Origin of the sequence: Rathayibacter sp. VKM Ac-2926, assembly GCF_022815565.1 — a bacterium.
In the GTDB taxonomy this organism is placed as follows: domain Bacteria; phylum Actinomycetota; class Actinomycetes; order Actinomycetales; family Microbacteriaceae; genus Rathayibacter; species Rathayibacter festucae.
In genome coordinates this window covers 114,558-167,827 of sequence record NZ_JALGRS010000010.1, presented here as the reverse complement: position 1 = coordinate 167,827, position 53,270 = coordinate 114,558, and the positions used below count along the sequence as shown (strand labels likewise).

Here is a 53,270-nt window from a genome sequence, read left to right as displayed (position 1 = left end):
CAATCACCACCGACCCCACACCGGAATCGGCGGATCAACCCCCGCAGAACGCGTCCACAACCTCACGGGGAACTACACCTAGCGCTCCACGGCGCGGGTCCTCCACCCCGCACCACCCACAGGGTCGATCCTCACGGATCGGCCCTTTTTTCGTGCTCGGACGCTCCCCGGGAGTGCGATTCCCCTCCACTGTGCTCCACCGAGCTGGGTCCGCAGAACGACGCGGATCGACGGGGGCGCCGCGGCGCGCCGCGACGGTTCGGAGGGTTGTGGGTGGGGGGAAGTGGAGTACTGTGGGGCCCACACCAACCTTGGCCGGAGAGAAGTGGGGGCAGTCCGTTGTTCCTCGGCACTCATTCCCCCAAGCTCGACGAGAAGGGCCGCGTCATCCTTCCCGCCAAGTTCCGCGACGAGCTCTCCTCCGGAGTCGTCGTCACGCGCGGCCAGGAGCGGTGCCTCTACGTCTTCAGCCAGCGCGAGTTCGAGGCGATGCACGAGAAGATCCGCCAGGCGCCGGTCACCAGCAAGCAGGCCCGCGACTTCCTCCGCGTGTTCCTCTCCGGCGCCAGCGCCGAGACGCCGGACAAGCAGAACCGCATCACCCTCCCGGCGCCGCTGCGCGCCTACGCCGGTCTCGACCGCGACCTCACCGTCATCGGTGCGGGCAATCGCGCCGAGATCTGGGCCCAGGACGCCTGGGACAGCTACCTCACCGAGCAGGAGTCCGTGTTCTCCGACACCGAGGAGGAGGTGATCCCCGGACTGTTCTAGCTCCTGCCGCGCGACTCCCAGCCACTCGGCGCCCGGACGCACCTTCCCCGGTGTCCGGTCGTGAGCTGGATGGGGATCGGACGGCAGGAACAGGACGGCGGGACCGCCATGACAGAGAGCACCGAGAGCACCCCTGCGCACCGCGCCGACGTGAGCGCGGACGACGCGACCAGCGCCGACGCACCCCGCGCGGGCGTGCGCCCGACCGAGGAGCGGCACCTGCCCGTGCTCCTCGAGCGCTGCGTCGAGCTGCTCGCTCCGGCGCTCGAGCGCGACGGCGCCGTGCTCGTCGACGCGACGCTCGGCATGGGCGGCCACTCGCTCGCGCTGCTGGAGCGCTTCCCGCGCCTCCACCTGGTCGGCCTCGACCGCGACCGGGAGGCCCTCGAGCTGGCGGGCGCCCGGCTCGCCGCGCACTCCGCGCGGATCGACCTCGTGCACGCCGTCTACGACGAGCTGCCCGACGTCCTCGACGAGCTCGGCATCGACACGGTCGACGGCGCACTGTTCGACCTCGGCGTCTCCTCGCTGCAGCTCGACGAGACCGAGCGCGGCTTCTCCTACTCCAAGGACGCTCCTCTGGACATGCGGATGGACGCGTCGGCGCCGCTCACCGCGGCGAGCATCCTCGCGGACTACGACGAGATCGCGCTCCGGCGGATCTTCCACGAGTACGGCGAGGAGCGGCTCGCGGCGCGCTACGCCAAGAAGATCGTCGAGGCCCGCGCGTCGGCGCCGATCGTGCGCTCCGGCCGGCTCGTCGAGATCATCCAGGCGGCGACCCCGGTCGCGATCCAGCGCAACGGGCACCCGGCCAAGCGCGTCTTCCAGGCGCTGCGCATCGAGGTCAACCAGGAGCTCTCCGTGCTCGAGCGGGCGATCCCCGCCGCACTCGGCCGCATCGCCGTCGGCGGGCGCCTCGTCGTCGAGGCGTACCAGTCGCTCGAGGACCGCATCGTCAAGCGCGCCCTGCAGGCCGCCTCCTCCTCCACGGCGCCGGTCGGCCTGCCGATGGAGCTGCCCGAGCACCGACCCGAGTTCCGGCTCGTCATCCGCGGCGCAGAGCTCGCCTCGGACGACGAGAAAGCCGCCAACCCCCGAGCAACACCCGTGCGACTGCGCGCGGCCGAGAGGATCAGGAGCACCGCATGAGCGCGACCGCCGTCATCGACCCCGTCATCGACCGCAGCACCGCACGACCGGCGCAGCCCGCCGAGCCGGCCCAGCGACCCCGCATCGAGGCGGTCCCCGCTCCGGCGCGCCAGGCCCGGCCGAAGCTCGTCTACGGGATCGTCGCCGTCGCGGGGCTGTTCGCGATCATCGTGATCCAGCTCCTGGTCAGCGTCGGCCTCTCCGAGGGCGCCTACCAGATCGCGACGCTGCAGGGCGAGCAGAAGACGCTCACCCGCGGCAACGCGGAGAAGCAGGACGCGGTCGACACCCTCAGCTCGCCGCAGAACCTCGCGACCGCCGCGCAGGGCCTGGGCATGGTCGCGAACACCGCGCCCGTCTACCTCCGCCTCTCCGACGGTGCCGTGCTGGGCGATCCCGCCACCGCCGCCGCGAGCGAGGTCGGCACCGCCGCGACCGCCTCCGCCGTGCCGAACGCGCTGATCGCACCGCCGGCCGCCGCGGCCGCACCCGGCTCCACCACCGCGGTCGCACCGCTGCAGGGCGAGCTGCCCGCCCCGATCACGCACTGACTCCGCCCGAGCACGCACTGAGCCGCTCCGACCACGCACCGAAGGGCCCCTAGCGCCGTGAGACACCACCGTTCGAGCAGGCGACGCACCGCCGTCACCTTCCTCGTCATCGCCGCCGTCGTCGGACTGTTCATCGGCAAGCTGGTCGACATCCAGGTCGTCCGCGCCAACGAGCTGACCGACGAGGCGGCGCAGAACCAGTCGAACAGCGTCATCACCTACGGCACCCGCGGCTCGATCGTCGACCGCTCCGGCACGGTGCTCGCCGACGCCACGACCCGGTACCGGCTGACGACCTCGCCGAAGAACGTCGCGGAGTTCCTGCGCGAGATGCCCGACGGCCAGGAGGTGATGGTCAGCGTCGAGCAGGCCGCCTCCGAGATCGGCGCCATCACCGGGCAGACGGTCCCGCAGATCGTCACGGCCGTGAGCGACGCGGTCGCGAAGGACCCGAAGGCGAACTACCTGATCCTCTCCGAGGGCCTCGACCTCGAGGCGTACCAGAAGCTCGTCGCCCTCGACATCCCGTGGACCTACTTCGAGACGCAGCAGGGCCGGACCTACCCGAACGGCGCGGTCGCCGGCAACCTGGTCGGCTACGTGGGCGGCGACGGCGCCGCCCAGGAGGGCATGGAGTACGCCGAGAACGCGTGCCTCGCCGGGGCCAACGGCTCCGAGAGCTACGAGCGCAGCGCCGACTACGTCCGCATCCCCGGCAGCACCGTGGCGGAGACCCCCGCGGTCGACGGCGGGACGCTCGAGCTGACCATCGACGCCGACCTGCAGTACTACTCGCAGCAGGTGCTCGCGCAGCGGGTCGCCGAGGTCGGCGGCAGCTACGGCATCGTCGTGGTGCAGGAGGTCAAGACCGGCAAGCTCCTGACCGTCGCCGAGACCCCGACCGTCGACCCGAACAACGTCTCGGCGAGCGCTCCGGCCGACCGCGGCTCGCGCGCCTTCCAGAGCCCGTTCGAGCCCGGCTCGACCTTCAAGCCGATGACGGCGGCGATGCTGATCGACCAGGGCCTCGCGAGCCCGACGAGCCAGGTCGTCGTCCCCGACACCTTCGAGAAGGACGGCGCCTCGTTCAGCGACGACTTCGCGCACACGCCCACGAACTACACGCTGACCGGGATCCTCAAGGACTCCTCGAACGTCGGCATCGCGATGATGGGCTCCAAGCTCTCCGCCTCGCAGCGCTACGACTACCTGAAGAAGTTCGGCCTCGGCACTTCGACGGCCGTCGACTTCCCCGGCGAGACCGGCGGCCTCCTGGCCGACGCGAAGGACTGGGACAACCAGACCAACTACACGACGATGTTCGGGCAGGGCGTCTCGGCGACCGCGGTCCAGGTCGCGAGCATCTACCAGACCCTCGGCAACGGCGGGGTGCGCCTGCCCGCGCAGCTGGTCGAGGGCTGCACCATGCCCGACGGCTCGGTGATCGACGTGCCCGACACCACCGGGACCCCGGTGGTCTCCGCCGGTGCCGCGAAGGACGTCGTGGACATGCTGCAGACCCACTACAACGAGGGCTGGCTGGCGAACGACATCCACGTCGACGGCTACAACATCGCCACCAAGACCGGCACGGCGCAGCAGCCGGACGGCAACGGCGGCTACTCGAAGAGCTACACCGTCTCGCTGGCCGGCCTCGCGCCCGCGGAGGACCCGGAGTACGTCGTGACGGTCACCATCGCCGATCCGGTTAAGATGAACACGTCCCAGGCGACGGCCCCCGTGTTCCAGCAGGTCATGACGCAGGTGCTCAAGACCAACCGGGTGGAGCCGTCCACGGTCCCGCCGGTGGAGTACCCCACCACGTGGTGACCGCCCTCTCCAGGACACGACCCAGCAGACCAGAACCAGCACGAGCACCAGCACGAGAGAAAGAGCGGGCATTGCACGACACTCGCCCGCAGTCCTCCCTCCGGCCCGAGCACCCGGCGCCCCGCGCGCTCGCGCAGCTCGTCGCCGAGTTCTCGCTCGGGCCCGTCCGCGGGGTCGAGGGCGTCGAGGTCAGCGGGGTCACCCTCGACTCGCGCTGCGTCGAGCCGGGCGACCTCTACGTCGGCGTCGCCGGCCGGGCCGCGCACGGCGCCGCCTTCGCCGCCGGTGCCGCCGCCGCCGGTGCGGTCGCGGTGCTGACCGATCCCGAGGGCGCCGAGCTGGCCGCCGGCAGCGGCCTCCCCGTGCTGGTCACGCCCGACCCCCGCGCCGCTCTCGGCGACGTCGCGGCCTGGATCCACCGCACCCGCGAGGACGCGCCGACGCTGTTCGGCGTGACCGGGACCAACGGCAAGACGAGCGTGGTCTACCTGCTCGACGCGCTGCTGCGCCGCCTCGGCGTCGTCTCCGGTCTCAGCTCGACCGCCGAGCGCCGCATCGGCGACGTGGCGGTCGTCAGCTCGCTGACCACTCCGGAGGCGAGCGAGCTGCACGCCCTGCTCGCCCGGATGCGCGAGTCCGCGGTGCGCGCGGTGTCCATCGAGGTCTCCGCGCAGGCGCTCACCCGCCACCGGATCGACGGCCTCGTCTTCGACGTGGTCGGCTTCACCAACCTGACGCACGACCACCTCGACGACTACACCGACATGGCGCACTACTTCGAGGCGAAGGCCGACCTGTTCGGTCCGGACCGCGCGCGCCGCGGTGTGGTGACCGTCGACAGCAGCTGGGGCCGCGAGCTCGTCGAGCGCAGCCGCATCCCCGTGACGACACTCGCCAGCTCGCCCGTCGTCGGAGTCGCTCCGAGCACGCCGGCCGACTGGTCGATGACCGTCGTCGAGAGCACCGCCGACGGCACGACCTTCCGCCTCGAGGGGCCCGAGAACCGCTCGGTCGTCGTGAGCATCCCGCTGATCGGCTGGTACATGGCGGCCAACGCGGCGCTCGCGATCGTCATGCTCGTCGAGTCGGGCTTCGACCTCGAGGCCATCGCGCACGCTCTGGGCGAGGGCGCGCTGGACGTCTACATCCCCGGTCGCGCCGAGCGCGTCTCCGGGGACCGCGGTCCGCGCGTCTACGTCGACTACGGCCACACCCCGGACGCGTTCTCGAACGCACTCGAGGCGCTGCGGGCGCTGACGCCCGGCCGGCTGATCATGGTCTTCGGCGCCGACGGCGACCGGGACACCACGAAGCGGGCCGACATGGGGCGCATCGCCTCGGAGCTGTCCGACGTCGTGATCGTGACCGACTTCCATCCGCGCTGGGAGGACCCGGCGGCGATCCGCGCCGTCCTCGTCGGCGCGGCGACCGAGGCCGTGCCCGGCCGGGAGATCCACGAGATCCCCGACCCGCGCGCCGCCGTGCGGGCGGCCGTCGCCCTCGCGGACGAGGGCGATGCGATCCTCTACGCCGGACCCGGCCACGAGGACTATCAGGAGATTGCAGGAGTGCACATGCCGTATTCGGCCAGAGACGACGTCCGGCAGGCCCTGCGCGAGGCGGGCTGGCTCTAGATGATCGCCCTGACCCTCACCGAGATCGCCGCGGCCGTCTCCGGCCGGCTGCACCTCGCCGGCTCCTCCGCGAACGCGAGCACCGTCGTCGACGGCGCGACCGAGACCGATTCGCGCGAGATCGCGCCCGGCGGGATCTTCGTCGCCAAGCGCGGCGAGCACACCGACGGCCACCTCTTCGCTCCGGTCGCCGTCGAGCGCGGCGCCGCCCTGCTGATCGTCGAGCGGCCGCTCGACCTCGACGTGCCGCAGGTGCTCGTCGACGACTCCGTCGAGGCGCTCGGCGCCCTGGCGACCGAGGTCGTCCGCCGCGTGCGCGCGCTCGGGAACCTCACCGTCCTCGCGGTCACCGGCTCCAACGGCAAGACGACCACCAAGAACCTGCTCCGCACGATCCTCGAGCGCGAGGGCGAGACCGTCGCCCCGCAGGGCTCGTTCAACAACGAGGTCGGTGCGCCGATCACGATGCTGAAGGTGTCGCCCTCGACGCGCTTCCTCGTGGCCGAGATGGGCGCGAGCGCGGTCGGCGAGATCCGCCGCCTCGTCCGGATGGCGAAGCCCGACGTCGGGATCGTCCTCGCGGTGGGCCTCGCTCACGCCGGCGAGTTCGGCGGCATCGAGCGCACGCTCGAGGCGAAGACCGAGATGGTCGCCGACCTGACGGCCGACGACGTCGCGGTGCTGAACGCCGACGACGGCCGCGTCGCCTCGATGCAGGCGAGGACCGCCGCCCGGGTGCTGTGGTTCGGCCACGGCGAGCAGGCCGACGTCCGCGCCGTCGACATCGAGCCGACGGCCGAGGGCACCCGCTTCACCGTCGAGATCAGCGCTGGGGAGGGCCGCGAGGCCGCCCGCGCCGAGCTCTTCCTCCGCGTCCTCGGCGAGCACCACGTGATGAACGCGCTGGCGGCCACCGCGGCCGCGCTCTCCGTCGGCGTCCCGCTCGACGCGATCGTCGCCGCGCTCGGGACCGTCACGCTCGCCGAGCGCTGGCGCATGCAGGTGCTCGGCGGCGCCGACGTCACGGTCGTCAACGACGCGTACAACGCCAGCCCCGACTCCACCGCCGCCGCCCTGCGGACCCTCGCTCAGATCGCGAAGCCGGAGGGGCGCACCGTCGCGGTCCTCGGCGAGATGAGCGAGCTGGGGGAGTGGGCCGACGAGGAGCACGACCGCGTGGGCCTGCTCGCCGTCCGGCTCAACATCGCGCAGATCGTGGTGGTCGGCGCGAAGGCGCGACGGATCCACGTCGCCGCCGAGCGCGAGGGCTCCTGGAGCGGCGAGTCCGTCTTCGTCGAAACCGCCGACGAGGCCTACGACCTGCTCGACGGCTATCTTCGGAGCGGCGACACCGTCCTGGTGAAGTCGTCCAACTCCGCCGGGCTGCGATTCCTGGGCGACCGACTGGGAGAGCGCCACCGATGAGAGCACTCCTTCTGGCCGGAGCCTTCTCCGGCGCCTTCACGCTGCTGCTGACGCCCCTGTTCATCCGGCTGTTCCACCGCCTGCAGTGGGGCCAGTTCATCCGCGAGGACGGACCGAAGTCGCACCACGTCAAGCACGGCACGGCGACGATGGGCGGCATCGTCATCATCATCGCCACCGTGGCGGGCTACTTCCTCGGCTCGCTCTTCGGCAACCGGGCGCTCGCGCCGTCGGCGCTGCTGGTGCTGTTCATGATGGTCGGGCTCGGCTTCGTCGGCTTCATCGACGACTTCCTGAAGACCCGCAACCAGCGCAGCCTCGGGCTCGGCGGCTGGGCCAAGATCGCCGGGCAGATCATCGTCGCCGCGGCCTTCGCGGTCATCGCGATCATGGTGCGCGACTCCAACGGACTGACGCCGGCCTCGACGTCGATCTCGTTCATCCGCGACCTGCCGTTCGACTTCGCGACGCTCGGCTGGATCGGCATCGGGCTGTTCGTGCTCTGGATCTGCGTGATCGTGACCAGCACGTCCAACGGCGTCAACGTCGCGGACGGCCTCGACGGCCTCGCGACCGGCTCCTCGATCCTCGCGATCGGCTCCTACGTCATCATCGGCTTCTGGCAGTCCAACCAGTGGTGCTTCGACGCGCAGCTCAACCCGGAGGTGGCCGACAAGTGCTACCAGGTGAGCGATCCGTTCGACCTCGCGATCATCGCCGCGGCGATCTCCGGCGCGCTCGTTGGCTTCCTCTGGTGGAACACCTCGCCCGCGCAGATCTTCATGGGCGACACCGGCTCGCTGGGCCTCGGCGGCGCGCTCGCCGCCCTCGCGATCCTCACCCGCACCGAGCTGCTCGTCATCCTGATCGGCGGCCTGTTCGTCATCGTCACCGGCTCGGTGATCGTGCAGCGGATCTACTTCAAGCTCACCCGGGGCAAGCGCATCTTCCTGATGAGCCCGCTCCACCACCACTTCGAGCTCAAGGGCTGGGCCGAGATCACGGTGGTGGTCCGCTTCTGGATCATCGCCGGCATCTTCGTCGCGGCCGGCGTCGGGCTCTTCTACCTCGAATGGCTCTCCCTGGCATGACCGCTCCCGCCTCGTCCGCCCGCCCCGACTCGCTGACCAGCTGGCACTCCGACTGGCGCGGTCTCCGCGTCGCCGTGCTGGGGCTCGGCGTCACGGGCTTCTCCGTCGCCGACACGCTGACCGAGCTGGGCGCCGAGGTGCTCGTCCTGGCCGACCGCGCCGACGAGGAGCGCGAGCGCCTGCTCGAGGTGATCGGGGCGCGCCTGCACCGGGCCGAGCGGCTCGACCGCGTCCCGGAGGAGCTGGCGTCGTTCGACCCCGAGCTCGTCGTCGTCTCGCCCGGCTTCGCGCCGACGCATCCGATCGTCGCGTGGGCGGGGGAGTCGGGCATCGCGCTCTGGGGCGACGTCGAGCTCGCCTGGCGCGTGCGCGACAAGGTCGTCCGCGCCGACGGCACCCCGGCCGACTGGGTGCTGGTGACCGGCACGAACGGCAAGACCACGACCGTGCAGCTCACCGCGACGATGCTGATCGCCGGCGGGCTGCGGGCCGCCCCCTGCGGCAACATCGGGATCCCGGTACTCGACGCGGTCCGCGACCCGCAGGGCTTCGACGTCCTGGTGGTCGAGCTCTCGAGTTACCAGCTGCACTACCTCGGCCGGATCGAGCCGCTCGCGAGCACCTGCCTGAACATCGCCGACGACCACCTCGACTGGCACGGCACCTTCGAGGCCTATCGCGCCGCGAAGGCGAAGGTCTACGCGAACACCCGGGTCGCCTGCGTCTACAACCGCGCCGACGCCGCCACCGAGCAGATGGTGGTCGACGCCGAGGTGATCGAGGGCGCGCGCGCGATCGGCTTCGGCCTGGGGGTCCCCGGGCCGAGCGACTTCGGCGTCGTCGACGGCATCCTCTGCGACCGCGCCTTCCTCGAGGACCGCGCCACGAGCGCGATCGAGATCGCGACCGTCGACGAGCTCGCCGCCCGCGGACTCGCCGCCCCGCACATCGTGCAGAACGTGCTGGCGGCCGCCGCGCTCTCGCGGGCCTGCGGCATCGAGCCCGCCGCCGTCCGCCGCGCTCTCGCGAGCTTCGAGCTCGACGCGCACCGCATCCAGGTGGTCGCGGAGAGCTCCGGCGTGGTCTGGGTGAACGACTCCAAGGCCACCAATCCGCACGCCGCCGACGCCTCGCTCCGGGCCTACCCGTCCGTCGTCTGGCTCGTCGGCGGGCTGCTGAAGGGTGTCGACATCGACGCTCTCGTGGGCGCCCACGTCGGCCGCCTGCGCGGCGCCGTGGTCATCGGCGCGGACCGCGCGGAGGTCCTCGAGGCATTCCGGCGACACGCGCCCGCCCTCCCCGTGACCGAGGTGGTCCCGGATGACACTGGGGCGGTGATGCAGGCGGCCGTCGAGGCCGCCGCGGTGATCGCCCGCACGGGTGACGTCGTCCTGCTCGCACCTGCCGCGGCGTCGATGGACCAGTTCCGCGACTACGCGGAGCGGGGCCGCTTCTTCGCGGCCGCCGTGGCGACGTATCTGGGAGGGGGAGCCGATGACCGCTCCGACGACGAACCGCAGCCCGGGCCGCTCGCGCACTGACCGCTCGCGCGCCGAGGCGACCGAGGGCGAGCAGCACAAGGAGCGCGGCGGACTGCGCACCGCGCGGATCGTGCTCGCCCGCGTCCTCGCCTCGGGATCGCCGAACTTCTTCCTGCTCTTCGGCACGACGCTCTTCCTCGTGCTCTTCGGGCTGACGATGGTGCTCTCCTCCTCGTCGGTCACGTCCTACGTCCGGAGCGACGACTCCTTCGGCGGCTTCTTCCGCCAGGGCGGCTTCGCCCTGCTCGGCGTGCCGCTGATGCTCGTGGTGTCGCGCGTGCCGATCCGCTTCTGGAAGAAGGCGACACCCCTCCTGCTCGGGGCCGGCTGCTTCCTGCAGCTGCTCGTGCTCTTCTCCCCGCTCGGCTGGGAGGTCGGCGGCAACCGCAACTGGCTGCGGATCGGCGGCTTCACGATGCAGCCGTCCGAGATCATCAAGCTCGCGCTCGCGCTCTGGCTCGGCCTGCTGCTCGCCCGCCGGTACCGCGGCCCGAAGGACTGGAAGGACGCGCTGATGCCCGTCCTGATCGTCGCGGGCGGCTCGATCGGCCTCGTCCTCGGCGGCGGCGACCTCGGCACCGTCCTGATCCTCGCCGGCATCGTCCTGGCTGCGCTCTTCTACGCGAACGTGCAGATGAAGGTGCTGATCCCGATCGTGCTCGTCGGCGCGGTCGGCGCCGTGCTCTTCGCCGTCTCGAGCGAGAACCGGCTGACCCGGATCATGTCCTTCCTCGGCGACTGCTCGGGCTCCGAGCAGTACGAGACCTCCTGCTGGCAGCCCGTGCACGGCACCTGGGCGATGGCCTCCGGCGGCATCTTCGGCGTCGGCCTCGGCAACTCCAAGGCCAAGTGGTCCTGGCTGCCCGCGGCCGACAACGACTACATCTTCGCGATCATCGGCGAGGAGCTCGGCCTGATCGGGGCGATCGTGGTCCTCGCGCTCTTCGTCGTCCTGGCGATCGCGTTCTTCCGCATCATCCACGCGTCCACCGACCCGTTCGTCCGCATCACGACCGGCGCCGTCATGGTCTGGCTGATCGGCCAGGCGTTCGTCAACATCGGGGTGGTGCTCGGGGTGCTCCCGGTGCTCGGAGTGCCGCTGCCGCTGATCTCCTCCGGAGGCACCGCCCTGCTCAGCTCGCTCCTCGCCATCGGCGTCGTGCTCTCCTTCGCGCGCCACCAGACCTCGCCGAGCGACGGCGCCGCCGCGCGCGCCGCCAAGAAGGCCGCCGCCCGATGACCCGCTTCCTGCTCGCCGGCGGCGGGACCGCCGGCCACGTCAATCCGCTGCTCGCCACGGCCGACGAGATCCGGGCGCGCCACCCGGAGGACGAGGTCCTCGTCCTCGGCACGGCCGAGGGACTCGAGGCCCGACTGGTGCCTCTGCGCGGCTACGAGCTGTCGGTGATCCCGCGCCTGCCGTTCCCGCGCCGTCCGAACGGCGCCGCCCTGCGCTTCCCATCGGCCTTCCGCGCGACGATCGACGGCATCGTCCGCACCCTCCGCGAGCGCCGGATCGACGCGGTCGTCGGCTTCGGCGGCTACGCGGCCGCGCCCGCCTACCTCGCCGCCCGGCGCGCCGGGATCCCGTTCGTGGTGCACGAGGCCAACGCCCGGCCGGGGCTCGCCAACCGGCTCGGTGCCCGCTTCACGCCGTACGTCGGCGTCGCCTTCGAGGGCACGCCGCTGCGGAACGCGCAGGTGGTCGGCATGCCGCTGCGCCGGGAGATCGCGCAGCTGGACCGCGCGGCCGTCCGCGACGAGGCGATGGCCGCCTTCGGTCTCGATCCCGCACGCCGCACCCTGCTCGTCACCGGTGGCTCGCTCGGTGCCCGGCGGATCAACGCGACCGTGCACGCGAGTGCCGATGCGCTCGTCGCGACCGGCTTCCAGGTGCTGCACATCACCGGCGACCGTGCCGAGATCGCCGACCCCGCCGTCCCCGGCTACCACCTCCTCGCCTACTGCGACCGGATGGACCTCGCTCTCGCCGCCGCGGACGTCGCGGTCTCCCGCGCCGGAGCGGCCACCGTGAGCGAGCTCAGCGCGCTCGGCCTCCCTGCGGTGTACGTGCCCTACCCGGTCGGCAACGGCGAGCAGCGCTTCAACGCGCGCGGTGTCGTCGATGCGGGCGGAGCGCTCCTCGTCGAGGACGCGGCGTTCACCCCGGCGTGGGTCGCGAGCGACCTGGTGCCGCTCCTGCACGACGCTCCGCGCCTCGCCGAGATGGGCCGCCGTGCCGCGTCCGTCGGCGTGCGCGACGGCTCCGGCCGGCTGGTCGACCTCATCGGGTCCGGTCTCCGTCCGCACTGATCCCTCCGCGGTTAAACTGATCCCTTCGTCCGGCCTGCGGCACCCCGCACGCCGAGCCGTCCACCCGAAAGCGAGAGCCCCGTGATCAAGCCCGACCTCGGCATCACCGTCCCCGACGAGCTCGGCTCGGTCCACTTCATCGGCATCGGCGGCTCGGGGATGAGCGGGATCGCGCGGCTGTTCCACCGCGCCGGTCACCGCGTCACCGGCTCCGACGTGCGCGAGTCGCACCCGATCGAGCAGCTCCGCGAGCTCGGCATCCCGGTCGCCATCGGGCACGACGCGGCGCACCTCGGCGACGCCGAGGCCGTCGTCGTCACGTCGGCGCTCTGGCCGGACAACCCCGAGTACCTGCTGGCGAAGGAGCGCGGCCTGCCCGTCCTGCACCGCTCGCAGGCGCTCGCCTGGCTCGTCCGCGGCAAGCGCCTCGTCGCCGTCGCCGGCGCACACGGCAAGACCACCTCGACCGGCATGATCGTCACCGGTCTGCTCGGCCTCGACGCCGACCCCAGCTTCGTCAACGGCGGGATCATCGAGGGCCTCGGCACCTCCTCCGCGGCCGGCTCCGGCGAGGTCTTCGTCGTCGAGGCGGACGAGTCCGACGGCAGCTTCCTGCTCTACGACACCGCGGTGTCGCTCGTCACCAACGTCGACCCGGACCACCTCGACCACTACGGCTCGCTCGAGGCGTTCGAGGAGGCGTTCGTCACCTTCACCTCGAGCGCGCGCGAGCTGGTCGTCATCTCCTCCGACGACCCCGGCGCCGTCAGCGTCACCCGCCGCATCGACGGACCGAAGGTCCTGACCTTCGGCGAGGCGGAGGGCTCGGACGTCCGCGTGGTCGATCTCGAGCTGGTCGGCCCGGTCGGCTTCACCGTCGAGTACGAGGGCCGCCGCTACACGACGCGCCTGCGCATCCCGGGCCGCCACAACGCGATCAACGCGGCGGGCGCCTTCGCCGTGCTCGTCGGCCTCGGCTTCGAACCGGCTCCGGCCCTCGCCGCGATCTCCGAGTTCGGCGGCACCGAGCGCCGCTTCGAGCTGCACGGCGCCGTGCGCGGCGTGAGCGTCTACGACGACTACGCGCACCACCCCACCGAGGTCGCCGCCGCCCTGTCGGCCGCGAGGACCGTCGTCGGCACCGGCCGGATCATCGCCGTGCACCAGCCGCACCTCTACAGCCGCACCCGGCTCTTCGCCCGCGAGTTCGCCGAGGCGCTGGAGACCTACGCGGACGAGACGATCGTGCTCGACGTCTACGGCGCGCGCGAGGACCCCGAGCCCGGCGTCACCGGCGCGCTGGTGAGCGAGAAGTTCGCCGACCCCTCGCACGTCTCGTTCCTCGCCGACTGGCAGGAGGCGTCCCGCCGCACCGCGGAGATCGCGCGCGAGGGCGACTTCGTGATCACCCTCGGCTGCGGCGACGTCTACCGGATCATCCCGCAGCTGCTCGAGTCGCTCGGCGCGAGCGAGGTCGCGCCGGTCGCGCGATGAAGCGGCCGGACGGCGTGCGGCCGCCGAGCGGAGTGCGTTCCGCGCCCGATCGTCCGGCGAGCCCTCCGCCGGCGCAGTCGCGTCCGTCCGGCGACGACGAGCACCCCACCGAGCCGATCCGGCTGACGACGCCGGCGTCACTGCGGCTGCCGTCCGCTCCCCGGAGCGCGGCGGGGAAGCTGCAGGCCGAGCGGATGAAGGCGGAGAAGGCGGCGGAGGCCGGGAGACCGGCGAAGGCCGCACCGGCGAAGGTCGCACCCGCGAAGCTCGCACCCGCGAAGCTCGCACCTGAGAAGGTCGCACCCGCGAAGGCGACGTCCGAGAAGGCGGTACCCGCGCGTGCCGAGCCCGCCACGGCCGAGTCGGAGAGGACTCCGCCCGGGACGGCGGCCGAGCCGCGGAGGACGCCGCTGTCCCGGCTCCGGGGTCTCCCACTGCCCGGGTCGGAGGGTCGCGCGCTCGCGAAGGCGGCCCGGGAGCGCCGCCGCTTCGAGCGCGGCGAGGTCCGCCGCTTCACCAGGCGCGCACGCCGCCGCCGCACCATCGCCCTGGTCACGGCCGGCTCGCTCGTCCTCCTCGCCCTGGTGGTCGCGGTCGCGGCCTACTCGCCGCTGATGGCGGTCAAGACGATCGAGATCACCGGGACCCAGCGCGTCAGCGCCGAGGACATCCAGAGCTCGCTCGCCGACCAGGTCGGGGTGCCGCTCACGCTGGTGGACCGCGCCGCCGTCGGACGGGTGCTCGGCAGCTACCCCCTGGTGCGCAGCTACTCCGTGCAGACGCGACCGCCGAGCACGCTCATCGTCAGCGTCGTCGAGCGGACCCCGGTCGGCGTGATCGCCGACGGCGCCGCGTTCGACCTCGTCGACCCGGCGGGCGTGGTGATCGAGACGGCGCCGGCCGCGCAGGAGGGCTACCCGCTGCTCAGCACGCCGACCGGCTCCGCCTCGGGAGCGGCGTTCCGCGCGACCGCACGCGTGCTGCTCACCCTGCCGGAGTCGCTCGAGAGCCAGGTCGCCTCGGCGGCCGCGACCACGGGGGACGACGTCTCCCTGACCCTCGCGGACGGCGCGGTCGTCTTCTGGGGTGGGTCGGACGACTCCGCGCTCAAGGCCGTCGTCCTGGAGAAGCTGATGGCGGCGACGGACCCCGCGGCCGTCGCCTCCTACGACGTCTCCTCGCCCGAGGCCGCCGTCGTCGCCCGGCGATGAGCGGCGCGCCGGACGGATCCGCGCGGCTCTTTTCCGATTGCGGGCGTGTCTGTCGCAGCGCGGCGCGCACTCCGCCTACCGTCGAGCCCACACCCCAAATGCATACTCAGCATAACTTTAAGCCTCAACTATAGGTTTAAGGTTCAGCCCGGAGGCCGGACACGTGACTTCAAACCAGAACTACCTCGCCGTGATCAAGGTCGTCGGCATCGGCGGTGGCGGCGTCAACGCCGTCAACCGCATGATCGAGCTCGGCCTCCGCGGCGTCGAGTTCATCGCGATCAACACCGACGCGCAGGCGCTGCTGCTCAGCGACGCGGACGTCAAGCTCGACGTCGGCCGCGAGCTGACCCGTGGACTCGGCGCCGGCGCCGACCCCGAGGTCGGCCGCCGCGCCGCCGAGGACCACGCGGAGGAGATCGAGGAGGTGCTCGCGGGCGCCGACATGGTCTTCGTCACCGCGGGCGAGGGCGGCGGCACCGGCACCGGCGGCGCGCCCGTCGTGGCCCGCATCGCGAAGTCGATCGGCGCGCTCACCATCGGTGTCGTCACGAAGCCCTTCGGCTTCGAGGGCCGCCGCCGCCAGACCCAGGCCGAGGCGGGTGTCGCGACCCTGAAGAACGAGGTCGACACCCTCATCGTCGTCCCGAACGACCGTCTGCTCGAGATCAGCGACCGCGGCATCTCGATGCTCGAGGCGTTCGCCACGGCCGACCAGGTCCTCCTCGCCGGTGTCCAGGGCATCACCGACCTGATCACCACCCCGGGCCTGATCAACCTCGACTTCGCCGACGTCAAGTCGGTCATGCAGGGCGCCGGCTCCGCGCTGATGGGCATCGGCTCGTCGCGCGGGGCGGACAGGGCGATCAAGGCGGCCGAGCTGGCCGTCGCGTCCCCGCTGCTCGAGGCGAGCATCGATGGCGCGCACGGCGTGCTGCTCTCCATCCAGGGCGGATCGAACCTCGGCATCTTCGAGATCAACGACGCGGCGCGCCTGGTACAGGAGGCCGTGCACCCCGAGGCGAACATCATCTTCGGTGCCGTGATCGACGACACCCTCGGCGACGAGGTGCGCGTCACCGTGATCGCGGCGGGCTTCGACGGCGGTGAGCCCGGCGCGACCGGTCCCGCGGCCGTCGCCGCGCCGCGCCCGCAGCAGAGCCTGCCCGCGGAGGCGTCGTCCGAGCCCGCCCCGGCCCCGGTCGCCGCGCCGTCGGCCGGGTCGATCTGGTCGAGCACCCCCGTCGCCGCGCCGGCTCCCGTCGCCGACCCGTCGTTCGACGACGACGAGAGCGACCTCGACATCCCCGACTTCCTCAAGTAGTCGCCGCCGTGGTGGATCGCGAGCTGGCCGAGCGCTGGGCCTCGGTGACCGAGCAGGTCACCGCCGCCGCCCGCTCGGCCGGTCGCGACCCGTCGGAGCTGACCACGATCGTGGTCACCAAGTACCACCCCGTCTCGCTCCTGCGCGACCTGCTCGAGCTCGGCGTCGCCGACTTCGGCGAGAACCGCCACCAGGAGGCGCAGGAGAAGGCGTCCGAGCTCGTCGGCACGCCCGCGCGCTGGCACTACATCGGCCAGCTGCAGAGCAAGAAGGCGCGCCAGGTCGAGCGCTACGCGAGCTCGATCCACTCCGTCGACCGGCTCGCCCTCGTGCCGCTGCTCGACGCCGGCCCGCCGGAGCCCGGGCAGGTGCCGCTCGACGTGTTCCTGCAGGTCAATCTGACCGACGACCCCGACCGCGGGGGAGCGGCCCTCGGCGAGGTCGAGCCGCTCGCGGAGGCCCTCGCGGCCGCCCCAGGGCTCGCCCTGCGCGGCGTGATGGCCGTCGCTCCGCTCGGCGAGGAGCCCCGCCCGGCCTTCGCGCGGCTGCGCGCGATCTCGGAGCGGGTGCGCTCGATCGACCCCGGTGCGACCGGCATCTCCGCCGGCATGTCGCACGACTTCGCCGACGCGATCGCCGAGGGTGCGACACACCTGCGAATCGGGTCGGCAATCACCGGCAATCGGCCCGCCCGCCCGTAGCCTCGTCGTGACCCAGCTGTGGGTGCGACGACAACACGGAGGACACTGATGGCCAACCCGCTGAAGAAGACGATGGTGTACCTCGGACTCGCCGACGAAGAGGTCGAGTACGAGCGTGCCGAGACCGTCGAGGCGGCCCCCGCGACAGCGCACCGCGCCCCGGTCTCCCCGGTCCAGCCGGTCCCGCCGGTCGAGCCGACCCCGCAGCAGCCCCGCGCGACGGTCACCCCGCTCCGCAAGCCCACCCCCCAGACCCCGAAGGCGACGGCACACGCTGAGATGAACGAGATCCTCACCGTCCACCCCAAGCAGTACCGCGACGCTCAGGTGATCGCGGAGAACTTCCGCGACGGCATCCCCGTCATCATCAACCTCTCGCAGATGAGCGACGCCGACGCGCGCCGCCTGATCGACTTCGCCAGCGGCCTCTCGCAGGGCCTCTACGGCCGCATCGAGCGCGTCACGAGCAAGGTGTTCCTCCTCTCCCCGTCGCACATCACGGTCGCGGGCGATTCGGCCTCCGCCGAGAGCGACGCCGACGCGTCGTTCTTCGCGAAGTCCTGATCCCGGGAGCCCTGTCGTTCGGTGAGCTCCGTCATCTCGCTCTTCGCGAGCGTCCTCTACTTCGCGCTCCTGCTGTACTTCTTCGCCATGTGGGCGCGGTTCGTCCTGGATCTCGTCCGGGTGATCCGCCGCGAATGGCGCCCTCGCGGTGTGGGACTCGTGGCGGCCGAGACCGTCTACACGGTCACGGATCCGCCGATCTCCTTCTTCCGCCGCGTGATCAAGCCGGTCTCGATCGGCCCGATCGCCCTCGACTTCGGCTGGAGCCTCACCATGCTCTGCGTCATCGTGGGCATGTACATCGCCACCTGGCTCCAGCGCGTCTGATGCCCGGCGGTGCACGGGTCGCCCGCGTCCCCTGTATCGTTGGCGTCGATCGGACGTGCTCCGCTGTGCCCGCACTGCGCCGCGCGCTCCCAGTTGCTAGCTTTAGTCGTTGCTAGCTCCAGCCGAACGTTCTTGAACGTGTACCTACTTGAAATCGAAGGTGGAAAGCCATGGCGCTCACTCCCGAAGATGTTGTCAACAAGCGGTTCCAGCCGACGAAGTTCCGCGAGGGATACGACCAGGACGAGGTCGACGACTTCCTCGACGAGGTCGTCGTGGAGCTCCGCCGCCTGAACCAGGAGAACGAGGAGCTGCGCCAGCGCCTCTCCTCCGGTGACTCGCGGCCGATGGACGCCCCCGTCGCGTCCACGCCGGCCCCCGCTCCCGTGGTCGACGAGACCCCGGCTCCCGAGCCGGAGCCCGAGCCCGAGCCGGAGCCCACCCCGGCCCCCGCCCAGGCCGCTCCCGCCGCCTCGCAGTCGGCTCCGGTCGACGAGGCCGAGAGCTCCAGCGGACTCCTGCAGCTCGCGCGCCGTCTCCACGAGGAGCACGTCCGCGAGGGTGCCGACAAGCGCGACGCTCTCGTCGCCGAGGGCCGTGCCACCGCCGCGCGCATCGTCGCCGAGGCCGAGGCCAAGCAGCGTGCCCAGGTCGCGAAGCTCGAGGAGGAGCGCGCGACGGTCGAGCACCGCATCGACGAGCTCCGCACCTTCGAGCGCGAGTACCGCCAGAAGCTGAAGAGCTACATCGAGGGCCAGCTCCGCGACCTCGACACCCAGCCGGTGTCGGCCGAGTCGTCCTCGTTCCCCGGCTTTGGGGCGTAGCACCACCGCAGCGAACGTCAGGCCGAGGGTGCTCGTCACCCTCGGCCTCGTTGCGCTCGCGGTGTTCGCGATCGACCAGACCGCGAAGCACCTCGTCAGCACCGGGCTCACGCTCGGTGAGGACGTGCACGTCCTCGGCGACGTGCTGATCCTGCACTACGTGAAGAACCCCGGAGCCGCGTTCTCGCTCGCGAGCGGCTCCACCTGGATCTTCTCGATCATCGCCGCGTGCGTGGTCGTCGCCGTGATCTGGTTCTCCCGGCGCATCCGCTCGACGGCGTGGGCGCTGTTCTTCGGCCTGCTGCTCGGCGGCACGCTCGGCAACCTGTTCGACCGGCTCTTCCGCGAGCCGTCGTTCGGTCTCGGCCACGTGGTCGACTTCCTCTACACGCCGTGGCTGCTGCCGGCGATCTACAACGTCGCCGACATCGCGATCTGCACGGCGATGGGGCTCTTCGTGATCCTCAGCCTGCGCGGCGTGAACCTCGACGGCACGCGCTCCTCGCGGAAGGCCGAGCAGGCCGCCGCGGAGGACGGTGCGGACACCGACAGCACCGCGGCGATCGACTCCGAGCCGCGCGGCGGCGCCTGATGGTGCAGTCCCGCTCGCTGCCCGTCCCCGACGGACTCGCCGGCCTCCGCGCCGACGCGGCCGTCGGCAAGCTCCTCGGCTTCTCGCGCACCTTCGCCGCCGAGGTCATCGACGCCGGCGGCGTCACCGCCGACGGCCGGGTGCTCGACAAGAGCGACCGCGTCGCCGCGGGCGCCTGGCTCAGCGTCGAGTGGAGTCCCCGCGAGGAGCCGCGCATCGTCCCGATCGCGGTCCCCGATCTGGGGATCGTCCACGACGACGACGACATCGTGGTGATCGACAAGCCCGTCGGGGTCGCGGCGCACCCGGCCGTCGGCTGGGAGGGCCCGACCGTGCTCGGCGCCCTCGCCGCGGCCGGCTTCACGATCTCGACCTCCGGCGCCGCCGAGCGGGCGGGCATCGTGCACCGCCTCGACGCCGGCACGAGCGGCCTGATGGTCGTCGCGAAGTCCGAGCGCGCGTACACCCACCTCAAGCGCGCCTTCCACGACCGGCTGGTCGAGAAGATCTACCACGCCGTCGTGCAGGGGCACCCCGATCCGCTGACCGGCACGATCGACGCGCCGCTCGGACGTCACCCCTCCTCGGACTGGAAGTTCGCGATCCGCGCCGACGGCAAGCCCTCGGTCACGCACTACGAGACGATCGAGGCGTTCCCCTTCGCCTCGCTCCTCGAGATCCGGCTCGAGACCGGCCGGACGCACCAGATCCGCGTGCACATGGCGGCCCAGCGCCACCCCTGCGTGGGCGACGCGATGTACGGGGCCGATCCCACGCTCTCCAAGCGCCTCGGCCTCACCCGGCAGTGGCTGGACGCCGTGCGGCTGGCCTTCACCCACCCGGGCACGGGGGAGTGGGTGCAGTTCGAGGCGACCTACCCGGACGACCTCGCGCACGCGCTGGACGTCCTCCGCGGGGAGTGACGCGGGTAGACTTTCGGTCTCCCTGCCCGCAGTCCGTCGGAGGCGCATCCTTTGCCGAGTAACGATTCCTTCGTCCACCTGCACGTGCACAGCGAGTACTCGATGCTCGACGGTGCCGCCCGGGTCAAGCCGCTGATCGACGCGGCGGTGGAGGAGGGCATGCCGGCGATCGCCGTCACCGACCACGGCAACGTGTTCGGCGCCTTCGACTTCTGGCGCACCGCGACGGCGGCGGGGATCAAGCCGATCATCGGCACCGAGGCGTACATCACCCCCGGGACGCACCGCTCGGACAAGACCCGGATCCGCTGGGGCGACGGCGGCGGCGACGACGTCTCCGGCTCGGGCGCCTACACGCACATGACGCTGCTGAGCTCGACGACGACCGGCATGCACAACCTCTTCCGGCTCTCCTCGCGCGCCTCGATCGAGGGCTACTACTTCAAGCCCCGGATGGACCGCGAGATCCTCGCCGAGCACTCCGAGGGCCTCATCGCGACCACCGGCTGCCCGAGCGGCGAGGTGCAGACGCGTCTGCGCCTCGGGCAGTACAAGGAGGCGCGGCAGGCGGCCGCCGACTACCGCGACATCTTCGGCAAGGAGAACTACTTCGCCGAGATCATGGACCACGGCCTCGAGATCGAGCGCCGCGTCATCGGCGACGTGATCCGGCTGGCGAAGGACCTCGATCTGCCGCTGGTGGCGACGAACGACCTGCACTACACCCACGCGCACGACGCCACCTCGCACGCGGCGCTGCTCTGCGTGCAGTCGGGCACCACGCTCGACGACCCCAAGCGCTTCAAGTTCGACGCGGACGAGTTCTACCTCAAGTCCCCGCGCGAGATGCGCCAGGTCTTCCGCGACCACCCCGAAGCCTGCGACAACACGCTGCTGATCGCCGAGCGCTGCGACGTGCAGTTCGACACCTCCGCGAACTACATGCCGCGCTTCCCCGTCCCCGAGGGGGAGACCGAGGACACCTGGTTCGTGAAGGAGGTCGAGGCCGGGCTGAACGAGCGGTACCCGGACGGGATCTCCCAGGAGGTGCGCGACCGCGCGGACTACGAGTCCCGCGTCATCCTGCAGATGGGCTTCCCGGGCTACTTCCTCGTCGTCGCCGACTTCATCAACTGGTCCAAGCGCAACGGCATCCGCGTCGGCCCGGGCCGCGGCTCCGGAGCCGGCTCGATGGCCGCCTACGCGATGAAGATCACCGATCTCGACCCGCTGAAGCACGGCCTGATCTTCGAGCGCTTCCTCAACCCCGACCGCGTCTCGATGCCCGACTTCGACGTCGACTTCGACGACCGTCGCCGCGGCGAGGTCATCCGCTACGTCACCGACAAGTACGGCGACGAGCGCGTCGCGCAGATCGTCACCTACGGCACCATCAAGGCGAAGCAGGCGCTCAAGGACGCCTCGCGCGTGCTCGGCTTCCCGTTCGGGATGGGCGAGAAGCTCACCAAGGCGATGCCGCCCGCGATCATGGGCAAGGACATCCCGCTGACCGGGATCAACGACCCCGAGCACCCGCGCTACAAGGAGGCGCTCGACGTCCGGAACGTCATCGCCGAGGACCCGCAGGCGAAGCTCGTCTTCGAGACGGCCCTGGGCCTGGAGAACCTCAAGCGCCAGTGGGGCGTGCACGCGGCCGGCGTGATCATGTCGAGCGATCCGCTCAAGGACATCATCCCGATCATGAAGCGGGAGCAGGACGGCCAGATCGTCACGCAGTTCGACTACCCCGCCTGCGAGTCGCTCGGCCTGATCAAGATGGACTTCCTGGGGCTGCGGAACCTCACGATCATCGACGATGCCCTCGACAACATCCGCGCCAACCGCGGTCAGGACCTCGTCCTCGAGGACCTCGCGCTCGACGACCCGGCCGCCTACGAGCTGCTGGCCCGCGGCGACACGCTCGGCGTCTTCCAGCTCGACGGCGGGCCGATGCGCGGGCTCCTGCGCCTGATGAAGCCCGACAACTTCGAGGACATCTCCGCGGTCCTCGCGCTCTACCGGCCGGGCCCGATGGGTGCCGACTCGCACACCAACTACGCGCTGCGGAAGAACGGCGTCCAGGAGATCACCCCGATCCACCCGGAGCTCGAGGAGCCGCTCGCCGAGGTGCTCGGCGGCACCTACGGGCTGATCGTCTACCAGGAGCAGGTGATGTCGATCGCGCAGAAGCTCGCGGGCTTCACGCTGGCGCAGGCCGACCTGCTCCGCCGCGCGATGGGCAAGAAGAAGAAGTCCGAGCTGGACAAGCAGTTCGAGGGCTTCTCCGGCGGCATGGCCGACAACGGCTACTCGATGGCCGCGGTGAAGACCCTCTGGGACATCCTGCTGCCCTTCTCCGACTACGCGTTCAACAAGGCGCACTCGGCCGCGTACGGCGTCATCTCCTACTGGACCGCCTACCTCAAGGCGCACTTCCCCGCGGAGTACATGGCCGCGCTGCTCACCAGCGTCGGCGACTCCAAGGACAAGATGGCCGCCTACCTCAACGAGTGCCGGCGGATGGGCATCAAGGTGCTGCCGCCGGACGTCAACGAGTCGATCGGCTTCTTCACCGCCGTGGGGCCCGACATCCGCTTCGGCCTCGGTGCCGTTCGCAACGTCGGGACCAACGTCGTCGAGGGCATCCGAGTCGCCCGGGAGGAGAAGGGGCGCTTCGAGTCGTTCCACGACTTCCTCCGCAAGGTGCCGCTCCCGGTCGCGAACAAGCGCACCATCGAGTCGCTGATCAAGGCGGGCGCGTTCGACTCGCTCGGCTCGACCCGGCGCGCGCTCGTCGAGGTGCACGAGGACGCGGTCGAGGCCGCCGTCGGGGAGAAGCGCAACGAGGCCAACGGCCAGGTCGGGTTCGACTTCGACAGCCTCTGGGACGAGCCGCAGGCCGCGATCCAGGTGCCGACCCGGCCGGAGTGGGCCAAGCGGGACAAGCTCGCCTTCGAGCGCGACATGCTCGGCCTCTACGTCTCCGACCACCCGCTCGCCGGGCTCGAGACGGAGCTGGCCAAGCACTACAGCACGACGATCGCCGACCTCCTGGTCTCGGAGTCGATCGGCGACGGCGAGACGGTGGTCGTCGCCGGACTCGTCACGAGCGTGCAGCACCGGATGGCGAAGGCCTCCGGCAACCAGTACGGGATGATCCAGGTCGAGGACTTCGGCGGCGAGATCACCTGCATGTTCATGGGCAAGGCGTACCAGGAGTTCGCTCCGGCGCTGACGAACGACTCCATCGTCGTCGTCCGCGGCCGCGTCAGCATGCGCGACGACGGCATGAACCTGCACGCGTTCAGCCTCTTCGCCCCCGAGATGAGCCAGGACGGCGACTCCGGGCCGCTGACCGTCTCGATGCCGGAGTCGCGCGCGACGACCGACACCGTCTCGCAGCTCAGCGACGTGCTCATCCGCCACTCCGGCCGCACCGAGGTCCGCCTGAAGCTGATCAAGGGCGACACGGCCCGCGTCTTCGAGGTCCCGTTCCCGGTCCGGATCACCCCGGACCTCTTCGGCGAGCTGAAGAGCCTGCTGGGTCCGAACTGCCTGTACTGAGCCGCGCCGACGCGGCGCGCGCTGCACATGCTGGTCGAGCAGCTGCGCAGCGGCGTATCGAGACCCGGTGACCGGCGTGCGGGCGGCGTCTCGAGATCGCGCTCGGACGGCGCGGGAGGCGCCCGCGGGGGAGCGGCGCGAGCGCGGCCGGTAGGCTGGGGCGGCCATGATTCAGACTCTCGATCTGCGGGGGCGGCGTCCGTCCGCCGCCGAGCTCCTCGCCCTCGTTCCGCGCAATCCGGGCACCTCCGCCGCCGTCGGGCCCGTCGTCGCCGAGCTGATCGCCGACGTCCGCGCGCGCGGCGCCGAGGCGCTGCTCGAGCAGGCGGAGCGCCTCGACGGCGTCCGCCCGCCGCACCTGCGCGTGCCCGCCGAGGAGATCGCCGCGGCGGTCCGCGACCTCGACCCCGCGATCCGTGCGGCCCTCGAGGAGGCGATCGTCCGCGTCCGCAAGGCCAGCGCCGCGCAGATCCCGCCGGCCCGCACCACGGTGCTCGACGACGGCGCCACCGTCACCCAGCGCTGGCAGCCCGTCGGCCGCGCCGGCCTCTACGTCCCCGGCGGCAAGGCCGTCTACCCCTCCAGCGTGATCATGAACGCTGTGCCCGCCCAGGTCGCCGGCGTCGGCTCCGTCGCGCTCGCCTCGCCGCCGCAGAAGGCGTTCGGCGGCTCCGTGCACCCGACGATCCTCGCCGCCGCCGGGCTCCTCGGCGTCGACGAGGTCTACGCCATGGGCGGCGCGGGAGCGGTCGCCGCCCTCGCCTACGGCGTCGACTCCCTCGGCCTCGACCCGGTCAGCATCATCACGGGCCCCGGCAACGTCTGGGTCACCACCGCCAAGCGCCAGGTGCTCGGCCAGGTCGGCATCGACTCCGAGGCCGGACCCACCGAGATCCTCGTCATCGCCGACTCCAGCGCCGACCCGCGCCTGATCGCCGCCGACCTGGTCAGCCAGGCCGAGCACGACGAGGCCGCCTCCGCCCTCCTCGTCACCGATGATCCGGCCCTCGCCGAGGCCGTCGGCCGCGAGATCGTCGAGCAGGCCGCGCGCACCCAGCACTCCGAGCGCGTCGGCATCGCCCTCTCCGGCCCGCAGTCGGCCCTCGTGATCGTCGACGACCTCGAGATCGCCTGCGCGTTCAGCGACGCCTACGGCCCCGAGCACCTCGAGCTGCACACCGTCGACCCCGAGGCCACCGCCGAGCGGATCCACGACGCCGGTGCCGTCTTCCTCGGCCCGACCACCCCGGTGAGCCTCGGCGACTACCTGGCCGGTTCCAACCACGTGCTGCCGACCCTCGGGCAGGCGCGCTTCTCCTCCGGTCTCGGCGCGCACACCTTCCTCCGCCCGCAGCAGCTCGTCTCCTACGACCGCGCCGCCCTGCAGCGCGTGGCCCCGCACATCCGCGCGCTGAGCGACGCCGAGGCGCTCCCCGCGCACGGCGACGCCGTCGACGCCCGCTTCGCCTGACCTCGAGAGGCACCCGAGATGTTCTGCCCCTTCTGCCGGCACCCCGACTCCCGCGTGATCGACTCGCGCACCAGCGACGACGGCCTCTCCATCCGCCGCCGCCGCCAGTGCCCGTCCTGCGGCCGCCGCTTCTCCACCACCGAGACCGCGAGCCTCGTCGTGATCAAGCGCAGCGGAGTCGTGGAGCCGTTCAGCCGCGAGAAGATCGTCAGCGGCGTCCGGAAGGCCTGCCAGGGCCGCCCGGTGACCGACACCGACCTCGCCGTGCTCGCCCAGCGGGTCGAGGAGAACCTCCGCTCCACCGGCGCCTCGCAGATCGACGCGAACGACATCGGCCTCGCCATCCTCGTCCCCCTCCGCGAGCTGGACGAGGTCGCCTACCTGCGCTTCGCGAGCGTCTACCAGGCGTTCGACTCCCTCGACGACTTCGAGTCGGCGATCGCCCTGCTGCGCGCCGAGCGCCCCGCCGCCCTGCACACCGCCGACGAGCTGTGAGGGCCGCCGTGTACCCGCTGCTGTTCTCCACCGTGCTCACGCGCCTCGATCCCGAGCGGGCGCACCACCTCGCCTTCCCGGTGATCCAGGCGCTCGGCCCCGTCGCCCCGCTCGTCCGCCGGCTCACCGTGCCGCGCGCCGACCTCTCGGTCGAGGCGCTCGGCCTGCGCTTCCGGACGCCGTTCGGCGTGGCGGCCGGCTTCGACAAGGACGCGACCGCCGTGCTCGGTCTCGGCGCGCTCGGCTTCGGCCACGTCGAGGTGGGCACGCTGACCGCCCGCGCCCAGCCCGGCAACGACCGCCCGCGGCTCTTCCGGCTGATCGCCGACCGCGCGCTGATCAACCGGATGGGCTTCAACAACCACGGCGCCCGTGCGGCGGCCGGTCGCCTCGCCCGCCTGCGCAGTGCCCGGGGCCGCCCCGTGATCGGCGTCAACATCGGCAAGAGCCGGGTGGTCGACGTCGACGACGCGGTCGAGGACTACCTGGTCAGCGCCCGGATGCTCGCGCCGCTCGCCGACTACCTGGTCGTCAACGTCAGCTCGCCGAACACCCCGGGCCTGCGCGGCCTGCAGGAGATCGACAAGCTCGAGCCGCTGCTCGCCGCGGTCGCCGAGGCGGCGGACACGACTCCGCTGCTCGTCAAGATCGCGCCGGACCTCTCGGACGAGGAGGTCGTCCGCGTCGCCGAGCTCGCGGTGCGCCTCGGCCTCGCCGGTGTCATCGCCACGAACACCACCCTGTCCCGCGAGGGACTGCGCACCGACCGCGCCGTCGTCGAGCGCGCGGGAGCGGGCGGGCTCTCCGGCGCTCCGCTCGCCGCGCGCGCGCTCGAGGTGCTGCGGGTCATCCGCGGTGTCGTCCCCGCGGAGTTCTGCGTGATCTCCGTCGGGGGAGTGGACACCGCGGAGGACGTGCAGGAGCGGCTCGACGCCGGCGCGACGCTGGTGCAGGGCTACTCGGCGTTCGTCTTCCGCGGCCCGCTCTGGGGCCGTCAGATCAACCGCGGGCTCGCCAGGCTGCGCGCCGCGTAGTCCGACACCGCCGGGACCGGTCCGGCCTCTGCCGGCCCGGTTCGTGCCGCCGGGTCAGGCCGGGAACGCTCCGCGCTTGACCTGAGGCTTGGGCAGGCGCATCACGCGCAGCTGCAGGGCGCGCATCGCGGCGTACCACGGGATGCCCTTCTCGACCTTGTCGGCGCCGCCGAAGCGCTCGGCGAGCTTCTTCTTCAGGCGGCGGCCCAGCAGGATGCAGTCGAGGACGGCGAGCAGGAAGAACGCCCACAGGATGATCAGGGTGAGCGAGGCGAGCTCGGGCTGCGGGAAGAAGCTGATCAGCAGCACGACGACCATCACCGGGATGAGGAACTCGCCGAAGCTGAAGCGCGCGTCGACGTAGTCGCGGACGTACTTGCGCTGCGGGCCCTTGTCGCGCACCGGCAGGTAGCGCTGGTCGCCGGCGGCCATGCCGACGCGGGCCTGCTCGCGCAGCTCCGCGGTCTTCGAGCGGGCGTCCCGCGCGGCCTGCTTGCGGTCGGTCACGACCAGCGGACGCTTGCGGGCGAGCTCCTGCTCGCGGCGCGTCGGGGTCGGCCGGCCCTTCCCGATGGCCGTCACGTCGGCGTCGTCGGGGGTGTCGGGTGCGATCGGGTGCTTGGCCACAGGGGAACGTCCTTGGAATCGAGGGTCTCTTAAGATTACCTCCATGGCTCACGACGCTCCGACTCCGTCCTCCACCCTGTCCGCCGCCGAGGAGGAGGTGCTCGCCGCCGTGCGCGACGACCTGCCCCGCTCGCTCGGCGAGCTCGGCCGGCTCGTCCGGATCCCCTCCGTCTCCTGGGACGGCTTCGACGCCACCCGCGTCGCCGCCAGCGCCGAGGCGATCGCCGAGCTCGCCCGGGAGACGGGTGCCTTCGACGAGGTCTCGATCCGCAGCTCCACCATCGGCGACTCCGACCTCCTCGGTCAGCCCGCCGTCCTCGCGACGCGGGCCGCCCGCAACGGCGCACCCACCGTCCTGCTCTACGCCCACCACGACGTCCAGCCGCAGGGGGCGGAGGAGGCGTGGGAGACGCCGCCGTTCGAGCCGACCGTGCGCGGCGACCGTCTCTACGGCCGCGGTGCCGCGGACGACAAGGCGGGCGTGGTCTCGCACCTCGCCGCGGTCCGTGCCCTGCGCCGGGTGGCGGGCGACGACCACGACCTCGGCCTCGTGCTCTTCATCGAGGGCGAGGAGGAGTTCGGCTCGCGCTCGTTCCCGACCTTCCTCCGCGAGCACCACGACGCGCTGCGGGCCGACGTGATCGTGGTCGCCGACAGCGACAACTGGGACATCGACACCCCCTCGCTCACCGTGGGCCTGCGCGGCAACGTCACGCTGACCCTCACCGTCCGCACCCTCGACCACGCCTCGCACTCCGGCATGCTCGGCGGCGCGGTGCCCGACGCGATGCTCGCGACGATCCGCCTCCTCGACACGCTCTGGAACGAGGACGGCTCGGTCGCGGTCGCCGGGCTCACCGAGCACGACGGTGTGGTTCCGGAGACCACCGAGGAGGACCTGCGCCGCGACTCCGGCCTCCTCGACGGGGTCTCGCCGATCGGCTCCGGTCCCCTCCTCTCCCGGATCTGGTCGAAGCCGTCGATCACGGTCACCGGCATCGACGCGCCCAGCGTGGTGGACGCCTCCAACACCCTCAGCCCGTCCGTGCGGGTCAAGATCAGCGCCCGCATCGCTCCCGGCCAGGAGGCGCAGGAGGGCTTCACCGCCCTCGAGCGGCACCTGCGGGCGCACGCTCCGTTCGGCGCCCACCTCGAGATCGCCGACGTCGACACGGGGGAGCCCTTCCTGGTCGACACCTCGGGCTGGGCCGTCGGCCTGGTCGAGCAGGCGATGGCCGACGCCTGGGGCCGCGCGCCGCTGGAGACCAGCGTCGGCGGCAGCATCCCCTTCATCGCCGACCTCGTGCGCGAGTTCCCGGACGCGCAGATCCTGGTCACCGGTGTCGAGGACCCGGACTCGCGCGCGCACAGCCCGAACGAGTCCCTCCACCTCGGCGTCTTCCAGCGCGCGGCGCAGACGGAGGCGCTGTTCCTGCTGCGCGCCGCCGAGCACCGGGCCTGAGCGATTCGGAATAGCCCGGCCCGCGCCCGGGTTGCCACCGTAGAATCGTCGGCAGCACGCCGTCCGATCCCGCCGGCTCTGTTCCCGCTCGGCTCCGTTCCGACCGATCCCACCGAGGAGTGACATGTCCGACACGACACTGACCGCCAGCACCACCACCGCGGCGCACGGCGTCTCGATGACCCCCGTCGCCGCCGCGAAGGTGAAGAGCCTCCTCGAGCAGGAGGGCCGCGACGACCTGCGCCTGCGCGTGGCCGTCCAGCCCGGCGGCTGCTCCGGCCTGATCTACCAGCTCTACTTCGACGAGCGCACGCTCGACGGTGACGCCGCGGTCGAGTTCGAGGGCGTCGGCCTCGTCGTCGACAAGATGAGCGTCCCCTACCTCGACGGCGCCTCGATCGACTTCGAGGACACCATCCAGAAGCAGGGCTTCACCATCGACAACCCCAACGCCGGCGGCAGCTGCGCCTGCGGCGACAGCTTCCACTGATCACCAGCGGCGACACGCCGCACGGCCCGCTCGAACGGCGCCCGACTCCCCGCTCCGGCGGGCGGCCGGGCGCCGTTCGCCGTTGCAGCACCACTTCGGCGAGAGGTCAAGAGCGGGTGCCGGTGCACTCCCTGCCGACGACGGCGGGTAGGCTAGGGCCGGTCTAATACAGTTTCGTGTGAACTGGTCCCCAGTCTTCCGAAAGGTCACCGGTGCGCTTCAATCGCCGTCTCCGCCGATGGGTCGCAGTACCCGTCGCAGGAGCTCTCGCCCTCGTCCTCGCGGGCTGCACGCAGGAGCAGCTGCAGGGCTGGCTCCCCACTGAACCCGGCACGACGAACCACGTCGACCGGGTCATCGGACTCTGGGTCACCTCCTGGATCGTCCTGCTCGCCGTGGGTGTCATCACCTGGGGCCTGACGATCTGGGCGGTCGTCGTCTACCGCCGCCGGAAGGGCCAGACCGGCCTCCCCGTGCAGCTGCGCTACAACATGCCGATCGAGATCTTCTACACGATCGTGCCGCTGATCCTCGTGATCGGCTTCTTCGCCTTCACCGCGCGCGACCAGGCCGCCATCGAGCAGGCCTACGACGACCCGGACGAGACCATCCAGGTCTACGGCAAGCAGTGGGCGTGGGACTTCAACTACGTCGACGAGGACGTCTACTCCGCGGGCATCCAGGGCCAGTACGAGGACAGCGCCGACGGCGCCGGCTCGCTGGTCGAGTCCGAGGTCCCGACGCTCTACCTGCCGGTGAACCAGAAGATCAAGATCCAGCTCGACGCCCGCGACGTCATCCACTCCTTCTGGGTCGTCGACTTCCTCTACAAGAAGGACATGATCCCCGGCAAGACGAACTACATGTACGTCACGCCGCTCAAGGAGGGGACCTACGCCGGCAAGTGCGCCGAGCTCTGCGGCGAGTACCACTCCGCGATGCTCTTCAACGTGAAGGTCGTCTCGCAGGGCGAGTACGACGACTACATCCAGTCGCTGCGCGACGCGGGCCAGACCGGCCAGCTCGGCGCCGAGTACGACCGCAACAGCAACCTGCCCGGCACCGGCGCGCCGGCCCGCACCGAGAACGAGGAGTAGAGGGAGCATGAGCACCGCCACAGCACCCGCCCCGTCCCGCTCATTCGGCACACCGCCGGTCGAGCGCAAGGCGAACGTCCTCGTTCGCTGGATGACGTCCACCGATCACAAGGTCATCGGGTACATGTACCTGATCACCTCGTTCATCTACTTCTGCATCGCGGGCGTGATGGCCCTGGTCATCCGCGCCCAGCTCTTCGAGCCCGGCCTCGCCGTGGTCGAGACCCGCGAGCAGTACAACCAGCTCTTCACCATGCACGGCACGATCATGCTGCTGATGTTCGCGACGCCGCTCTTCGCGGGCTTCGCCAACGTCCTCATGCCGCTGCAGATCGGCGCCCCGGACGTCGCGTTCCCGCGACTCAACGCGTTCGCGTACTGGCTCTACAGCTTCGGCTCGCTGATCGCGGTCGCCGGCTTCATCACCCCGCAGGGCGCCGCGTCCTTCGGCTGGTTCGCCTACGCGCCACTCTCGAGCACGACGTTCTCGCCAGGGCTCGGCGGCAATCTCTGGGTCTTCGGCCTGGCACTGTCCGGCTTCGGCACGATCCTCGGTGCGGTGAACTTCATCACCACGATCATCACGATGCGCGCCCCCGGCATGACGATGTTCCGCATGCCGATCTTCACCTGGAACATCCTGGTGACGTCGATCCTCGTGCTGCTGGCCTTCCCGGTCCTCGCGGCGGCGATGTTCGCCCTCGGTGCCGACCGCGTGTTCGATGCGCACATCTACGACGCGGCCAACGGCGGCGTGCTGCTCTGGCAGCACCTGTTCTGGTTCTTCGGCCACCCCGAGGTGTACATCATCGCGCTGCCGTTCTTCGGCATCGTCTCCGAGGTCTTCCCGGTCTTCAGCCGCAAGCCGATCTTCGGCTACAAGACGCTGATCTACGCGACCATCGCGATCGCCGCCCTGTCCGTGACCGTGTGGGCGCACCACATGTACGTCACCGGCTCGGTCCTGCTGCCGTTCTTCTCGCTGATGACGATGCTCATCGCGGTCCCGACCGGCGTGAAGATCTTCAACTGGATCGGCACCATGTGGCGCGGATCGGTGACGTTCGAGACCCCGATGATCTGGGCGATCGGCTTCCTGATCACCTTCACCTTCGGTGGCCTCACCGGCGTCATCCTCGCCTCGCCGCCGCTGGACTTCCACGTGTCCGACTCGTACTTCGTCGTCGCGCACTTCCACTACGTGGTGTTCGGCACCGTCGTGTTCGCGATGTTCTCGGGCTTCTACTTCTGGTGGCCCAAGTGGACCGGCAAGATGCTGAACGAGACCCTGGGCAAGTGGCACTTCTGGCTGCTGTTCATCGGCTTCCACACCACCTTCCTCATCCAGCACTGGCTCGGAGTCGTGGGCATGCCCCGCCGCTACGCGAGCTACCTGCCCGAGGACGGCTTCACCTGGATGAACCAGCTGTCGACGATCGGCGCGATGATCCTCGCGGTCTCGCTCATCCCGTTCTTCCTCAACGTGTACATCACGGCCCGCAAGGCGCCGAAGGTCACCGTGAACGACCCGTGGGGCTTCTCGCGCTCGCTCGAGTGGGCGACCTCCTGCCCGCCGCCCCGGCACAACTTCACCTCCATCCCGCGCATCCGCAGCGAGGCTCCGGCCTTCGACCTCAACCACCCCGAGGCCGGCATCCCCGTCGGCATCGGCCCGGCGAAGGACGCTCCGGACGCCCCCACGTACGACAAGTCCGAAGGCACGGTGAAGTAGGGCCATGCGCGCCAACGTCAATCTGTTCTGGCTGCTCGCCGGGTTCTTCCTCCTCGCTGACGTCACCTACATCCTCTGGTCGCTGATCGACACCGGCCAGGTCGAGTGGGTCGGTACCGTGGGCATCGCGCTCTCGTCGGTGCTGGGCGGCTTCATCGCCTTCTACGTCGGCCGGGTGCACAAGGCCCAGGGCGCCGAGCTGCCCGAGGACCGCCTCGACGCCGACATCGACGACGGAGACCCCGAGCTGGGCTTCTTCAGCCCGTGGAGCTGGTGGCCGCTGATCCTCGGCGGCTCCGCCGCGCTGGCCTTCCTCGGCCTCGCGGTCGGCTTCTGGATCACCTACATCGCGGTCGGCCTCTTCCTGGTCGCCATCGCCGGCTGGGTGTACGAGTACTACCGCGGGTACTTCGCCCGCTAGGCGGGCTGCACGGCTCCGAGGGCCGGGTGCAGGAGGTTTCGACCTCCGGCACCCGGCCCTTTCGCGCGGGGCGAGGGCGCCCGCGGGGCGGGTGCGGGCGTCTGTGGTCTGCCTCGGGCGTCCCGACACCGCGAACGGGCGTGAAACGGGCTCTGAAGGGCCCCCTGAGGCCGCCCCGAGTCCACTCGTGCTATCGCTGGGCCGCGAACGGACCCGTCACGGGCCTCAGCCGACTGCCTGCGTCCGTTCCGGAGAGTCTCGAAGGGCGGAGCACCCTTCATGCTGGTCGAGTAGCCCCGCAGCGGCGTATCGAGACCCGGCTTCCTCAACAGGGCGGGTCTGCAGACTCTCGCTCTGACGTGGGTGGATCTACTTGGAAGAGACGCCCGCAGACATGCTGGTCGAGTAGCCCCGCAGGGGCGTATCGAGACCCGCGCACCCCAAGGACGTCGTTCTCTTCCCCGCTTGCACTGGCGCCGGAGGCGCCCCCTCCGCTCGATACGCCCGCTTCGCGGGCTACTCGATCAGCACTATCGACTCCACGGCTCGCTCCGCAGTACGGGTCGGCACACTGCGTGTTCTGAGGTGGGTGGATCTCCTTGGAAGAGACACCCGCAGACATGATGGTCGAACAGTTCCGTAGGGGCGTATCGAGACCAGGGGTCCTCAGCAGGGCGGGTCTGCAGAGTCGTGTTCTGACGGTGGTGGATCTCGATACGCCCGCTGTGCGGGCTACTCGATCAGCATGAGGGCGGCGGTGCTGTCCGTGCTGGTCGAGTAGCCCCGTAGGGGCGTATCGAGACCAGGGGTCCTCAGCAGGACGGTCTGCAGAGTCGCGTTCTGACGGTGGTGGACCTCGATACGCCCGCTGTGCGGGCTACTCGATCAGCATGAGGGCGGCCGTGCTTTCCATGCTGGTCGAGTAGCCCCGCAGGGGCGTATCGAGACCAGGGGTCCTCAGGAGGGCGGGTCTGCAGAGTCGCGTTCTGACGGTGGTGGATCTCGATACGCCCGCTGGGCGGGCTGCTCGATCAGCATGAAGGGCGGGCTCTGCTGTGCGGGGGTGCCGCTCGGTCAGTGGTGCGCTCTGTGCGGGATGGTCGACCAGGGGACGACGAAGGGCCCGGACGCTGTGCGTCCGGGCCCTTCGGGAGAGGGAGTCAGTGCTCGCTGTGCGAGCTCTCGAGCTCCTTCTGGGTGACGGGGGTGATCCGGTCCTCGAAGAACCAGCGGGAGAGGCCGGCGCGCACGCGCTCCGGGGCGGTGATGCGACCACGGGAGTCCGGGCGGATCATGAGGGGCTCGTACTCCTCCTGGCCGACCAGCTTCCAGCGCTCGTACGCGTCGAGCTGCTGGTGCACCTCGATGAACTCGCCGCCGGGGAGGCGGACGATGCGGCCGGACTCGAAGCCGTGCAGGGCGATCTCGCGGTCCTTCTTCTGCAGGGCGAGGCAGATGCGCTTCGTGACGAAGTACGCGATGACCGGACCGGCGAAGAGGAGGAACTGCAGGGCGTGGATGACGCCCTCCATCGTGAGGTGGAAGTGCGTCGCGATGATGTCGGAGGACGCCGCAGCCCAGAGGACGGCGTAGAACGTGACTCCGGCGGCACCGATCGCGGTGCGGGTCGCGGCGTTGCGCGGGCGGTCGAGCAGGTGGTGCTCGCGCTTGTCACCGGTGATCCAGGCCTCGAGGAACGGGTAGAGCAGGACGACGACGATGAACAGCCCGACCACGGAGAGCGGCAGGAGGATGTTGAACGAGATCGTGCCGAGGCCCGGGATCGCCCACTCGAGTCCCGGCGGGACCAGACGCAGGGCACCGTCGGCGAAGCCGATGTACCAGTCGGGCTGGGTGCCGGCGGAGACGGGGGAGGGGTCGTACGGGCCGTAGTTCCAGATCGGGTTGATCGTGAACAGCGAGGCGATGAGGACGACGACACCGAAGACGATGAAGAAGAATCCACCGGCCTTGGCGGCGTAGACCGGGAGCACCGGGTAGCCGACGACGTTCTGCTCGGTCTTGCCCGCACCCGGGAACTGGGTGTGCTTGTGGACGACCACGAACACGAGGTGCAGGGCGATGAACGCGAGCACCAGCGCCGGCAGCAGCAGGATGTGCAGGGTGTACAGGCGGCCGACGATGTCGGTGCCGGGGAACTCGCCGCCGAAGAGGAGGAACGAGACCCAGGTGCCGACGATCGGGATGCCCTTGACCATGCCGTCGATGATGCGGAGGCCGTTGCCCGAGAGCAGGTCGTCCGGGAGGGAGTAGCCGGTGAAGCCCTCGGCCATCGCCAGGATGAAGAGGACGAAGCCGATGACCCAGTTGATCTCGCGGGGCTTGCGGAACGCGCCGGTGAAGAAGATGCGGAGCATGTGCAGGCCGATCGAGGCCACGAACAGCAGGGCCGCCCAGTGGTGGATCTGGCGCATCAGCAGGCCGCCGCGGATGTCGAACGAGATGTCGAGCGACGAGGCCATCGCCGCGGACATCTCGATGCCCTTGAGCGGCAGGTAGCTGCCCTCGTAGTGCGTCTCGACCATGGAGGCCTGGAAGAAGAAGGTGAGGAAGGTGCCCGACAGCAGGATGATCACGAAGCTGTAGAGCGCGACCTCGCCGAGGAGGAACGACCAGTGGTCCGGGAAGATCTTGCGGCCGAACTCCTTGACGACCGCCGAGATGCTCGTGCGCTCGTCGATGTAGTTCGACGCGGCCCCGACGTAGCCCTTCTGCAGCTTGCCGCTGCCGAGGATGACGCCGTCGCCGGGCTCCGCGGGCGACGCCGCGGGGCGGGAAGGTGTGGTGGTGGACATGTGTGTCATCGCTCCCAGAAGGATGGTCCGACCGGCTCCGTGAAGTCGCTGCGGGCGACCAGGTATCCGTCGGCGTCGATGGTGATGGGGAGCTGCGGAAGCGGGCGCTTCGCAGGACCGAAGATGACCTCGGCCTCGCGCTTGATGTCGAACTGCGACTGGTGGCACGGGCACAGGAGGTGGTGGGTCTGCTGCTCGTACAGCGCCACGGGGCAGCCGACGTGCGTGCAGATCTTGGAGTAGGCGACGATGCCGTCGTAGTTCCAGGTCTCGCGACCCTCGCTGACGGTCAGGTCCTCGGGCTTCAGGCGCATCAGGAGGACGGCGGCCTTGGCCTTCTCCTCCAGCTTGCCCTCGACCTCGTCGAGTCCCTCGGGGATGACGTGGAAGGCGGAGCCCAGCGTGACGTCCGATGCGAGGATCGGCGCTCCGGAGGGGTCCAGGGTGAGCCGCGTGCCCTCGCGCCACATCGTGGTCTTGAGGAGGGCGACGGGGTTCTGGTCCTGCGGTCCGAGGCCTCGGAACAGGATCACGGCGGGCAGGGGGAAGACGATCAGCGAGCCGATGAGGCTGTTGCGGATCAGCGAGCGCCGGCCGAAGCCGGACTCCTTGTCGGACTGGTCGAAGATCTCGAGCGCGCGGGCACGGGTGTCCTCCGCGCTGCGGACGGGGTGGCGGATGTCGATGCCCTCGTGGTCGGACATCAGCTGCTTGCCCCAGTGGACGGCGGCGATGCCGATGCCCAGGAGTGCCAGCGACATGCCCAGGCCGATGAACAGCGTGTTCAAGCGGACCGACTCGATGTTCTCCGTGATCGGGAACGCCATGTAGGCGGCCACCGCGAAGATCGAGCCCGCGAAGGAGAGGTAGAAGAGCGTGTAGACCGTGCGCTCGGCCCGCTTCGCGACCTTGGGGTCGAGGTCGGTCATCCGGGGGCGGTGCGGCGGGAGGCCCGGGTCCTGGACGCGGTCCCGCGTCACGACCGCGGTGCCGGCCGGAGCACTCCCGTGCCCGGTGGCCGACGAGGTGGCGAGGTCGGTGCCACCCTCATCGTGCTCTGCCATGGTTCTCCTTTTCACGCCGTGTCGACGCCGCTCGGCGTCGTGGGGGTCGAGCGCCCGCCAGGGCGCCGGTGTCTGCTAGTTGGATCGTGCGGTGATCCACACCGTCAGGGCGACGATGGAACCGAGTCCGAAGATCCAGAGGAAGAGGCCTTCGGCGACGGGGCCGAGGGAGCCCAGGGCGAACCCGCCCGGGGAGGGGTTGGCCTCGATGTACTTGAGGTAGGAGATGATGTCGCGCTTGTCTTCCGGCGAGATGTTGAGGTCGTTGAAGACCGGCATGTTCTGCGGGCCGGTGACCATCGCCTCGTAGATGTGCGCCTCGGTGACGCCGCCCAGCGGGGGAGCGAACTTGCCCTCGGTCAGGGCGCCGCCGGCGCCGGCCACGTTGTGGCACATCGCGCAGTTGATCCGGAAGAGCTCGGCGCCGTTGGCCGAGTCGCCCTGGGCGTCGAGGACCTCGCCGCTGGGGATGGCGGGGCCGGGCGCCAGCGAGGCGACGTAGGCCGCCAGCTCGGCGACCTGGTCGTCGGTGAACTGCACCGGCTTCTCGAGGGCCTGCGGGCCGTGCATCTGCATCGGCATGCGGCCGGTGCCGACCTGGAAGTCGACCGAGGCGGCGCCGACGCCGATCAGCGACGGAGCGTTGTCGGTGCCCGCGGCGTCGAGGCCGTGGCAGGTGGCGCAGTTGGCGGCGAAGAGCTTCGAGCCCTCGTCGATCGTCTGCTGGCTGGTGGCCGAGGTCTCCGCGGAGGCGGAGGTCGCGACGCCGACGGCCGCGTAGGTGCCGCCGGTGAGGCCGAGGCCGATCGCGATCAGGGCCAGCGTGGCCAGGGGGTGACGGCGACCCTTCTTGGCGCGGCTCTTCGTCTTCGGGGAGGCCATCGAGGCAACCTTCCTGCGGGGTTCGGGAGTGTGGTGGGGCATGGAGGCGGCTGGCCTCACTTCAGGAAGTAGATGACGACGAAGAGGCCGACCCAGACGACGTCGACGAAGTGCCAGTAGTAGGACACGACGATCGCGCTGGTCGCCTCCTTGTGGCCGAAGTTCTTGACGGCGAAGGCGCGGCCGATGACGAGCAGGAAGGCGATGAGCCCGCCGGTCACGTGCAGGGCGTGGAAGCCGGTCGTGAGGTAGAACGCGGAGCCGTAGGCGTTGCTCGAGAGGGTGACGCCCTCCGAGACGAGGGTCGCGTACTCGAGGACCTGGCCGCAGACGAAGACTGCTCCGAGGGCGTAGGTGAGGAAGAACCACTCGACCATGCCCCACTTGAACGGGCTGAGCCCGGTGGACCGGGGCTGCAGGCGCTCGGCGGCGAAGACGCCGAACTGGCAGGTGAACGACGAGGCGACCAGGATCACCGTGTTGACGCTCGCGTAGGGGACGTTCAGGATGCTGGTCTCGGCCGACCACAGCTCCGGTGAGGTGCTGCGGAGGGTGAAGTAGATCGCGAACAGGCCCGCGAAGAACATGACCTCGCTGCCCAGCCAGACGATCGTTCCGACCGCGACCGGGTTGGGTCGGTTCACTGCGGGCACGGTGGCCGTGGGGGAGAGAGAGGTGCTCGTCACACAGACCATTATGGACGATCGCAAGGGGGGGAACTCGCACTTCCCGTGGGGCCTTCGTAGTCGCATAATCTGAGAGCCATGTCGGAAACCCTGTCCTGGCCGCTCATTCTCGGCTCACTCCTCGACTCCTCCGATCTCTCGGTGTCGGAGGCGACCTGGGCCATGGAGCGGGTGATGCAGGGCGAGGCCACGCCGGCGCAGCTCGCGGGCCTGCTGATCGCGCTGCGCGCCAAGGGCGAGACGGTCGACGAGATCGTCGGCTTCCGCGACGCGATCCTCGAGCATGCGGTGCCGCTGGACGTGGATCCGATGGCCCTCGACATCGTCGGGACCGGCGGGGACCGCTTCGGCACGGTCAACATCTCCTCCACCGCGTCGATCATCGCGGCGGCCGCGGGAACGCCGGTCATCAAGCACGGGAACCGCGCGGCGTCCTCTTCATCGGGCTCCTCCGACGTGCTCGCGGCGCTCGGCGTCGATCTGACGCTCTCCGCCGACCGGGTGGCCGAGGTGTTCCGCCGGACGGGCATCGCCTTCGTCTTCGCCGCGATGTTCCACCCGGGGTTCCGCCACGCCGGGCCCGTGCGGGCCGAGCTGGGCGTGCCGACCGTCTTCAACTTCCTCGGGCCGCTCTGCAACCCGGCGCGGCCGGAGGCGTCCGCCGTCGGGGTCGCGCACCTGGACCGGGTCCCGCTCTTCGTCGGGGTGTTCCAGACCCGCGGTGCGACCGCGCTCGTCTTCCGCGGCGACGACGGTCTCGACGAGCTGACCACCACCGGGCACAGCCACATCTGGGAGGTCTCGCGCGGCTCGGTCGTCGAGCACGACCTCGACCCGCGCGACCTCGGCCTGCGCCGCGCGAGCATCGACCAGCTCCGCGGGCGCGACGCCGCCTACAACGCGCAGGTGGTGCGCTCGGTCCTGGCCGGCGAGGAGGGGCCGGTGCGGGACATCGTGCTGCTGAACGCGGCGGCGGGACTGATCGCGTTCGATCTGGCGCGCGACCCGGGGCTGATCCGGACGGCGATCCTCGACCGCCTCCGCTCGGCGCTCGACCGCGCCGCGCAGGCGGTCGACTCGGGTGCCGCGACGGCGAAGCTGGACCAGTGGGTCGAGGAGACCCGGCGCGGCGCCTGAGCCGCGCGGCGGGGCCTGCGCGAGCCGGGACGGCGGGCGTAACGTGGAGCCGCTGTCCGCGACGGAGCGGAGCGCCCTGGAGGAGACCTCGATGAAGAAGCTCATCAACGACCCGAAGAACGTCGTCGCGGAGTCCGTGGCCGGATTCGGCCTCGCGCACGCCGACCTGGTGCGGGTCGAGCCCGATCCGCTGTTCGTGGTGCGTGTCGACGCTCCTCGGCAGGGGAAGGTCGGCATCATCAGCGGCGGCGGCAGCGGGCACGAGCCCCTGCACGCCGGCTTCGTCGGCGTCGGCATGCTCGATGCCGCGGTGCCCGGGCCGGTGTTCACCTCCCCCACTCCCGATCCGATCGTCGCCGCCACGAAGGCGGTCGACGGCGGTGCGGGCGTCCTGCACGTCGTGAAGAACTACACCGGCGACGTGCTCAACTTCGAGACGGCGGCCGACCTGGCCCTCGCCGACGACGTGGAGGTCCGCTCGGTGATCGTCGACGACGACGTGGCCGTCAAGGACTCCCTCTACACGGCGGGGCGTCGCGGCGTGGCCGGGACGGTGATGGTGGAGAAGATCGCCGGAGCGGCGGCCGAGCGCGGCGACTCGCTGGACGAGGTGGCGGCGATCGCCGAGACGGTCGTCGCGAACGTCCGCTCGATGGGCGTCGCGCTGCGGCCCTGCACGGTGCCGCACGCGGGGGAGCCGAGCTTCGAGCTGGCCGAGGACGAGATCGAGATCGGCATCGGCATCCACGGCGAGCCCGGCCGCGAGCGGATCCCGCTCGAGCCGGCCGACCGGATCGTCGACCGCCTGCTCGCGCCGATCCTCGAGGACCTGCCCTTCTCCTCCGGCGACGACGTCCTCCTCTTCGTCAACGGACTGGGCGGCACCCCGCAGGTCGAGCTCTACCTCGTCTACCGGCGTGCCGCGGAGGTGCTGGCCGAGAAGGGCGTGACGGTGCGGCGGAGCCTGGTCGGCAGCTACGTCACCTCGCTGGAGATGCAGGGGGTCTCGATCACGCTGCTGAAGCTGGACGACGCGCTGACGGAGCTCTGGGACGCACCGGTGCAGACCGCGGCGCTGCGCTGGGGACGCTGAGCGGCCCCGAGCAGAGGGCGGGCGCCCGGCCCGGACAGCGGCGCGCACACGACGACACGACCGCACGACGACACGACCGCACGACGACACGACGGTCGCAGAGGCGACACAGGAAAGAGGACGGATCGATGCAGGACGGACAGGGAGCACTGGGGCTCGACGCGGCATGGGCTGTGGCGTGGATCCGGGCCGCGGCGCAGGCGGTCTCGGAGCACCGGGTGGAGCTGATCACACTCGACCGCGCGATCGGCGACGGCGACCACGGCGAGAACATGGACCGCGGCTTCCAGGCCGTGGTCGCGAAGCTCGACGCGGCTGCCGAGCTCGCGACTCCGGCCGAGGTGCTCAAGCTGGTGGCGACCACGCTGATCTCGACGGTGGGCGGAGCCTCCGGGCCGCTGTTCGGCACCGCGTTCCTCAAGGCGTCCGGCGCGGTCACCGGGCAGGAGTCGCTCGACGGTGCCGCGGTCGCGGCCCTGCTCGCGGCGGCGCGCGACGGGATCGTGCTGCGCGGCAAGGCCGAGGTCGGCGACAAGACGATGGTGGACGCGTGGACGCCGGCGGTCGAGGCCGCGCAGGCCGCCTCGGCCGACGGCTCCTCGGCGGCCGCCGTGCTCGCCGCGGCAGCGGACGCGGCACAGGGCGGAGCGGAGTCGACCGACCCGCTCGTCGCACGGAAGGGCCGGGCGAGCTACCTGGGCGAGCGGGCCGTCGGGCACCGCGATCCGGGCAGCGTGTCGAGCGTCCTGCTGCTGCGCGCCGCGGCCGAGGCGGCGGCGTGAGCGTCGGGCTCGTCCTCGTCTCGCACAGCGCGCGACTGGCCGAGGGACTTGTGGAGCTGGCGGCGCAGATGGCGCCCGACGTCGCGCTGATCGCCGCGGGCGGCACGGACGACGGCGGGATCGGGACGAGCTTCGAGCGGATCACCGCGGCGCTGGCCGAGGCCGACTCCGGCGAGGGCGCCGTGGTGCTCTGCGACCTCGGCTCGGCGATCATGACCGCGGAGACCGCGGTGGAGTTCCTGGACGACGAGGCGCGGGAGCGGGTCCGGATCGCGGACGCGCCGCTCGTGGAGGGTGCCGTGGCGGCGGCCGTGGCGGCGGGCACCGGTGCCGCGCTGGCGGACGTGCTCGCGGCGGCGGAGTCGGCGCGGGGCGCGCTGCTCGCCGAGTCGCCCGCGGCCCCCGCCGAGTCGGCGAGCGTGCGGCGGACGGTGCGGCTGATCAACCCGAACGGGCTGCACGCCCGGCCGGCGGCCGACTTCGTCACCCTCGCCACCCGCTTCGACGCGCGGATCGACGTGAACGGCAAGGACGCGACGAGCCTGCTCGGCGTGATGTCGCTCGGGCTCGACCGCGGTGACGAGGTCGCGATCTCGGCCACCGGTGCCGAGGCGGAGGAGGCCGTGGGGCGGCTCGCCGACCTGGTCGAGTCGGGCTTCGGCGAGGTCTAGCCGCCCAGGGCTCAGGGAGTCGCGGAAGGCGCCTCCTACCCTGGAGGCATGCCTCTGCGCGGAACCCGACCCCCGTCCGTCCTGCTCCGGCGCGTCCTCGCGGTGCCGCGCGCCGTGCGCCGGGCCGATGCCCGCGCCGCCCGGAAGCTCAACGCGCGCCGTCCGGTGCCGCTCGTGGACGGAGCGCTGGTCGGGCTCTCGCGCGCCGCCGATCACGGGGTGCTCTGGTTCGGGCTCGGGGCGCTGCTGCTCCTGGCCGGCCGGCCCCGCGAGGCGGCGCGGGGAGCGGCGTCGCTGGCGGTGGCGAGCGCCGCGGCGAACCTCGTCGGCAAGCAGCTCTTCGGCGGGGTCCGGCCGCTCGTGGTGGACGTGCCGGTGGGGCGGCGGCTCGCCCGCGTGCCCACCTCGCCGAGCTTCCCCTCCGGCCACGCGGCGAGTGCCGCCGCCTTCGCCGCCGGGGTCGCGCTCGAGAACCCGCGGGTGGGACTCGCCGTCGCGCCGCTCGCCGCGGCCGTCGCCTTCTCGCGCCTGCACGTCGGGGTGCACTGGCTCTCCGACGTGGTCGGCGGAGCGGCGCTCGGCGCGGTCGTCGCGGGCCTCGGGAAGGTGCTGGTGCCGGCGCGCCCGCGGCACGTCCCCGTCTCGGAGCGGACGAGCCGGCCGCCGGTCGACGTGCGTCCTCTCGGCGACGGAGCCGAGCTGCTGGTGGTGCTCAACCCGAGCGCCGGGCGCGACTCGCACCGGCCGGATCCGGAGCCGCTGATCCTGCAGCGCTTCCCCGCGGCGCGGGTGCACCGGCTGGCCGAGGGCGAGGACCTCGGCGACGTGGTGCGCTCGGCGCGCGCCGGCGACGCTCCGCCCGAGGTGCTGGGCGTCTACGGCGGCGACGGGACGATGGCGGTCGGCGCGGGGCTCGCGCGGGCCGAGGGGATGACGCTCCTGGTGCTGCCGGGCGGGACGATGAACCACTTCGCCAAGGCGCTGGGCCTGGTGACGATCCAGGACGCGCTCGACGCGGCGGCGCACGGCGAGCGCCGCGACGTCGACGTGGCCGAGGTGACGGCCGGGGACGCCGAGCCGGTCACGGTGCTGAACACCGTCTCGATCGGGCTGTACCCGGAGTTCGTGGCCGCGCGGGAGAAGCGCGAGAAGGTGATCGGCAAGCCGCTCGCCGCGGTCCTCGCCGCCTTCGAGGTGGTGCGCTCGACCGACCCGTTCGAGCTGCGGCGCGACGGGCGGACGGAGCTGGTCTGGTCGTACTTCGTCGGGGTGAACCGGGAGCACCCGCGCACCGCGACGCCGCTCGCCCGCCGGCGCCTGGACGACGGGCAGCTCGACATCCGCGTGCTGCACTCGGGACGGACGCCCCGGACCCGCGGCGCGGTGTCGCTGGCGCTCGGGCGGGGCGCGACGCCGGTGGTCGGGCGAGTGCCCGGCTGGCGCGCTCCGGTGGTCGAGTCGGCCAGCACCGCGGGCGTCGTGGTGGGCGCGCGGCGACCGGCCGGCGTGGACCCGGAGTGGGCGCACGACGGCGAGAGCGAGGTGTTCGACGGCGAGCCGGACGGGTTCCACGAGGCGAGGGTCCGGATCGTGCCGCTGGCGCTGCGGGTCTACTCGGCGGCCGACGACCGCGGGCACGGCGAGGGCGGTGCCGGGAAGTAAAGCCCCCGGCGGATGTCCGTCGATCCGCCTGCGCGCCGGGGAGCGCGTGCCACCCTGGGGAGGGAGCCGGCCGGGCTCTCCTGCAGCCGGCCGCTCCGCCGACTGAAGGAGTCCGCCGTGCGACGCATCCACTACGCCGAGGGGAGCGTCCTCACCGGGGACGACATCGCGGACGCGGTGCTCGAGTACGCCCGGATGCTCGCCTCGACGGCGACCGCGGCCACGGTGGAGATCCCCGTTCGGCGCGGTGGCGGCGTGCTGACGGCCCGGCTGCTGCTCGGACCGTCGAGCCAGATGCTCGTCGAGGACGAGCCCGAGGACGCCGCGGAGATCGTCGACGAAGCGCTGGTTGCCGAGCTGGCCGACCGCGCCCGCCGGCTCGGCCGGCCCGTGCCGATGGCGACCGACGACGACCTGGCGATCCCGCTGGACGTCCTCGACTACTGAGCCGAGTCCTGCGCGTCCGGGCGCTGGGCCGCCGGTCGGTCCGTCGCGGTCAGGGCCCGCTCGAGATCGTCGAGCGCGGGCACCTGCCCGGCGGTGATCTCCTCGCGGGCGCGCTCGAGCGGCAGCCACTCCGCACGCTCGATCTCCGGGTAGGCGCGGATCACTCCGGAGCCGCGCGGCCACTCGAGCTCGAAGGTGTTGCTGGCGACGAAGGCGATGTCGGCGGCGCACTCCGCGGCGAAGACGGTGACGGTCTTCCCGGAGCGCTGGCGGTAGGCACCGAGGAGCGCGTAGTCGAGGTCCGGGGCGGCGACGCCGATCTCCTCCTCGAACTCCCGCCGGGCGGCGTCGAGCGGTGCCTCCTCCGGCGTGTGCAGGCCCTTGGGGATCGACCAGGCCCGCGGGCGGCGGGTCCACAGCGGGCCGCCCATCCGGCCGAGGAACACCTCGCGCTCGCCGTCACGCAGCCGGTGCAGGAGGATCCCCGCGCTCGTGGGTCCCGTCATCGCCGCGCTCCGCTCATCCGCCCATCCTGCCGCCTGACCGGGCCGCCGTGGAAGGATCGAGGGGCCGACCCGCGATCCGCCCGGAGTGACCCGCATGAGCAGCACCGAGACCAGCCGTACCGAGACCAGCGGCGCCGAGACAGTCCACACCGAGACCGGCATCGGCGCCGAGACCGTCGGCGGTGCCGGGACCGGCATCGGAACGAGCGCCGGGACGACCGGCCGTGCGCTCGTCCTCCGGAGGCTGCGCGAGGAGCTCGGCTACGCGGTGACGACCGAGGGGCCGGACTTCGAGTCCGCGCACACCGACAAGTCGGGGTGGACCGCCGGCGGACGTGCGCTCGCGCTGGTCCGCGCGCGCTCGGTCGCCGACGTGCAGGCGACGCTCCGGCTCGCCACCGAGCACCGGGTGCCGGTCGTCCCGCGCGGTGCGGGGACGGGGCTCGCCGCGGGGGCCGTCGGCCGGGACGGCGCGATCGTGCTCTCGACGGCGGCCATGGACCGCATCCTGGAGATCTCGCTCGAGGACGAGCTCGCGGTGGTCGAGCCGGGCGTGCTCAATCAGGCGCTGTCGGACGCGGTCGCCGCGGACGGGCTGATCTTCTCGCCGGACCCGGCGAGCAAGGCGATCTCGAGCATCGGCGGCAACATCGCCACCAACGCGGGCGGGCTGCTCTGCGCGAAGTACGGGGTCACCCGCGAGGCGGTGCTCGGTCTGGCCGTCGTGCTGGCCGACGGGCGCCTGGTGCGGACCGGGCGGCGCAGCGTGAAGGGCGTCGCCGGCTACGACCTCACGGCGCTGCTGACCGGCTCGGAGGGGACGCTCGGGGTGATCGTCGAGGCGACGGTGAAGCTCCGGCCGATCCCCGCGGGCCGGGTGGTCACGATCGGCGCGTACTTCCCGAGTGTCGTCGCGGCCGCGGCCGCCTCGGCGGCGATCACGGCGGCCCGGCTGCGACCGGCGGTGATGGAGCTGATGGACGAGGGAGCGCTCGCCGCGATCGCCCGCTACACGGGCGCGCAGCTCGACCGCGGCGCCGCCTACCTGCTCGTGCAGACGGACGGCGGGGGAGCGGAGGACGAGGCGCGCCGGATCCTCGCGATCGTCACCGGGGCCGGCGGGGACGCCGAGTCGACGGACGACCCGGTGGCGGGCGAGGCGCTGCTCGCGGTGCGGCGGGCCTTCCATCCCGCGCTCGAGGCCGAGGGCGAGGTGCTGATCGAGGACGTCTGCGTGCCGCGCTCGGCGCTGCCCGCGATGTTCGCCGCGATCCGCGGGATCGAGGAGCGCACCGGGCTGAGCATCCCGACCGTGGCCCACGCGGGCGACGGCAACCTGCACCCGAACTTCGTCGTGCCAGCAGGGTCCGACGGGGTCGGCGAGGAGGTCTGGGCGGCGGCGGGCGAGCTGTTCCGGACCGCGCTCGCGCTCGGCGGCACTCTCACGGGCGAGCACGGGGTGGGGCTGCTGAAGCGGCGCTGGCTCGCGGAGGAGCTCGGCGAGGACTCGATGGCGCTGCAGCGCGGGATCAAGGCGGTGTTCGATCCGCTGGGGATCATGAACCCGGGCGCGGTGTACTGAAGGCTCTCGCCCGGGGTCAGAGGAGCTCCTCGGCGAGCAGCCAGGCCGTCAGCACGATCGTGGCGGCCGACATCAGCCAGTAGAGGATCGTCTCGCGCCAGGAGCCGGCCGAGCCGAGCACGGGGATCGCGGCGTAGCCGCCGGACGTCCAGAGCCGCCGCAGCACGGGCGTGCGGCGCACCCAGCGCGGAGAGCGGATCCGCAGCGGCCAGAGCCAGTTGATCCCCTCGGTGGTGAGGGCGTCGCCGGCGACGTGCACGAGGTAGCCGAGGGTCGCGGCGACCTGCAGCCAGGCCCAGGTGCCGTCGGCGAGGGTGACCAGGAGGACGGTCACGACGAGCGCTCCGGCCCAGGCGATCGGCCAGGACGGCGCCGCCCTGACCGCCTTCGCGGCGAAGGCGATCGCCGGCAGGGTGAGCACGGCGGCCAGCGAGACCGGGCCGACCAGCGGCACGGGGAAGCGCAGGGCGACCAGGAGCGGGATCAGGTACCAGACGACGGCGACGGCGAGCAGGGAGTGCATCCCGTGCCGGTGGCCGCCGCTGATGCGACCGGCGGTCGCGGTGAGGAGGGACGCACCGGGTGCCGAGCGCGAGATCGTCGCCCGGGCGTGGTCGGCGTCCGGGACGAGCGCCCAGCCGGCGGCGACGCCGAGACCGACGAGCCGCAGGTCGAGCGGCAGGCCGACGAGGCCGAGCGGCGCGGCGAGGGCCGGGACGGTCGTGACGACGGACCAGGCGAGCGCGCCGGAGACGGCGTGGGAGCGACCCATCACGAGAGTGCCTCCGCGGGGTGGAGATGCGCGGGTGGAGATGCGGAAGGTGGAGGGGAGGGAGGTGGTGGGCGATACCGGACTCGAACCGATGACCTCTTCCGTGTGAAGGAAGCGCGCTACCAACTGCGCCAATCGCCCTGACGGCCGTCTTGTGGACGACCCGAGAAACGATCGTAGCGGATCCGCGGCGCTCCGATGCACCGGGAACGGCGCGCCACGCCCGGGTGAACAGCGGGTTGCGGGCCGGTTTCGCGCGGAACGACGCGGGTCCGGCGTCGCGGTGCGCGAATCGGGCCGCCGTCGATTTGGAAGTTCGCGCGGCGTTCGGATACAGTCTTCTAGGTCGAGCCGGGCAGCGAAAGCGCCGGGGAGACAGGCAAGACAGGCAAGTGGCAGCAGGACAGCAATCCAACACATCATGCGGATGTGGCGCAGTGGTAGCGCATCACCTTGCCAAGGTGAGGGTCGCGAGTTCGAATCTCGTCATCCGCTCGAAGAACCGGCCCCCGGGCCGGTGTTTCACCTGGTCGGCCACGGGAGCTCACGCTCCGAGGGGCCGCCGACACCGAATCCCGTACACGGTGGATTGGCCGAGAGGCGAGGCAGCGGCCTGCAAAGCCGTATACACGGGTTCGAATCCCGTATCCACCTCGATCGTTCACCGAGCGAGGCGCTCCTCCGGGAGCAGCGGGCGATTGGCGCAGCGGTAGCGCGCTTCCCTGACACGGAAGAGGTCACTGGTTCGATCCCAGTATCGCCCACCACGACGACACCCCCGGCCCCGGCCGGGGGTTCGTGCGTTAACGGACCGGATCGGTCTAGCCTCGCAGGGTGTCAGCCTCGATCGCCGTCGGCCACGGCACCGTCCTCCGCCTGATCGTCCGCGAGGACGGTCCCGCGCTCGCCGAGGCGTACCGCCGCAACCGGCGCCGCCTCGCGCCGTGGGAGCCGCTGCGGTCGGCGCGGTTCTTCGAGGCCGGCGGGCAGACCGACGCCATCGCCGACGCGCTGCACGGGCACCGGTCCGGTGCGCTGCTCCCGCTGGTGCTCGAGCGCGGCGACGAGCTCGTCGGGCGGGTGACGCTCTCGAACGTGGTGCGCGGCGCCTTCGACAGCGCGGACCTCGGCTACTGGGTCGACGGCGAGCTGGAGGGCCGCGGGGTGATGACCCGCGCGGTCGGCGCGACCCTCGGCCTCGCCCGTGACGAGCTGCGGTTGCACCGGGTGCAGGCGGGCACGCTGCTGCACAACGTCGGCTCGCAGACGGTGCTCGAGCGCAACGGCTTCGAGCGGATCGGCGTGGCCCGGCGCTACCTGCGGATCGCGGGGGAGTGGCAGGACCACCTGCTCTTCCAGGTGCTGCTCGAGGACGCCGCGACGACGCCGCTGCTGCCGCCGCAGCCCTCGCCGATGCGGCTCGTCTAGGGTGAGCGCGCCGACGCTCGCTCGGCGCGGGCAGCCGGAGGGACCACGGACGATGAGGCGCACGATCGGCGGACGCGGGTTCGACTTCGAGCGGGAGGTCGCGGTGATGGCGGTCGTGAACCGCACGCCCGACTCCTTCTACGACAAGGGCTCCACCTTCGCGCTCGACCGAGCCGTCGACGCCGCGGTGCGGGCTGCCGAGCAGGGCGCCGACTGGGTCGACATCGGCGGCGTCCCCTTCGGCCGCGGGCCCGCCGTCTCGCTCCAGGAGGAGCTGGACCGGGTGGTGCCGGTGGTCGCGGCCATCCACGGGCGCAGCGACGTGGTGATCTCCGTCGACACGACCCGCGCCGAGGTGGCCCGGGCGAGCATCGCCGAGGGCGCCTCCGTCGTCAACGACACCAGCGGGCTGCACGATCCGGGGATGCTCGCGGTGCTCGCGGGCTCCTCCGCCCAGCTCGTCGTCACCCACAGCGTCGGTGCGCCGCGCAGCGAGCCCACGGCGCCGCAGTACGACGACGTCGTGGCCGAGGTGATCGAGCACCTGCGCGTCCGGGTGGACCGTGCGCGGGCCGCGGGGATCCCCGACGACCGGCTGATCGTCGATCCCGGGCACGACCTCAACAAGAACACGCTGCACACGCTGGAGCTGACGCGGCGGCTGGGGGAGCTGTCGGTCCTCGGGCTGCCGGTGCTCGCGGCGGTGTCGAACAAGGACTTCATCGGCGAGACCCTGGACCGGCCGCAGGGCGAGCGGCTGGAGGGATCGCTGGCGGCGGCGGTGATCTGCATCCTGAACGGCGCGCGGATCGTGCGGATGCACGACGTGCGGCAGGCGGTGGACGCGGTGCGGCTGACGGAGGCGGTGCTCGGCTGGCGGCAGCCGGCGTATCTGCGGCACAACGTCGCGGCCGACGAGACGGCGGACCGCGCGTGAGCGCGTCGATCGACCGGCTCCGGCCGGCGCCCGCCCAGGACCTCGACGACGAGCAGCTGCTCGCGGCCTACGCGGACGGCGCCGGTGACGCGTGGCTGCGGGTGAACTTCGTCTCGAGCATCGACGGCGCGGTGACCCGCGAGGGCGTCTCGGGGGCGCTAGGCGGCGAGGCGGATCTGCGGGTCTTCGACCTGCTGCGGCGCCTGGCCGACGTGGTGCTCGTCGCGGCGGGCACAGTGCGGACCGAGGGCTACGGGCCGATGGTGCTCGGCGACGAGGCCGCGGTGGCGCGGGCGGCGGCGGGGCTGCCTCCGCATCCGGTTTTCGCGATCGTGTCGGGGTCGCTGGACCTCGATCCAGGGTCGCGGATCTTCACGGAGGCGCCGGTGCGGCCGATCGTCGTGACGACCGGGGCGTCGCCGGAGCGGCGGCGCGCGGAGCTGGCCGAGGTCGCGGACGTGCTGGTCTGCGGCGAGGACGCGCTGGACGCGGGACGGATGCGCGCGGCACTCGTCGAGCGCGGGCTCGGCCGGATCCACTGCGAGGGTGGTCCGGGCCTCCTCGGCACACTGCTGGCCGCGGACGCCGTCGACGAGCTGTGCCTGACGATCAGCCCGTCGCTCGAGTCGGGCGACGCCGGCCGCATCGCCCGCGGCGCTGCGACGCCGCGGGACCTGCGCCTGGCCCACGTGCTGGCTGCCGGCGACACCCTCCTCCTCCGCTACCTGCGCTGACCCCTCCCGCGAGATGCCACTTGTGCACAGGACACGCCGAGGATTGCGTGCACAAGTGGCATCTCGCGGGAGGGTGGAGGGATGAGCGGGCCGGATCTGAGCAGGCAGACGTCGATGGTCGGGGTGCGGGTGCCCGAGGTGGCGATCGCGCTCAACGGGGGAGTCACGCCGGAGCTGGTGTGGCGGAACCAGCTGGACGGGCTGACCTTCCGGGTGCGGGACGGGTACCTGAAGTGGAATCCGCGGGCGAGCGGCGTCGACCTCGGGCGGGAGGCGGTGCGGCTCGAGTGGCTCGCCGGACGGCATCCGGTGCCGCGGATCCTCGAGCGCGGGGAGGACGATGAGGCGCAGTGGCTGCTGACGGCGCCGCTCGACGGCGCGAGCGCGGTCGCTCCGGAGTGGATCGCGCGGCCGGAGGAGGCGGTGCGGGCGATCGCGGCGGGGCTGCGGGCGGTGCACGCACTGCTCGTGGCCGAGGTGCCCGCGGCGCTGCGCGGCGACTCGTGGTTCGATCGGCGCCCCGCGGCGCTCGGTGCGGCTCCGGCGCTGGACGAGCCCGTCGTCGTGCACGGGGACGCCTGCGCGCCGAACACTCTGATCGGCAGCGACGGCCGCTGGTGCGCCTCCGTCGACGTGGGCGATCTCGGCGTGGGCGATCGCTGGGCCGATCTCGCGGTCGCGGTGGTCAGCCTCGGCTGGAACTACGGCGAGGGCTGGGGGCCGCTGCTGCTCCGCGAGTACGGGATCGGGCCGGACGAGGAGCGGGCGCAGTACTACCGGGAGCTGTGGCGGCTCGAGTCGTGAACCGAGCGCGACTCGGGAGCTCGGCCCTGCTGATCGAGCAGCCCGCGGAGCGGGCGTATCGAGAGCCGCCGGCGTCGGAACATGCGGCTGCAGTCCTGCCGTGCTGAGGACGGTGGGTCTCGATACGCCCCTGCGGGGCTACTCGACCAGCATGGGCTCGTGACGCCGCCTTGCCCGACCAGCATGTCTGCGGCGGTTTCAGTCCTTCGCGGCCGCCTTCTCGGAGTCCTTCGCGGCCTCGTCGTCCTGCGAGGTGCCCTTCTGGCCGCGGTTCTCGCTGGAGAGGCGCAGCCAGCGGCCGTCGCGGACGTCCTTCTCGTGGACCGCGGCCTTCTTGTCGCTCGCGGCGGTGTCGCGCGGGGGCAGCTGGATGGTCTCCTCCGCCTCGATGCCGGCCTGGAGCTCGCGGCCGCGCTCGAGCTCGGCGTCGAACTCGGCGCCGAAGAGCAGGGCGATGTTGGTGATCCAGATCCAGAGCAGGAAGACGATCACGCCACCGAGCGAGCCGTAGGTCTTGTTGTAGTTGGAGAAGTTGGCGACGTAGAACGCGAAGCCGACCGAGGCGAGCAGCCAGATCGCGAGCGCGAGGATCGAACCGACGCTGATCCAGCGGAACTTCGGCTGGCGGATGTTCGGCGCCCAGTAGTAGAGGATCGCGATGGTCAGCACCGCGATGATCACCAGCACCGGCCACTTGGCGATGTTCCAGACCGACAGCGCGGCGGGGCCGAGACCGACGACGTCGCCGACGGCGGTGGCGACCGGGCCGCTCAGCACCAGGATGAGCGCGGCGACGACGATGAGGATCACGGTGACGACGGTGACGCCGAGCATGGTCGGGCGCAGCTTCCAGAACGGGCGGCCCTCGTCGATCTCGTAGACGCGGTTCATCGCGCGGCCGAAGGCGCCGACGTAGCCGGAGGCGGACCAGAGCGCGCCGACGAGACCGGTGACGAAGGCGACGCCGGCGGCCGGCGAGTTGACCAGCGACTGGATCGGGTCGCGCAGCAGGTCGACGACCTCGGCGGAGGCCAGGTTGCCGACCAGGTCGAGCACGGTCTGCGTGGTCGCCTGCGCCTGGCCGAAGAGGCCGAGGACGGAGACGATGGCGAGCAGCGCCGGGAACAGCGCCAGCACGGCGTAGTAGGTGAGGGCGGCGGCGAGGTCGGTGCACTGGTCGGCGCCGAACTCGCGGCCGGTCTTCTTCAGGACGTAGAACCAGGAGCGCTTGGTGATGTCGGTGACGTCGTCGGGCTTGCGCGCGTCGTCGGGCTCGGGCGCGGTCTTCTCGCGGGTCGTGCTCTTCTCGGCCATGCCGCCACGCTATTGCCCCGCGCGGGAGAACGGTGGCCCCTTGACGCCGAGCCGCCCGATCCGGGAGGGGAGCGCTCTCAGACGGGCCCTCGATCCGGGGTCCGCGGCCGTGCTCCCGCGCCGGTGCCTCAGGCGGTGCGGCCCTGACGGCTCGCGGCGAGGATCCCGAAGGCGAGGAAGGAGCAGGTGGCGGTGAGCACGATCAGCAGCGGGGCGTCCCAGCCGCCGCTGACGTCGTGCGCGAGGCCGACCACGGTCGGGGCGGTGGCGGCGACGGCGTAGCCGAGGCCCTGCACGGTGGCGGAGAGCCGGGAGGCGTGCCGGTCGGAGCGGGAGAGGCGCACGAGCAGGACGAAGACGACGGTGATCCCGCCGCCCTGCGCCGCGCCGCCGAGCAGGCACCAGAGCGCCCAGAGCTGCGGGGCGAGCAGCAGGCCGAGCGGGACGGTGCACCAGAGCACGCCGATCAGGACGATGCTGCCGAGCGGCCGGAGCCGGCGCACCACCAGCGGGACGCCGATCGCGCCGATGATCGCGGCGATCTGGAAGACGGAGGAGCTCGCTCCGGCCGCCTCGATCGAGAAGCCGTTGCGGTCGACCAGGAGCGAGGGCAGCCAGGCGGTGACGCCGTAGTAGGAGAAGGCCTGGCTGGCGAAGCAGACCGCGAGCGCGAGCACGGTGGCGCTGCGCCAGATCCGGGGCGCCGGCTCCTGCGGTCCGCGCGCGGCCGGCGGGCGCGGGGCGGGGCGGAGGGCCCGGGCGGGTCCGCGGGCGAGCAGCCAGCCGGCGACGGCCAGGACGTTGAGCACCAGCCAGGCGAGCAGTGCGCCGCGCCAGCCGAGGACGAGGGCGAGCGGCGCGGTGCCCAGCGAGGTGATGGTCGAGCCGATGTTGAGCGCGGCGGTGTAGACGCCGGTCGTGAGGTCGACGCGCTCGGGTGCGACGTCGCGGCGGATGACGACGGGGACCACGACGTTGCCGAAGGTGATGAAGACGCCGATGAGGATCGTGCCGGCGACGACGGAGACCACGTCGCCGGCCGAGCGCAGGATCGTGCCGAGGGCGACGCCGAGCACGGTGACGGTCACCGCGGCGTCCGGCCCGACCCGGCGGATCACGAGCAGGGCCAGCGGCGTGGCCAGGGCGAAGCAGAGCACCGGGATGCTGGTGAGGACGCCCGCCTGGCCGGAGGAGAGCGCGAGGTCGCCGCGGATCGCGTCGATGACGGGAGCCACGGCCACGATCGGGCCCCGGAGGACCAGCGCGACCAGGGCGACGGCGACGACGAAGAG

Annotated in this window: 49 protein-coding genes, 4 tRNA genes and 1 pseudogene (1 of these 54 only partly in view); 42 read left to right on the top strand and 12 right to left on the bottom strand. The window is 71.7% G+C overall.

From position 1 onward, the window contains the following. The first annotated feature begins 339 nt into the window (after positions 1-339). The 11 genes from mraZ to murC all read left to right on the top strand — a co-directional run bounded on the left by mraZ (position 340) and on the right by murC (position 13,802). On the top strand, positions 340-771 hold the full coding sequence (gene mraZ, locus MT351_RS14830) for a division/cell wall cluster transcriptional repressor MraZ (RefSeq protein WP_123446130.1): 432 nt from the start codon (positions 340-342) through the stop codon (positions 769-771). A 108-nt stretch (positions 772-879) separates the two neighbouring features. Continuing rightward, the gene (rsmH, locus tag MT351_RS14825) at positions 880-1,923 is read left to right on the top strand and encodes a 16S rRNA (cytosine(1402)-N(4))-methyltransferase RsmH (protein WP_243582543.1); all 1,044 of its coding nucleotides are present in this window, start codon (positions 880-882) and stop codon (positions 1,921-1,923) included. Further along, on the top strand, positions 1,920-2,474 hold the full coding sequence (locus tag MT351_RS14820; protein WP_123735894.1) for a hypothetical protein: 555 nt from the start codon (positions 1,920-1,922) through the stop codon (positions 2,472-2,474). The genes rsmH and MT351_RS14820 overlap by 4 nt, the downstream gene beginning before the upstream one ends. 57 nt (positions 2,475-2,531) lie before the next feature. After that, entirely contained in the window at positions 2,532-4,304 is a 1,773-nt protein-coding gene (locus tag MT351_RS14815) for a penicillin-binding protein 2 (RefSeq protein WP_243582542.1), read from the top strand. Positions 4,305-4,375: 71 nt separating this feature from the next. Then, positions 4,376-5,938 (top strand): Mur ligase family protein, encoded by a 1,563-nt coding sequence (locus tag MT351_RS14810; RefSeq protein WP_132436358.1) that lies wholly within the window; start codon positions 4,376-4,378, stop codon positions 5,936-5,938. After that, positions 5,939-7,363, top strand: a complete 1,425-nt coding sequence (gene murF / locus MT351_RS14805) for a UDP-N-acetylmuramoyl-tripeptide--D-alanyl-D-alanine ligase (RefSeq protein WP_123735892.1) — start codon at positions 5,939-5,941, stop codon at positions 7,361-7,363. Next, positions 7,360-8,454, top strand: a complete 1,095-nt coding sequence (gene mraY, locus MT351_RS14800) for a phospho-N-acetylmuramoyl-pentapeptide-transferase (protein ID WP_123732994.1) — start codon at positions 7,360-7,362, stop codon at positions 8,452-8,454. The genes murF and mraY overlap by 4 nt, the downstream gene beginning before the upstream one ends. Further along, complete coding sequence (murD, locus tag MT351_RS14795; protein ID WP_132436356.1) at positions 8,451-9,995, top strand: UDP-N-acetylmuramoyl-L-alanine--D-glutamate ligase; 1,545 nt, start codon at positions 8,451-8,453, stop codon at positions 9,993-9,995. Before mraY ends, murD begins: the two co-directional genes overlap by 4 nt. Continuing rightward, positions 9,949-11,235 (top strand): putative lipid II flippase FtsW, encoded by a 1,287-nt coding sequence (ftsW, locus tag MT351_RS14790; protein WP_132436354.1) that lies wholly within the window; start codon positions 9,949-9,951, stop codon positions 11,233-11,235. Before murD ends, ftsW begins: the two co-directional genes overlap by 47 nt. After that, positions 11,232-12,308: an undecaprenyldiphospho-muramoylpentapeptide beta-N-acetylglucosaminyltransferase gene (gene murG / locus MT351_RS14785; protein WP_132436352.1), complete on the top strand. Its 1,077-nt coding sequence runs from the start codon at positions 11,232-11,234 to the stop codon at positions 12,306-12,308. Before ftsW ends, murG begins: the two co-directional genes overlap by 4 nt. An 81-nt stretch (positions 12,309-12,389) precedes the next feature. Next, positions 12,390-13,802, top strand: a complete 1,413-nt coding sequence (gene murC, locus MT351_RS14780) for a UDP-N-acetylmuramate--L-alanine ligase (protein WP_132436350.1) — start codon at positions 12,390-12,392, stop codon at positions 13,800-13,802. Here the strand turns inward: murC and MT351_RS20435 are convergent. Next, the gene (locus MT351_RS20435) at positions 13,744-14,157 is read right to left on the bottom strand and encodes a pentapeptide repeat-containing protein (RefSeq protein ID WP_374204780.1); all 414 of its coding nucleotides are present in this window, start codon (positions 14,155-14,157) and stop codon (positions 13,744-13,746) included. The genes murC and MT351_RS20435 overlap by 59 nt on opposite strands. Further along, a pseudogene (locus tag MT351_RS20430) lies at positions 14,075-14,452 on the bottom strand (hypothetical protein); the annotation flags it as partial. The pseudogene MT351_RS20430 and the gene MT351_RS20435, both read right to left, overlap by 83 nt. On the opposite strand from MT351_RS20430, the gene MT351_RS20425 reads away from it, so the two are divergent. From MT351_RS20425 to MT351_RS14720, 12 genes are all read left to right on the top strand, one after another. Continuing rightward, positions 14,417-15,013, top strand: coding sequence for an FtsQ-type POTRA domain-containing protein (locus MT351_RS20425; RefSeq protein WP_374204779.1), 597 nt, complete (start codon positions 14,417-14,419; stop codon positions 15,011-15,013). The pseudogene MT351_RS20430 and the gene MT351_RS20425 sit on opposite strands and share 36 nt — an antisense overlap. A gap of 163 nt (positions 15,014-15,176) precedes the next feature. Next, positions 15,177-16,337, top strand: a complete 1,161-nt coding sequence (gene ftsZ / locus MT351_RS14770; protein WP_123704523.1) for a cell division protein FtsZ — start codon at positions 15,177-15,179, stop codon at positions 16,335-16,337. Positions 16,338-16,345: 8 nt separating this feature from the next. After that, positions 16,346-17,038 (top strand): YggS family pyridoxal phosphate-dependent enzyme, encoded by a 693-nt coding sequence (locus MT351_RS14765; RefSeq protein ID WP_132436346.1) that lies wholly within the window; start codon positions 16,346-16,348, stop codon positions 17,036-17,038. Positions 17,039-17,086: 48 nt separating this feature from the next. Then, positions 17,087-17,602: a cell division protein SepF gene (locus tag MT351_RS14760; RefSeq protein WP_123446142.1), complete on the top strand. Its 516-nt coding sequence runs from the start codon at positions 17,087-17,089 to the stop codon at positions 17,600-17,602. Positions 17,603-17,623: 21 nt separating this feature from the next. Continuing rightward, positions 17,624-17,929 (top strand): YggT family protein, encoded by a 306-nt coding sequence (locus MT351_RS14755; RefSeq protein WP_260300677.1) that lies wholly within the window; start codon positions 17,624-17,626, stop codon positions 17,927-17,929. 170 nt (positions 17,930-18,099) lie between these two features. Further along, positions 18,100-18,753, top strand: a complete 654-nt coding sequence (locus tag MT351_RS14750) for a DivIVA domain-containing protein (RefSeq protein ID WP_123446143.1) — start codon at positions 18,100-18,102, stop codon at positions 18,751-18,753. Between the two features lie 28 nt (positions 18,754-18,781). Next, positions 18,782-19,345, top strand: a complete 564-nt coding sequence (gene lspA, locus MT351_RS14745) for a signal peptidase II (protein ID WP_123735886.1) — start codon at positions 18,782-18,784, stop codon at positions 19,343-19,345. 2 nt (positions 19,346-19,347) lie between these two features. Then, on the top strand, positions 19,348-20,268 hold the full coding sequence (locus MT351_RS14740; protein WP_123736007.1) for an RluA family pseudouridine synthase: 921 nt from the start codon (positions 19,348-19,350) through the stop codon (positions 20,266-20,268). Positions 20,269-20,370: 102 nt separating this feature from the next. After that, complete coding sequence (gene dnaE, locus MT351_RS14735) at positions 20,371-23,832, top strand: DNA polymerase III subunit alpha (protein ID WP_243582555.1); 3,462 nt, start codon at positions 20,371-20,373, stop codon at positions 23,830-23,832. A gap of 166 nt (positions 23,833-23,998) precedes the next feature. Further along, the gene (gene hisD / locus MT351_RS14730) at positions 23,999-25,303 is read left to right on the top strand and encodes a histidinol dehydrogenase (protein WP_243582540.1); all 1,305 of its coding nucleotides are present in this window, start codon (positions 23,999-24,001) and stop codon (positions 25,301-25,303) included. An 18-nt stretch (positions 25,304-25,321) separates the two neighbouring features. Further along, entirely contained in the window at positions 25,322-25,798 is a 477-nt protein-coding gene (gene nrdR / locus MT351_RS14725) for a transcriptional regulator NrdR (RefSeq protein ID WP_123446147.1), read from the top strand. Positions 25,799-25,806: 8 nt separating this feature from the next. Next, positions 25,807-26,832 (top strand): quinone-dependent dihydroorotate dehydrogenase, encoded by a 1,026-nt coding sequence (locus MT351_RS14720; RefSeq protein ID WP_243582554.1) that lies wholly within the window; start codon positions 25,807-25,809, stop codon positions 26,830-26,832. Positions 26,833-26,886: 54 nt separating this feature from the next. On the opposite strand, the gene MT351_RS14715 is transcribed toward MT351_RS14720, so the two are convergent. Beyond that, entirely contained in the window at positions 26,887-27,459 is a 573-nt protein-coding gene (locus tag MT351_RS14715) for a DUF3043 domain-containing protein (protein ID WP_243582539.1), read from the bottom strand. 43 nt (positions 27,460-27,502) lie between these two features. Here MT351_RS14715 and MT351_RS14710 point away from each other — a divergent pair, with 43 nt between their 5' ends. From MT351_RS14710 to MT351_RS14690, 5 genes are all read left to right on the top strand, one after another. Beyond that, complete coding sequence (locus MT351_RS14710) at positions 27,503-28,921, top strand: dipeptidase (protein ID WP_243582538.1); 1,419 nt, start codon at positions 27,503-27,505, stop codon at positions 28,919-28,921. A gap of 124 nt (positions 28,922-29,045) precedes the next feature. Next, on the top strand, positions 29,046-29,411 hold the full coding sequence (erpA, locus tag MT351_RS14705; RefSeq protein ID WP_123446151.1) for an iron-sulfur cluster insertion protein ErpA: 366 nt from the start codon (positions 29,046-29,048) through the stop codon (positions 29,409-29,411). A 212-nt stretch (positions 29,412-29,623) separates the two neighbouring features. Continuing rightward, positions 29,624-30,508, top strand: coding sequence for a cytochrome c oxidase subunit II (coxB, locus tag MT351_RS14700; RefSeq protein WP_123446152.1), 885 nt, complete (start codon positions 29,624-29,626; stop codon positions 30,506-30,508). A 7-nt stretch (positions 30,509-30,515) separates the two neighbouring features. Next, the gene (gene ctaD, locus MT351_RS14695) at positions 30,516-32,240 is read left to right on the top strand and encodes a cytochrome c oxidase subunit I (RefSeq protein ID WP_123446153.1); all 1,725 of its coding nucleotides are present in this window, start codon (positions 30,516-30,518) and stop codon (positions 32,238-32,240) included. Positions 32,241-32,244: 4 nt separating this feature from the next. After that, complete coding sequence (locus tag MT351_RS14690) at positions 32,245-32,661, top strand: cytochrome c oxidase subunit 4 (protein WP_123446154.1); 417 nt, start codon at positions 32,245-32,247, stop codon at positions 32,659-32,661. 1,160 nt (positions 32,662-33,821) lie between these two features. On the opposite strand, the gene MT351_RS14685 is transcribed toward MT351_RS14690, so the two are convergent. From MT351_RS14685 to MT351_RS14670, 4 genes are all read right to left on the bottom strand, one after another. After that, a complete protein-coding gene (locus tag MT351_RS14685) occupies positions 33,822-35,477 on the bottom strand; it encodes a ubiquinol-cytochrome c reductase cytochrome b subunit (RefSeq protein ID WP_132436337.1) in 1,656 nt (551 codons plus the stop codon). Between the two features lie 5 nt (positions 35,478-35,482). Further along, entirely contained in the window at positions 35,483-36,541 is a 1,059-nt protein-coding gene (locus MT351_RS14680; RefSeq protein WP_243582537.1) for a ubiquinol-cytochrome c reductase iron-sulfur subunit, read from the bottom strand. Positions 36,542-36,616: 75 nt separating this feature from the next. Beyond that, entirely contained in the window at positions 36,617-37,423 is an 807-nt protein-coding gene (locus MT351_RS14675) for a c-type cytochrome (protein ID WP_123735878.1), read from the bottom strand. Positions 37,424-37,479: 56 nt separating this feature from the next. Then, complete coding sequence (locus MT351_RS14670) at positions 37,480-38,118, bottom strand: heme-copper oxidase subunit III (protein ID WP_123446158.1); 639 nt, start codon at positions 38,116-38,118, stop codon at positions 37,480-37,482. A gap of 69 nt (positions 38,119-38,187) precedes the next feature. Between MT351_RS14670 and trpD the strand changes: the two genes are divergently transcribed. From trpD to MT351_RS14640, 6 genes are all read left to right on the top strand, one after another. Beyond that, positions 38,188-39,246 (top strand): anthranilate phosphoribosyltransferase, encoded by a 1,059-nt coding sequence (gene trpD, locus MT351_RS14665; protein WP_123735877.1) that lies wholly within the window; start codon positions 38,188-38,190, stop codon positions 39,244-39,246. A gap of 91 nt (positions 39,247-39,337) precedes the next feature. After that, positions 39,338-40,339, top strand: a complete 1,002-nt coding sequence (gene dhaK / locus MT351_RS14660) for a dihydroxyacetone kinase subunit DhaK (RefSeq protein WP_243582536.1) — start codon at positions 39,338-39,340, stop codon at positions 40,337-40,339. Positions 40,340-40,467: 128 nt separating this feature from the next. Then, positions 40,468-41,121 carry a dihydroxyacetone kinase subunit DhaL gene (gene dhaL / locus MT351_RS14655; RefSeq protein ID WP_185019968.1) on the top strand — a complete coding sequence of 218 codons (654 nt, stop codon included), beginning with the start codon at positions 40,468-40,470 and terminating at the stop codon, positions 41,119-41,121. Next, a complete protein-coding gene (gene dhaM / locus MT351_RS14650) occupies positions 41,118-41,792 on the top strand; it encodes a dihydroxyacetone kinase phosphoryl donor subunit DhaM (protein WP_123733009.1) in 675 nt (224 codons plus the stop codon). Before dhaL ends, dhaM begins: the two co-directional genes overlap by 4 nt. Positions 41,793-41,840: 48 nt before the next feature. Continuing rightward, on the top strand, positions 41,841-43,454 hold the full coding sequence (locus tag MT351_RS14645) for a bifunctional phosphatase PAP2/diacylglycerol kinase family protein (protein ID WP_123735876.1): 1,614 nt from the start codon (positions 41,841-41,843) through the stop codon (positions 43,452-43,454). A gap of 117 nt (positions 43,455-43,571) precedes the next feature. After that, on the top strand, positions 43,572-43,901 hold the full coding sequence (locus MT351_RS14640) for a hypothetical protein (RefSeq protein ID WP_123735875.1): 330 nt from the start codon (positions 43,572-43,574) through the stop codon (positions 43,899-43,901). On the opposite strand, the gene MT351_RS14635 is transcribed toward MT351_RS14640, so the two are convergent. Next, the gene (locus MT351_RS14635) at positions 43,895-44,407 is read right to left on the bottom strand and encodes an NUDIX domain-containing protein (protein ID WP_243582535.1); all 513 of its coding nucleotides are present in this window, start codon (positions 44,405-44,407) and stop codon (positions 43,895-43,897) included. The genes MT351_RS14640 and MT351_RS14635 overlap by 7 nt on opposite strands. 94 nt (positions 44,408-44,501) lie before the next feature. On the opposite strand from MT351_RS14635, the gene MT351_RS14630 reads away from it, so the two are divergent. Beyond that, entirely contained in the window at positions 44,502-45,989 is a 1,488-nt protein-coding gene (locus tag MT351_RS14630) for an FAD-binding oxidoreductase (RefSeq protein WP_243582533.1), read from the top strand. A 16-nt stretch (positions 45,990-46,005) separates the two neighbouring features. On the opposite strand, the gene MT351_RS14625 is transcribed toward MT351_RS14630, so the two are convergent. Together MT351_RS14625 and MT351_RS14620 are read right to left on the bottom strand one after the other, a co-directional pair. Beyond that, positions 46,006-46,761, bottom strand: coding sequence for a metal-dependent hydrolase (locus MT351_RS14625; protein ID WP_243582553.1), 756 nt, complete (start codon positions 46,759-46,761; stop codon positions 46,006-46,008). A 65-nt stretch (positions 46,762-46,826) separates the two neighbouring features. Further along, positions 46,827-46,902, bottom strand: a tRNA-Val gene (locus MT351_RS14620). A 282-nt stretch (positions 46,903-47,184) separates the two neighbouring features. Between MT351_RS14620 and MT351_RS14615 the strand changes: the two genes are divergently transcribed. The 7 genes from MT351_RS14615 (at position 47,185) to MT351_RS14585 (ending at position 50,664) form a co-directional block, all read left to right on the top strand. After that, positions 47,185-47,256 (top strand) — tRNA-Gly (locus MT351_RS14615). An 88-nt stretch (positions 47,257-47,344) separates the two neighbouring features. Beyond that, positions 47,345-47,415, top strand: a tRNA-Cys gene (locus MT351_RS14610). A 38-nt stretch (positions 47,416-47,453) separates the two neighbouring features. Beyond that, positions 47,454-47,528, top strand: a tRNA-Val gene (locus tag MT351_RS14605). A 67-nt stretch (positions 47,529-47,595) separates the two neighbouring features. Then, complete coding sequence (locus MT351_RS14600; protein ID WP_243582532.1) at positions 47,596-48,189, top strand: GNAT family N-acetyltransferase; 594 nt, start codon at positions 47,596-47,598, stop codon at positions 48,187-48,189. A gap of 52 nt (positions 48,190-48,241) precedes the next feature. Continuing rightward, positions 48,242-49,126 (top strand): dihydropteroate synthase, encoded by an 885-nt coding sequence (gene folP / locus MT351_RS14595; RefSeq protein ID WP_132436323.1) that lies wholly within the window; start codon positions 48,242-48,244, stop codon positions 49,124-49,126. Next, complete coding sequence (locus tag MT351_RS14590) at positions 49,123-49,860, top strand: pyrimidine reductase family protein (RefSeq protein WP_243582531.1); 738 nt, start codon at positions 49,123-49,125, stop codon at positions 49,858-49,860. Before folP ends, MT351_RS14590 begins: the two co-directional genes overlap by 4 nt. Before the next feature lie 81 nt (positions 49,861-49,941). Then, positions 49,942-50,664: a phosphotransferase gene (locus MT351_RS14585; protein ID WP_243582529.1), complete on the top strand. Its 723-nt coding sequence runs from the start codon at positions 49,942-49,944 to the stop codon at positions 50,662-50,664. 198 nt (positions 50,665-50,862) lie between these two features. Here MT351_RS14585 and MT351_RS14580 read toward each other — a convergent pair whose 3' ends face one another. Further along, positions 50,863-51,978: a YihY/virulence factor BrkB family protein gene (locus MT351_RS14580; RefSeq protein WP_243582527.1), complete on the bottom strand. Its 1,116-nt coding sequence runs from the start codon at positions 51,976-51,978 to the stop codon at positions 50,863-50,865. Positions 51,979-52,106: 128 nt separating this feature from the next. Continuing rightward, positions 52,107-53,270: the 3' portion of an MFS transporter gene (locus MT351_RS14575; protein WP_308197765.1), read on the bottom strand. The gene runs 24 nt beyond the window's last position; 1,164 of the gene's 1,188 nt are visible here — the last part of the coding sequence; its start codon lies off the right edge, out of view — the gene reads right to left on this strand; its stop codon occupies positions 52,107-52,109.

What these genes read in the sequence shown, in the direction of transcription:
- rsmH (WP_243582543.1), top strand. Translation starts at nt 880, where the DNA reads ATGACAGAGAGCACCGAGAGCACCCCTGCGCACCGCGCCGACGTGAGC.
- MT351_RS14820 (WP_123735894.1), top strand. Translation starts at nt 1,920, where the DNA reads ATGAGCGCGACCGCCGTCATCGACCCCGTCATCGACCGCAGCACCGCA.
- murF (WP_123735892.1), top strand. Translation starts at nt 5,939, where the DNA reads ATGATCGCCCTGACCCTCACCGAGATCGCCGCGGCCGTCTCCGGCCGG.
- mraY (WP_123732994.1), top strand. Translation starts at nt 7,360, where the DNA reads ATGAGAGCACTCCTTCTGGCCGGAGCCTTCTCCGGCGCCTTCACGCTG.
- murD (WP_132436356.1), top strand. Translation starts at nt 8,451, where the DNA reads ATGACCGCTCCCGCCTCGTCCGCCCGCCCCGACTCGCTGACCAGCTGG.
- ftsW (WP_132436354.1), top strand. Translation starts at nt 9,949, where the DNA reads ATGACCGCTCCGACGACGAACCGCAGCCCGGGCCGCTCGCGCACTGAC.
- murG (WP_132436352.1), top strand. Translation starts at nt 11,232, where the DNA reads ATGACCCGCTTCCTGCTCGCCGGCGGCGGGACCGCCGGCCACGTCAAT.
- MT351_RS20425 (WP_374204779.1), top strand. Translation starts at nt 14,417, where the DNA reads ATGGCGGTCAAGACGATCGAGATCACCGGGACCCAGCGCGTCAGCGCC.
- MT351_RS14760 (WP_123446142.1), top strand. Translation starts at nt 17,087, where the DNA reads ATGGCCAACCCGCTGAAGAAGACGATGGTGTACCTCGGACTCGCCGAC.
- MT351_RS14750 (WP_123446143.1), top strand. Translation starts at nt 18,100, where the DNA reads ATGGCGCTCACTCCCGAAGATGTTGTCAACAAGCGGTTCCAGCCGACG.
- dnaE (WP_243582555.1), top strand. Translation starts at nt 20,371, where the DNA reads ATGCTCGACGGTGCCGCCCGGGTCAAGCCGCTGATCGACGCGGCGGTG.
- hisD (WP_243582540.1), top strand. Translation starts at nt 23,999, where the DNA reads ATGATTCAGACTCTCGATCTGCGGGGGCGGCGTCCGTCCGCCGCCGAG.
- nrdR (WP_123446147.1), top strand. Translation starts at nt 25,322, where the DNA reads ATGTTCTGCCCCTTCTGCCGGCACCCCGACTCCCGCGTGATCGACTCG.
- MT351_RS14710 (WP_243582538.1), top strand. Translation starts at nt 27,503, where the DNA reads ATGGCTCACGACGCTCCGACTCCGTCCTCCACCCTGTCCGCCGCCGAG.
- erpA (WP_123446151.1), top strand. Translation starts at nt 29,046, where the DNA reads ATGTCCGACACGACACTGACCGCCAGCACCACCACCGCGGCGCACGGC.
- ctaD (WP_123446153.1), top strand. Translation starts at nt 30,516, where the DNA reads ATGAGCACCGCCACAGCACCCGCCCCGTCCCGCTCATTCGGCACACCG.
- MT351_RS14690 (WP_123446154.1), top strand. Translation starts at nt 32,245, where the DNA reads ATGCGCGCCAACGTCAATCTGTTCTGGCTGCTCGCCGGGTTCTTCCTC.
- MT351_RS14685 (WP_132436337.1), bottom strand. Translation starts at nt 35,477, where the DNA reads ATGTCCACCACCACACCTTCCCGCCCCGCGGCGTCGCCCGCGGAGCCC.
- MT351_RS14680 (WP_243582537.1), bottom strand. Translation starts at nt 36,541, where the DNA reads ATGGCAGAGCACGATGAGGGTGGCACCGACCTCGCCACCTCGTCGGCC.
- MT351_RS14675 (WP_123735878.1), bottom strand. Translation starts at nt 37,423, where the DNA reads ATGGCCTCCCCGAAGACGAAGAGCCGCGCCAAGAAGGGTCGCCGTCAC.
- MT351_RS14670 (WP_123446158.1), bottom strand. Translation starts at nt 38,118, where the DNA reads ATGGTCTGTGTGACGAGCACCTCTCTCTCCCCCACGGCCACCGTGCCC.
- trpD (WP_123735877.1), top strand. Translation starts at nt 38,188, where the DNA reads ATGTCGGAAACCCTGTCCTGGCCGCTCATTCTCGGCTCACTCCTCGAC.
- dhaK (WP_243582536.1), top strand. Translation starts at nt 39,338, where the DNA reads ATGAAGAAGCTCATCAACGACCCGAAGAACGTCGTCGCGGAGTCCGTG.
- dhaL (WP_185019968.1), top strand. Translation starts at nt 40,468, where the DNA reads ATGCAGGACGGACAGGGAGCACTGGGGCTCGACGCGGCATGGGCTGTG.
- MT351_RS14645 (WP_123735876.1), top strand. Translation starts at nt 41,841, where the DNA reads ATGCCTCTGCGCGGAACCCGACCCCCGTCCGTCCTGCTCCGGCGCGTC.
- MT351_RS14635 (WP_243582535.1), bottom strand. Translation starts at nt 44,407, where the DNA reads ATGACGGGACCCACGAGCGCGGGGATCCTCCTGCACCGGCTGCGTGAC.
- MT351_RS14630 (WP_243582533.1), top strand. Translation starts at nt 44,502, where the DNA reads ATGAGCAGCACCGAGACCAGCCGTACCGAGACCAGCGGCGCCGAGACA.
- MT351_RS14625 (WP_243582553.1), bottom strand. Translation starts at nt 46,761, where the DNA reads ATGGGTCGCTCCCACGCCGTCTCCGGCGCGCTCGCCTGGTCCGTCGTC.
- folP (WP_132436323.1), top strand. Translation starts at nt 48,242, where the DNA reads ATGAGGCGCACGATCGGCGGACGCGGGTTCGACTTCGAGCGGGAGGTC.
- MT351_RS14585 (WP_243582529.1), top strand. Translation starts at nt 49,942, where the DNA reads ATGAGCGGGCCGGATCTGAGCAGGCAGACGTCGATGGTCGGGGTGCGG.
- MT351_RS14580 (WP_243582527.1), bottom strand. Translation starts at nt 51,978, where the DNA reads ATGGCCGAGAAGAGCACGACCCGCGAGAAGACCGCGCCCGAGCCCGAC.